The 55,505-nt window shown below is 69.0% G+C and carries 56 protein-coding genes and 2 riboswitches (2 of these 58 only partly in view); of the genes, 29 read left to right on the forward strand and 27 right to left on the reverse strand.

Translation table 11 applies throughout. The features are described from left to right. The 4 genes from P3G67_RS10915 to P3G67_RS10930 form a co-directional block, all read left to right on the forward strand. On the forward strand, positions 1-152 hold the final stretch of the coding sequence (locus P3G67_RS10915; protein ID WP_276093255.1) for a cytochrome P450. The gene continues 1,063 nt to the left of window position 1, outside the view; only the last 152 of its 1,215 coding nucleotides appear in the window; its start codon lies beyond the left edge, outside the window; the stop codon is at positions 150-152. A gap of 132 nt (positions 153-284) precedes the next feature. After that, on the forward strand, positions 285-704 hold the full coding sequence (locus P3G67_RS10920) for a tautomerase family protein (protein WP_276093256.1): 420 nt from the start codon (positions 285-287) through the stop codon (positions 702-704). A gap of 567 nt (positions 705-1,271) precedes the next feature. Further along, positions 1,272-2,894, forward strand: a complete 1,623-nt coding sequence (locus P3G67_RS10925; protein ID WP_276093257.1) for a serine/threonine-protein kinase — start codon at positions 1,272-1,274, stop codon at positions 2,892-2,894. A gap of 125 nt (positions 2,895-3,019) precedes the next feature. Beyond that, positions 3,020-4,228 (forward strand): CaiB/BaiF CoA transferase family protein, encoded by a 1,209-nt coding sequence (locus P3G67_RS10930; protein ID WP_276093258.1) that lies wholly within the window; start codon positions 3,020-3,022, stop codon positions 4,226-4,228. A 9-nt stretch (positions 4,229-4,237) separates the two neighbouring features. Here the strand turns inward: P3G67_RS10930 and P3G67_RS10935 are convergent, their stop codons facing one another. The 4 genes from P3G67_RS10935 to P3G67_RS10950 all read right to left on the reverse strand — a co-directional run bounded on the left by P3G67_RS10935 (position 4,238) and on the right by P3G67_RS10950 (position 6,258). Continuing rightward, entirely contained in the window at positions 4,238-4,705 is a 468-nt protein-coding gene (locus tag P3G67_RS10935; RefSeq protein ID WP_391858232.1) for a MarR family winged helix-turn-helix transcriptional regulator, read from the reverse strand. A 48-nt stretch (positions 4,706-4,753) separates the two neighbouring features. After that, positions 4,754-5,368, reverse strand: a complete 615-nt coding sequence (locus P3G67_RS10940) for a TetR/AcrR family transcriptional regulator (protein WP_276093260.1) — start codon at positions 5,366-5,368, stop codon at positions 4,754-4,756. Positions 5,369-5,392: 24 nt separating this feature from the next. Then, positions 5,393-5,827 (reverse strand): nuclear transport factor 2 family protein, encoded by a 435-nt coding sequence (locus P3G67_RS10945; protein ID WP_276093390.1) that lies wholly within the window; start codon positions 5,825-5,827, stop codon positions 5,393-5,395. Between the two features lie 209 nt (positions 5,828-6,036). Further along, positions 6,037-6,258 (reverse strand): DUF6458 family protein, encoded by a 222-nt coding sequence (locus P3G67_RS10950; protein WP_269858345.1) that lies wholly within the window; start codon positions 6,256-6,258, stop codon positions 6,037-6,039. A 326-nt stretch (positions 6,259-6,584) separates the two neighbouring features. On the opposite strand from P3G67_RS10950, the gene P3G67_RS10955 reads away from it, so the two are divergent. Both P3G67_RS10955 and P3G67_RS10960 read left to right on the forward strand, forming a co-directional pair. Further along, positions 6,585-7,127, forward strand: a complete 543-nt coding sequence (locus P3G67_RS10955) for a hypothetical protein (protein WP_276093261.1) — start codon at positions 6,585-6,587, stop codon at positions 7,125-7,127. 183 nt (positions 7,128-7,310) lie between these two features. Then, the gene (locus tag P3G67_RS10960) at positions 7,311-8,177 is read left to right on the forward strand and encodes an alpha/beta fold hydrolase (protein WP_276093262.1); all 867 of its coding nucleotides are present in this window, start codon (positions 7,311-7,313) and stop codon (positions 8,175-8,177) included. Here P3G67_RS10960 and P3G67_RS10965 read toward each other — a convergent pair. Further along, entirely contained in the window at positions 8,167-9,153 is a 987-nt protein-coding gene (locus P3G67_RS10965) for an amino acid ABC transporter permease (RefSeq protein WP_276093263.1), read from the reverse strand. The two genes, P3G67_RS10960 and P3G67_RS10965, sit on opposite strands and share 11 nt — an antisense overlap. Before the next feature lie 649 nt (positions 9,154-9,802). Between P3G67_RS10965 and P3G67_RS10970 the strand changes: the two genes are divergently transcribed. The 7 genes from P3G67_RS10970 to P3G67_RS11000 are packed head-to-tail and all read left to right on the forward strand — an operon-like array spanning position 9,803 to position 16,306. Next, the gene (locus P3G67_RS10970; protein WP_276093264.1) at positions 9,803-10,933 is read left to right on the forward strand and encodes an LLM class flavin-dependent oxidoreductase; all 1,131 of its coding nucleotides are present in this window, start codon (positions 9,803-9,805) and stop codon (positions 10,931-10,933) included. After that, positions 10,930-11,472 carry a GNAT family N-acetyltransferase gene (locus P3G67_RS10975; RefSeq protein WP_276093265.1) on the forward strand — a complete coding sequence of 181 codons (543 nt, stop codon included), beginning with the start codon at positions 10,930-10,932 and terminating at the stop codon, positions 11,470-11,472. The genes P3G67_RS10970 and P3G67_RS10975 overlap by 4 nt, the downstream gene beginning before the upstream one ends. Then, entirely contained in the window at positions 11,469-12,419 is a 951-nt protein-coding gene (locus tag P3G67_RS10980) for an ABC transporter substrate-binding protein (RefSeq protein ID WP_391858233.1), read from the forward strand. The genes P3G67_RS10975 and P3G67_RS10980 overlap by 4 nt, the downstream gene beginning before the upstream one ends. A 17-nt stretch (positions 12,420-12,436) precedes the next feature. Further along, entirely contained in the window at positions 12,437-13,414 is a 978-nt protein-coding gene (locus P3G67_RS10985; protein WP_276093267.1) for an amino acid ABC transporter permease, read from the forward strand. Positions 13,415-13,422: 8 nt separating this feature from the next. Beyond that, complete coding sequence (locus P3G67_RS10990) at positions 13,423-14,175, forward strand: amino acid ABC transporter ATP-binding protein (RefSeq protein ID WP_276093391.1); 753 nt, start codon at positions 13,423-13,425, stop codon at positions 14,173-14,175. A 49-nt stretch (positions 14,176-14,224) separates the two neighbouring features. Beyond that, the gene (locus P3G67_RS10995; protein ID WP_391858234.1) at positions 14,225-15,217 is read left to right on the forward strand and encodes an ABC transporter substrate-binding protein; all 993 of its coding nucleotides are present in this window, start codon (positions 14,225-14,227) and stop codon (positions 15,215-15,217) included. 18 nt (positions 15,218-15,235) lie between these two features. Further along, positions 15,236-16,306, forward strand: a complete 1,071-nt coding sequence (locus tag P3G67_RS11000; RefSeq protein WP_276093268.1) for an LLM class flavin-dependent oxidoreductase — start codon at positions 15,236-15,238, stop codon at positions 16,304-16,306. Positions 16,307-16,330: 24 nt separating this feature from the next. On the opposite strand, the gene P3G67_RS11005 is transcribed toward P3G67_RS11000, so the two are convergent. Together P3G67_RS11005 and P3G67_RS11010 are read right to left on the reverse strand one after the other, a co-directional pair. Beyond that, positions 16,331-16,768, reverse strand: a complete 438-nt coding sequence (locus P3G67_RS11005) for a hypothetical protein (protein WP_276093269.1) — start codon at positions 16,766-16,768, stop codon at positions 16,331-16,333. 318 nt (positions 16,769-17,086) lie between these two features. Further along, entirely contained in the window at positions 17,087-18,109 is a 1,023-nt protein-coding gene (locus P3G67_RS11010; protein ID WP_276093270.1) for an AI-2E family transporter, read from the reverse strand. 255 nt (positions 18,110-18,364) lie between these two features. On the opposite strand from P3G67_RS11010, the gene qcrB reads away from it, so the two are divergent. Next, complete coding sequence (gene qcrB / locus P3G67_RS11015) at positions 18,365-20,020, forward strand: cytochrome bc1 complex cytochrome b subunit (protein ID WP_276093271.1); 1,656 nt, start codon at positions 18,365-18,367, stop codon at positions 20,018-20,020. 38 nt (positions 20,021-20,058) lie between these two features. Here the strand turns inward: qcrB and ctaF are convergent, their stop codons facing one another. Both ctaF and ctaD read right to left on the reverse strand, forming a co-directional pair. After that, the gene (ctaF, locus tag P3G67_RS11020; RefSeq protein WP_276093272.1) at positions 20,059-20,445 is read right to left on the reverse strand and encodes an aa3-type cytochrome oxidase subunit IV; all 387 of its coding nucleotides are present in this window, start codon (positions 20,443-20,445) and stop codon (positions 20,059-20,061) included. Further along, entirely contained in the window at positions 20,442-22,148 is a 1,707-nt protein-coding gene (ctaD, locus tag P3G67_RS11025; RefSeq protein ID WP_276093393.1) for an aa3-type cytochrome oxidase subunit I, read from the reverse strand. The genes ctaF and ctaD overlap by 4 nt, the downstream gene beginning before the upstream one ends. Positions 22,149-22,368: 220 nt before the next feature. Between ctaD and P3G67_RS11030 the strand changes: the two genes are divergently transcribed. Continuing rightward, positions 22,369-23,175, forward strand: coding sequence for a ribonuclease BN (locus P3G67_RS11030; RefSeq protein WP_276093273.1), 807 nt, complete (start codon positions 22,369-22,371; stop codon positions 23,173-23,175). Positions 23,176-23,189: 14 nt separating this feature from the next. Here the strand turns inward: P3G67_RS11030 and P3G67_RS11035 are convergent, their stop codons facing one another. The 4 genes from P3G67_RS11035 to P3G67_RS11050 form a co-directional block, all read right to left on the reverse strand. After that, positions 23,190-23,675, reverse strand: a complete 486-nt coding sequence (locus tag P3G67_RS11035) for a peptidoglycan-binding domain-containing protein (protein WP_276093274.1) — start codon at positions 23,673-23,675, stop codon at positions 23,190-23,192. A 360-nt stretch (positions 23,676-24,035) separates the two neighbouring features. Continuing rightward, the gene (locus P3G67_RS11040) at positions 24,036-24,680 is read right to left on the reverse strand and encodes a chloramphenicol phosphotransferase CPT family protein (RefSeq protein WP_276093275.1); all 645 of its coding nucleotides are present in this window, start codon (positions 24,678-24,680) and stop codon (positions 24,036-24,038) included. 84 nt (positions 24,681-24,764) lie between these two features. Beyond that, complete coding sequence (locus tag P3G67_RS11045) at positions 24,765-25,400, reverse strand: hypothetical protein (protein ID WP_276093276.1); 636 nt, start codon at positions 25,398-25,400, stop codon at positions 24,765-24,767. Further along, positions 25,397-26,197 carry a MerR family transcriptional regulator gene (locus P3G67_RS11050; RefSeq protein ID WP_276093277.1) on the reverse strand — a complete coding sequence of 267 codons (801 nt, stop codon included), beginning with the start codon at positions 26,195-26,197 and terminating at the stop codon, positions 25,397-25,399. Before P3G67_RS11050 ends, P3G67_RS11045 begins: the two co-directional genes overlap by 4 nt. A gap of 85 nt (positions 26,198-26,282) precedes the next feature. Between P3G67_RS11050 and P3G67_RS11055 the strand changes: the two genes are divergently transcribed. After that, complete coding sequence (locus P3G67_RS11055; protein ID WP_276093278.1) at positions 26,283-27,071, forward strand: nucleotidyltransferase domain-containing protein; 789 nt, start codon at positions 26,283-26,285, stop codon at positions 27,069-27,071. Here P3G67_RS11055 and P3G67_RS11060 read toward each other — a convergent pair. The 4 genes from P3G67_RS11060 to P3G67_RS11075 form a co-directional block, all read right to left on the reverse strand. Next, a complete protein-coding gene (locus tag P3G67_RS11060; protein ID WP_276093279.1) occupies positions 27,056-27,463 on the reverse strand; it encodes a DUF3224 domain-containing protein in 408 nt (135 codons plus the stop codon). The genes P3G67_RS11055 and P3G67_RS11060 overlap by 16 nt on opposite strands. 244 nt (positions 27,464-27,707) lie before the next feature. Next, positions 27,708-28,535 carry an alpha/beta fold hydrolase gene (locus P3G67_RS11065; RefSeq protein ID WP_276093280.1) on the reverse strand — a complete coding sequence of 276 codons (828 nt, stop codon included), beginning with the start codon at positions 28,533-28,535 and terminating at the stop codon, positions 27,708-27,710. Between the two features lie 549 nt (positions 28,536-29,084). Then, positions 29,085-30,428, reverse strand: a complete 1,344-nt coding sequence (lysA, locus tag P3G67_RS11070) for a diaminopimelate decarboxylase (protein WP_276093281.1) — start codon at positions 30,426-30,428, stop codon at positions 29,085-29,087. 13 nt (positions 30,429-30,441) lie between these two features. Continuing rightward, the gene (locus P3G67_RS11075) at positions 30,442-30,843 is read right to left on the reverse strand and encodes an SAV_915 family protein (RefSeq protein WP_276093282.1); all 402 of its coding nucleotides are present in this window, start codon (positions 30,841-30,843) and stop codon (positions 30,442-30,444) included. A gap of 344 nt (positions 30,844-31,187) precedes the next feature. On the opposite strand from P3G67_RS11075, the gene P3G67_RS11080 reads away from it, so the two are divergent. Continuing rightward, positions 31,188-33,434, forward strand: a complete 2,247-nt coding sequence (locus P3G67_RS11080; protein WP_276093283.1) for a glycoside hydrolase family 15 protein — start codon at positions 31,188-31,190, stop codon at positions 33,432-33,434. 13 nt (positions 33,435-33,447) lie between these two features. Here the strand turns inward: P3G67_RS11080 and P3G67_RS11085 are convergent, their stop codons facing one another. The 3 genes from P3G67_RS11085 to P3G67_RS11095 form a co-directional block, all read right to left on the reverse strand. Further along, positions 33,448-34,059, reverse strand: coding sequence for a hypothetical protein (locus P3G67_RS11085; protein WP_276093284.1), 612 nt, complete (start codon positions 34,057-34,059; stop codon positions 33,448-33,450). Between the two features lie 54 nt (positions 34,060-34,113). After that, entirely contained in the window at positions 34,114-35,064 is a 951-nt protein-coding gene (locus P3G67_RS11090; RefSeq protein WP_276093285.1) for an SDR family NAD(P)-dependent oxidoreductase, read from the reverse strand. A 315-nt stretch (positions 35,065-35,379) separates the two neighbouring features. Next, positions 35,380-36,705, reverse strand: a complete 1,326-nt coding sequence (locus P3G67_RS11095; RefSeq protein WP_276093286.1) for an APC family permease — start codon at positions 36,703-36,705, stop codon at positions 35,380-35,382. A gap of 122 nt (positions 36,706-36,827) precedes the next feature. Between P3G67_RS11095 and P3G67_RS11100 the strand changes: the two genes are divergently transcribed. Further along, positions 36,828-37,334, forward strand: a complete 507-nt coding sequence (locus tag P3G67_RS11100) for an Lrp/AsnC family transcriptional regulator (protein ID WP_276093287.1) — start codon at positions 36,828-36,830, stop codon at positions 37,332-37,334. A gap of 30 nt (positions 37,335-37,364) precedes the next feature. Here the strand turns inward: P3G67_RS11100 and P3G67_RS11105 are convergent, their stop codons facing one another. Next, complete coding sequence (locus tag P3G67_RS11105) at positions 37,365-38,732, reverse strand: MFS transporter (protein WP_276093288.1); 1,368 nt, start codon at positions 38,730-38,732, stop codon at positions 37,365-37,367. A 370-nt stretch (positions 38,733-39,102) separates the two neighbouring features. On the opposite strand from P3G67_RS11105, the gene P3G67_RS11110 reads away from it, so the two are divergent. Together P3G67_RS11110 and P3G67_RS11115 are read left to right on the forward strand one after the other, a co-directional pair. Beyond that, positions 39,103-39,531 (forward strand): hypothetical protein, encoded by a 429-nt coding sequence (locus P3G67_RS11110; RefSeq protein WP_276093289.1) that lies wholly within the window; start codon positions 39,103-39,105, stop codon positions 39,529-39,531. A gap of 299 nt (positions 39,532-39,830) precedes the next feature. Next, on the forward strand, positions 39,831-40,787 hold the full coding sequence (locus P3G67_RS11115; RefSeq protein WP_276093290.1) for a GlxA family transcriptional regulator: 957 nt from the start codon (positions 39,831-39,833) through the stop codon (positions 40,785-40,787). A gap of 477 nt (positions 40,788-41,264) precedes the next feature. Here P3G67_RS11115 and P3G67_RS11120 read toward each other — a convergent pair whose 3' ends face one another. Together P3G67_RS11120 and P3G67_RS11125 are read right to left on the reverse strand one after the other, a co-directional pair. Next, complete coding sequence (locus P3G67_RS11120) at positions 41,265-41,534, reverse strand: DUF1876 domain-containing protein (RefSeq protein WP_269858306.1); 270 nt, start codon at positions 41,532-41,534, stop codon at positions 41,265-41,267. Positions 41,535-41,659: 125 nt separating this feature from the next. Further along, positions 41,660-42,169 carry a hypothetical protein gene (locus P3G67_RS11125; RefSeq protein WP_276093291.1) on the reverse strand — a complete coding sequence of 170 codons (510 nt, stop codon included), beginning with the start codon at positions 42,167-42,169 and terminating at the stop codon, positions 41,660-41,662. Between the two features lie 167 nt (positions 42,170-42,336). Here P3G67_RS11125 and P3G67_RS11130 point away from each other — a divergent pair, with 167 nt between their 5' ends. Beyond that, positions 42,337-42,495, forward strand: coding sequence for a hypothetical protein (locus P3G67_RS11130; protein ID WP_276093399.1), 159 nt, complete (start codon positions 42,337-42,339; stop codon positions 42,493-42,495). Positions 42,496-42,514: 19 nt separating this feature from the next. Then, complete coding sequence (locus P3G67_RS11135; protein WP_276093394.1) at positions 42,515-42,805, forward strand: DUF5954 family protein; 291 nt, start codon at positions 42,515-42,517, stop codon at positions 42,803-42,805. 29 nt (positions 42,806-42,834) lie between these two features. Here P3G67_RS11135 and P3G67_RS11140 read toward each other — a convergent pair whose 3' ends face one another. Together P3G67_RS11140 and P3G67_RS11145 are read right to left on the reverse strand one after the other, a co-directional pair. After that, positions 42,835-43,917, reverse strand: coding sequence for a LacI family DNA-binding transcriptional regulator (locus P3G67_RS11140; RefSeq protein ID WP_276093292.1), 1,083 nt, complete (start codon positions 43,915-43,917; stop codon positions 42,835-42,837). 62 nt (positions 43,918-43,979) lie between these two features. After that, complete coding sequence (locus P3G67_RS11145) at positions 43,980-44,900, reverse strand: ABC transporter substrate-binding protein (RefSeq protein WP_276093293.1); 921 nt, start codon at positions 44,898-44,900, stop codon at positions 43,980-43,982. A gap of 192 nt (positions 44,901-45,092) precedes the next feature. Between P3G67_RS11145 and P3G67_RS11150 the strand changes: the two genes are divergently transcribed. After that, positions 45,093-46,067, forward strand: coding sequence for an NAD(P)-dependent oxidoreductase (locus tag P3G67_RS11150; RefSeq protein ID WP_276093294.1), 975 nt, complete (start codon positions 45,093-45,095; stop codon positions 46,065-46,067). Here P3G67_RS11150 and P3G67_RS11155 read toward each other — a convergent pair. Together P3G67_RS11155 and P3G67_RS11160 are read right to left on the reverse strand one after the other, a co-directional pair. After that, positions 46,051-46,932 (reverse strand): diacylglycerol/lipid kinase family protein, encoded by an 882-nt coding sequence (locus P3G67_RS11155; RefSeq protein WP_276093295.1) that lies wholly within the window; start codon positions 46,930-46,932, stop codon positions 46,051-46,053. The two genes, P3G67_RS11150 and P3G67_RS11155, sit on opposite strands and share 17 nt — an antisense overlap. A gap of 32 nt (positions 46,933-46,964) precedes the next feature. After that, positions 46,965-48,563, reverse strand: coding sequence for an FAD-binding oxidoreductase (locus P3G67_RS11160; RefSeq protein ID WP_276093296.1), 1,599 nt, complete (start codon positions 48,561-48,563; stop codon positions 46,965-46,967). 98 nt (positions 48,564-48,661) lie between these two features. On the opposite strand from P3G67_RS11160, the gene P3G67_RS11165 reads away from it, so the two are divergent. The 6 genes from P3G67_RS11165 to P3G67_RS11195 form a co-directional block, all read left to right on the forward strand. Then, the gene (locus P3G67_RS11165; protein ID WP_269858296.1) at positions 48,662-49,261 is read left to right on the forward strand and encodes a TetR/AcrR family transcriptional regulator; all 600 of its coding nucleotides are present in this window, start codon (positions 48,662-48,664) and stop codon (positions 49,259-49,261) included. Next, positions 49,258-50,844, forward strand: coding sequence for a glycerol-3-phosphate dehydrogenase/oxidase (locus tag P3G67_RS11170; RefSeq protein WP_276093297.1), 1,587 nt, complete (start codon positions 49,258-49,260; stop codon positions 50,842-50,844). Before P3G67_RS11165 ends, P3G67_RS11170 begins: the two co-directional genes overlap by 4 nt. A gap of 242 nt (positions 50,845-51,086) precedes the next feature. After that, positions 51,087-51,971, forward strand: a complete 885-nt coding sequence (locus P3G67_RS11175) for a glycoside hydrolase family 25 protein (RefSeq protein ID WP_276093298.1) — start codon at positions 51,087-51,089, stop codon at positions 51,969-51,971. A 185-nt stretch (positions 51,972-52,156) separates the two neighbouring features. After that, a complete protein-coding gene (locus P3G67_RS11180) occupies positions 52,157-52,681 on the forward strand; it encodes a hypothetical protein (protein WP_276093299.1) in 525 nt (174 codons plus the stop codon). 455 nt (positions 52,682-53,136) lie between these two features. Continuing rightward, positions 53,137-53,313: riboswitch (M-box (ykoK) riboswitch) on the forward strand. A gap of 236 nt (positions 53,314-53,549) precedes the next feature. After that, positions 53,550-53,831 carry a hypothetical protein gene (locus tag P3G67_RS11190; protein WP_276093300.1) on the forward strand — a complete coding sequence of 94 codons (282 nt, stop codon included), beginning with the start codon at positions 53,550-53,552 and terminating at the stop codon, positions 53,829-53,831. 95 nt (positions 53,832-53,926) lie between these two features. Continuing rightward, positions 53,927-54,100: riboswitch (M-box (ykoK) riboswitch) on the forward strand. 291 nt (positions 54,101-54,391) lie between these two features. After that, positions 54,392-55,505: the 5' portion of an NRAMP family divalent metal transporter gene (locus P3G67_RS11195; RefSeq protein WP_276093301.1), read on the forward strand. The gene runs 533 nt beyond the window's last position; 1,114 of the gene's 1,647 nt are visible here — the first part of the coding sequence; its start codon is at positions 54,392-54,394; its stop codon lies beyond the right edge, outside the window.

Below are 55,505 nucleotides of genomic sequence, written 5' to 3' on the forward strand. Positions count from 1 at the left end.
TCGGCTCCCACCTTGCCCGCACCGAACTCGTCGTAGGACTCGGCGCGTTGCTGGACCGCTTCCCGAACCTACGCATCGCCGAAGGCCAACTCCCCACCTGGGACGACGAATCCCCCAGCAAGTCACCACTGCTCCTGCCGGTCGACTGGTAGCCGCCCGGCCTGTCGCCGGGGGTGAGGCACGTATGCCACGGTGCGCATGGAGTCCTCGACGTCTGTACCTACTAGTATGTACGATCATGCCCCTGGGGGCGCCCGGCGTCGTTCTGAGAGGAAACCGCTGACATGCCATTGGTTCGTATCGACGTGTTGGGAGCCGACGGCGATCGGCTCGACGCACTCGGCCGCGCCGTACACGAGGCCTTGGTCGAGACGATCGGTTTTCCACCGGACGACCGTTTCCAGACCCTGGTCGGCCATGACGGCACCAACAGCACGCTGCGCTACGACGATTACCTCGGGGTGCCCCGCGACGAGGGCATCGTGTACGTCGCGATCACGATGCGCTCGGGCCGCACGCCCGCGCAGAAGCGGGCGCTGTACCGGCGGATCGCCGAACTCGCCGAGGAGTACGCGGGAACCGAGCCGCGGAACATGTTCGTCACCGTGACCGAGAACGAGTCGATCGACTGGTCGTTGGGTTACGGGCTGGCACAGTACGACGACTACGTCGAGGCGCCCAGTTCGCGGTCAACGGCCGATTAGGCATTGCAGGCCGGAAATTGAGGGGCCTGCAGCAGTGCTGTCCGCCATGCCGAGGGTTGAGTCGGATTCGCGGGCCGCGCCTGGGCTTTCATTCATCGTCCGGCTGTACGTGCGTTCCGGAAGCGTCCTGGCCGCCGCCTGCCTGCACGCCACCACCAACGTCTGCGGCGCACTCACACCGCAGTGCGAACTCGTCCGCACGACGTGGGCCAAAGCTGGACTGACCGCTGTGGTGGCTGTCGGTTCCGCCGGCATGAGCCCACGGCTTGGGCGCCGTCCCGCCGACCGGCGTGGCCGTGCAGACCGACGACGGGTAGAAGCGGAATGCGAACCGGAACCGTCGGGTTGGTGATCAGCCGACCGTGTCGCGGGTCGGACGCTACGACGATGACCACGCCGCACGTCCGCCCGCCGGGGCTGTCGCGTCGGTGGTCGGCGCCCGCGCCCGGTCCGCGTCGGGGCCCGGACCCGCCCCTGGGCCGCCCGCATCGTGGGCGCGGAATCCTCCCGCGACGGCAGTGACTAGTGTGGTGCGTCAAAGCGGAATGAAAGCTGGAGGACAGGGCGGTGTCGGATTCGGTGGCGGAACCGGAGGTGGACATAGGTCGGCTGGTCGCCGGACGGTACCGGCTGCTCGAACAGATCGGCCGCGGCGGCATGGGCACGGTCTGGCGCGCCGAGGACGAACTTCTCGGTCGGCAGGTAGCCGTGAAGCGCGTACACGCCCCGGTGCACCTGTCCGACGAGGAGATCGCGACGCTGCACGAGCGCACCCGGCGCGAGGCGCGCAGCGCGGCCCGGATCACCCACCCTGACGTCGTCACCATCCACGATGTCGTTGAGGACGCCGGTGCGCCGTGCATCGTCATGGAGTACGTGCCCTCGTCCACCCTCGGTGAACTGGTCAAGCGGAACGGCAGCATCGAGCCCGGCGAGGCGGCCTGGATAGGTTGCCGCATGATCGCGGCGCTGCGCGCGGCCCACGCGGCCGGAGTGCTGCACCGCGACGTCAAGCCCGCCAACGTCCTGCTGGGCGCAGACGGCCGGGTCGTGCTCACCGACTTCGGTGTCGCCCAGGCCGTCGGTACCTCCACGCTGACCAGGACCGGAGAGCTGATCGGCTCCATCGACTACCTGCCGCCCGAGCGGGTCAGGGGCGGCAGCCCCAGCCCGGCATCGGATCTGTGGGCGCTGGGCGCCACCCTCTACCAAGTCCTCGAAGGGCGGCCTCCGTTCCGCAAGGACACACCGGTCGAGACGGCGTACGCCATCGCCGTGGACCCCCTCGAACCACCGCGAAAGGCCGGCCCGCTGACCGACCTCATCGAGAGGCTGCTGGCCAAGGAGCCGGAGGACCGGCCCTCGGCCGAGGCCGTCGAGCGGACCTTGCGCGAGCTGGCGGCGCAGGCACCGGCGGATGACGCGGCGGAACCGCACACCACCCCGCAGTCGCCGCCCTCCTCGGCAACCCGCACGACCAAGGCCGTGCCCGCGGGCACGCCGGAGGCTCCGGAGCGGGCCGGGAGGCGTCGCGCGGACGCCAAGAAGGGCGGCCGACGTACCTGGCTGCTGACCGGGGTCACCCTTGCCGTCGCGATGGCGGCGGGTTGCGGCTACTACTTCCTGGCGGGCCCCGGGGCCGGTGGAGCCACCCAGCACAGCGCCGGGCCCAGCCCATCCGACTCCGGCCCCGAGCCGACGCGGTCCGCACCGACCACCGGGCAGGGCACGCCCGCGCCGCCGCCGGTGCCGCACGGCTACCACCTGGTCAAGGAGGACCAGCTCGGCGCATCGTTCCCGATACCCGACGGCTGGCAGCGCCAGGTCAAGTCCGGCACCGAGATCCAGTACCTCGATCCGACCGGCCTCGTCGGTCTGACCATCGACGTCATCGACTCCACCAGCTCCACCCCGCTTCAGCACTGGCAGCAGATAGAGCCGCAGGTCAAGTCCAAGGTCTCCGACTACCAGCGGCTCAGCATGCAGAACACCAGCTACCTGGGGCAGCCCGCCGCTCTGTGGGAGTTCACCTTCCAGGGCCGGGCCCGCCAGTTCCAGGCCATCGACCTCGGCTTCGGCCGCAAGGGCGGCTCCGAGCACGCCATCTACCTCTCGGCCCCCAGCGCCGACTGGAACCGGTACCGCCCTGTCTTCGACACCGTGCGGGAGGGCTTCCGCACGACGAACTAGCCGGTCGGCACCGATGTTTTCCGGGACGTGGATCCTGGCGAGAATATGGCCACCCGCTTGATCATCTCGCCGGGTCAGACCAACAACTCGCCGACCGATGATTCGTCAACCGAAAGCAGGGCCAGATGACCGCACCAGGCGCGAACCCACTTGAGGGAATTCGGGTTGTCGACCTCTCCAAGATCCTCGCCGGACCGTACGTGACCATGTCGCTGGCCGACCTGGGCGCTGATGTGATCAAGGTCGAGCACCCCGACGGCGGCGACCCGACCCGCCGCTGGGGACCGCCGTTCAACGGCCCCGACGCCGCGTACTACCTGGCCGCGAACCGCAACAAACGCTCGGTGACCCTGGACCTGAAGTCCTCCGAAGGGCAGGAGGCCGCCCACCGGCTGATCGCCGAGGCGGATGTGGTCGTGGAGAACTTCCGGCCCGGAAGCACACTCCAGGAGGCCTTCAGATATGACAGGCTCAGCGCCGCCTACCCCCGGCTGGTGGTGCTGCACATATCGGCGTTCGGCGAGACCGGCCCGCTGCGCTCGGAACCCGGCTACGACATGGTCGCGCAGGCGGCGGCCGGACTGATGTCACTGACCGGCGAGCCGGACGGTCCGCCGGTCAAGGCCGGGTACGCCATGGGGGACCTGGGCGCGGCGCTGTTCGGGACCATCGGCATCGTCTCGGCGCTGGTCGAACGCGCCCGCACCGGCGTGGGCCAGTACCTCACCACCTCGCTCTACGAATCGCAGCTCGCGCTGCACATCAACTGGGCCACGAGCTACTTCGCGACCGGCGACACACCACAGCGTCTGGGCTCCGGGCATCCCAGCCTCGTTCCGTACCAGGCATATCCGGCGTCCGACGGCCACTTCGTGATCGCGGTAGGCAACGACGCCCTGTGGCGGCGGCTGTGCGACCTCATCGGCCGTCCCGACCTGGCAGCCGACCCCAGGTTCCACACCAACCGCGACCGGGTCGCCCACCGCACGGAACTCAACCCCGAACTGGAGACGGCACTTCGAGCCGACACCGTCGAGAACTGGTGTGCCGTGCTGAAGGCAGGGGGAATCCCGGTCACACCGATCCGAAGCCTTGACGAGGTCTACGGTTCGGAGCAGACCGCCGCGCTCGGCATGGTGCAGAGCGTGGACCACCCCGTCGTAGGACCGCTGGAGCAGGTCGCCTTCCCGGTGAACTTCCGCGGCGTCCGCCCGACGGTGCGTACGGCGCCGCCCACCCTCGGCCAACACAACCAGGAGGTGCTGAGCGCACTCGGCTACGGGGAGCAGGACATCCAACGGCTCACCGCGCCGCGGTCACCGGACGATCTCTAGTGGCAACGGTCAGGCGTTCCTGGCGGCCTGGTCGAGCGCCTCGGTGAGTTCGTTGAGACTGTCGCGCAGCGCGATCGCCTTGGCCAGGCTCAGCCCGGTGCCCGAGGCGACCCCCGCCGACACGTCGCAGGCCCGGCCGCGCAGCGCGTCGCCCGCCTCGGTGGTACGTACGATCACCGAGCGCTCGTCTTCGTTGCTGCGGCGGCGTTCCACGAACCCGGCCGCCTCCAAGCGCTTGAGCAGCGGGGACAGCGTTCCGGAGTCGAGCCGCAGCCGCTCGCCGAGGCTCTTGACGGTCACCTCGCCGTGCTCCCACAGCACCAGCAGCACCAGGTACTGCGGGTAGGTGAGGCCGGACTCCCGCAGCAGCACCCGGTACAGGCTGTCGAACGCCCGCGAGGCGGCATGCAGCGCGAAACACAGCTGGTCATCGAGGCGTGGCGGCTTCGGCGTCCCGGCTGGCGCGGTGTTCGTCATGACATCCATCGTAGCGTCTCGATTGTCCACTGTTAGATTGCCCGCAACCTAATTTTCAGGCGACCCTTGGTCGGCCTGGGCCGTCCCGAACTCCGCACGGGCGGTGCGTAGCAGGATGCGGGCGGCGTCCTTGGCCTGGCGGGCCGGTTCGGCGGAACCGGTGATGGCGGCGGTGCTCATCGCGCCCTCGGCGAGCAGCACGAGATGGTCGGCCAGCCAGGAGGGTGCCTCCGCGGCGGCCACGAGATCGGCGACGTACTGCCGGAACGCCTGCTTGTGTGCTCTGGCGATCTCCGCGACGGGCTGGGACCTCGCCCCCAACTCCCCGTAGGAATTGGTGAATCCGCAGCCGCGGAAGTCCGGCTCGTTGAACCACTGGAACAGCCAGTCGAAGACCGCGAGCACGCGCTGGGTGGGGGAGTCGTGGCTGGCCACGTATTCGCCCAGCTCGCTGAGCCATCTCGCGTCCCGGCGCCGCAGATATGCCTCGACCAGGGAGTCCTTGGACGGGAAGATCTGGTAGAGCCGTTTGAGGGGAACGGCGGAGGCGGTGCGGATGGCGTCCATGCCCACGGCCTGTATGCCCTGGCCGTAGAACAGCACCTCGGCGGCGGCCAGTACCCGCTGCTCCGCGTCTTCGCGCTCCACCTCGATCACTCCCATCCAGAGAACTGACGTTCTCGCACTCTACCGTGTGCCCGTGGGGTCAACCGCGATGCGGCGCTGGTCGGCGGTGATGGGCAGGTCATTGATGCTGGCGAAGCGCTTGCGCATCAGGCCGTTCTCATCGAACTCCCAGTTCTCGTTGCCGTAGGCGCGGAACCACTGGCCGTCGGCGTCATGGAACTCGTACTCGAAGCGGACCGCGATCCTGTTTCCCGTGTAGGCCCACAGCTCCTTGCGGAGTCGGTAGTCAAGCTCCTTGCGCCACTTGGCGGTGAGGAACGCGACGATCTCCTCGCGGCCCCTGAGGAAGACATCGCGGTTTCGCCATTCGGAGTCCTCGGTGTAGGCGAGGGACACCTTCTCGGGGTCCTTGGTGTTCCAGGCGTCCTCGGCGGCCTGAACCTTGGCTCGGGCGGTCTCCTCGGTGAACGGCGGTACGGGGGGCCGCTGCGCGATCACGACGCGCTCCTCTCTGGCGGAGAACGCACGTTCTCCGCTTGGGCCCAACACTAGAGAACGATGGTTCTCCATGCAACTGCGGGCACGCGGAGCACCACCTCTCGTACCGCCGCTGCGTCGCCCCACCGGCGTCCCGACGGCGGCCAACCCGTCCACGGCGCTCGTTCATCGCGGCCCCGGCACCGATGGACGGCCGGGGGCAGATGTCAGAAGCGGTGCTCCTCGACGTCGATGACGGGGGCGGCGGGGCTGGGCGGCTGGACGCGGCGCCGCTTGAAGATGCTGACGTAGGCGGCCAGTCCGATGATGCCGACAGCCATCATGATCAGGCCGACCAGGGCGGTGTTGACTCCCTTGATGTGCCAGTCGACAGCGAAGGTGAGGATCGCCCCCAAGCCGATCAGGCCTATGCATCCTCCGATGCCCATGGTGATGATCCCTCCTTGGGACTGGTGCGGCTCTCATGTGCGTGGGCTTCGCCTACCCGGGTCCCGGACCGCCATGCGGCCATCCGGAGGGGAGCCGTCGCACGCGGTCATGGCGACGCCAACCCTCCGCCGGTGAAAGCCCGTTGAATTCCTGACGAGGCGGGGCGGTCGGCGTCACTCGCTGATCGCCCGGTCCTGCTTCGACGGTCGGCGCCGGAAAGCGGGACCGACGTCCGCGTCCTTGCGTCCTGTCCGCCGTTCGCGTCTACCATGAGGCTTCAGTCAAAGTCAGCCAGGCAGGGCAGGCAGCCGAAGGGCGGTCTCTCGTGTTGTACGCCTTTGGATTTGAGCGGATCGGCGTCGTGGTGAGCGATCTCTACTTCATCGATCCGGATCCCGAAGCAGGGCAGGAAGGCGCCGAGCACGGCGTGCGCCTTGAGCTGCGAATGCTCCAGGACGGAGCGCTGAAGGGTTCCATCTACTCCGCACGCCCGATCTCGATCGATCGCCCACTGTGGAGAGTTGACCTGCTGGAGTCCGTGGACGGACCCACCGGAAGCATGAACAGGACGCACCACCACCCGAGGTTCGACGGCTGGGAGCCAGGACGGCGCGTGTTCGTCAAGGAGTTGTCCGCCGACCCGTTGAAGTGGGTTGGACAGAGGCTCTCCGATCTGCCGGGTGTGCTGGCGGATGCCGGAGTGGCCGAAGAGGAAGTGGCCCCGACCGATGCGGAACGGCTTCGAGAGGCCGCACCGCGGATCCTGGAAGTGCTCGACCGCCTGCTGAACGGTGTGTGGTCCGGAGAACTCGGCCAACCGCCACACAATGAGGACAAGCTCACCGAGGCGAGGGTCAGTTGGCTCTAGGGACTGTGTGAAGTCCGCGAACCCGCCACGTCGTCAGGACTCGAAACGGGGCCCAGCCGGACGGTATCTGGGCCCCGACCGCAGGCCGACGCCTCGACACCGCGTCAGCGGTCACGCGACCTTCGGGGCTCCGCCGGGTTTGGCTGTAGGTTGGCCCCGGCGACGTGACGTCGGGAGGTGCGGATGCCCCGCGGTGAAGCGGTTGACGGGTTTCGGCTGGCGTACGAGCGTTTCGGGTCCGGAGACAAGCCTGTCGTCTTGCTGCACGGCTGGCCGGGGGACCGGACGGACTACCGGTACGTGGTGCCGTTGCTGTCCGGGACGTGCGATGTTGTCGTGCCCGACCTGAGGGGCTTCGGGGAGTCCGACAAGCACGCCGCCGACCCCACCGACCAGTACAGCGCCGCCGCCCAGGCCCGCAGCGTGGTGGGGCTCGTAAGGGAGTTGGGGCTGGAGCGGCCCGTGCTGGCGGGCTACGACATCGGGAGCCGCATCGCGCAGGCCGTGGCCCAGGAGCACCCGGAGCTGGTGCGGGCGCTGGTCGTGACACCACCGCTGCCGGGGATCGGCAGGCGGATCCTCGATCCGCAGGCACAGCGGGAGTTCTGGTACCAGTCGTTCCACCAGCTCACACTGGCCGAAGAACTGCTGGACGGCAAGCCCCAGGCGGTACGCGAATACCTTCGCCACTTCTGGTCCCACTGGTCGGGGCCGTCGTTCACCCCTGACGACGCCGCCCTCGACCACCTCGTCTCCGTCTACGGCGCACCGGGCGCGTTCACTGCGTCCATCGGTTGGTACCGGGCGGGTGCGGGTTCGGTCGCGCGGTCGCTGGGAGAGACGGCACCCGCCCGGCAGGACCGGACCAGTGTTCCGACCACCGTGCTGTGGCCCGAGCACGACCCGCTCTTTCCCCGGGACTGGTCGGACCGGCTGGCTGACTTCTTCAGCGACGTCACGTTGCGACTCATCGACGGCGTGGGCCATTTCGCGCCCGTCGAGTGCCCGGACCGGTTCGCGGCGGCGATCAGCGAGGCGGTCAGCGGGTAGCGCCAGCCGCGACCGCCTCACGCAGCCTGGTGCGCAGCGCCGCCACATGCCGACGCAGCCGCTGTAGTGGTGTGGGTGGCAGCTCTCGGGTGGCGCCGCGGGCGTAGTGCCGCTCCAGGTAGAACTGGCCGACGCCGAGGACGGTGGTGACCCCCACGTACCAGACGGTGGCCACCATCAGCAGCGGGATGACCTGGTAGGTGCGGTTGTACACCAACTGCACCGAGTACAGCAGGTCGTGCACGGCGAGCACACTGACGATGCTGGTCCCCTTCAGCGTGCCGATCAGCATGTTGCCCGCGGTGGGGACGATCGAACGCATCGCCTGTGGCACCACGATCCGGCGCAGCACCCGCCATCTGCCCAGCCCCAGCGCCTGGGCGGCCTCGGTCTGACCGGAGTCAACCGAGAGGATCCCGCCGCGCACCGTCTCCGCCGCGAACGCACTCTCGTGCAGGGTCAGTCCGATGACGGCGGTGAGGGTGGGGCCGAGGAGGTTGACCGTCCTGACGGTGACGAACTGCGGGCCGAACGGGATGCCGACGCCCAACGTCGGGTACAGGGCACCGATGTTGAACCAGAACAACAGTTGGACCAGCAGCGGTGTGGACCGGAAGATCCACACATGGGCCCAACTCAGCACGCGCAGCACCGGGTTGGGGGACAGTCGCATCACGGCGAGCGCTGTGCCGAGTACGAACCCCAGCAGCATCACCGCGCCGGTCAACCACAGCGTCAGCAGCAGTCCGTCGAACACGGCACGGGTGGTGAAGTAGTCGCCCACCACGGCCCACTGGAAGGCACCGTTGCGCGCGAGCGAGTTGAGCACCATCGCGAAGACCAGCAGCGCGGCGCCCGCGGCCAGCCAACGGCCGAAGTGGCGCCGGGGCACGATGCGCGGCGCGCCGTCATCGGCTGGCGGGGGTCCGTCGCGTCTGGCGGCGGGAGTGGTGGTGACATCGGACGGCGTGACCATCAGGAAGACACTCCGGGGGAGGGATCGCGGGCACCAGTGCTCGCCCGGCGGCTCCCATGCGGGGTGCCGGGCCCGCGTCATCACGCTGGCCTCGTCCCTCAACGCGACCGGAGGCGGCTGCCGTGCGGGGGCGGAGCCGCTCCGCTGCCGATCGTAAGGGCACTCGGCGCAGCCCTGTCAAGACACTGGGCGTCCGCATCGTGGCTGACAGGTCCGGCATACGGGCAACGGTTGACGTGACCCCGAGGTGTACTGCTCAATTGGTCCCGTGAATGCCCATCAGCGTCTGGTCACCAGAGACCACATCGACTTCGGTCGGGTGTGGTCCGCGGCGTGTACCGACTGATCCGGCAGCGGGCCTCCTGACCGGCCCTTCCCTCCCTCGGTAACCCCTCGGCGACCCGTCCGGCGATCCGTCGCGGGCCGAGTTCTACCCTCGTACGCCACCGCGCAGGCCAACGGCCGCGCGGCCTGGACGGTACGAGCCCGGGTGCACGCCGCCGGAAATCACTGACCTGAAGCGTCCTCACGCATGTCGTCCGGCTCCCACCGCGTTTCCGCACCACTTCCGTCCACGTCCCACGCCGCGCACGTAGCCGTAACGCCCCTATGCGCGTGGTGTGTTCGCCTCTCCCGGAAAGGCCTTCCCATGCCCGTGGAGTTCCTCGGTATCGCGGCCACTCATGACGGTTCGGAGACGAGCCAGCGCTCAGGCGCGGCCTTCGACAAGGAGTACACACTCAAGCTGGCCCGGGCACACGAGGAGCACGGCTGGGACCGTGTCCTGTTCGCCTACGGCTCCGGTTCCCCGGACCCCGCGCCGGCCGCCGCGTTCATCGCCAGCCGTCTGGACAGGTTGCAGATCCTGCTGGCACACCGCCCCAACGTCTCGTACCCCACCTTCGCGGCCAAGACCTTCGCCACCCTCGACCAGATCAGCGAGGGCCGGCTCACCGTCCACTTCATCACCGGCGGTAGCGACCGCGAGCAGCGGCGCGAGGGCGACACGCTCACCAAGGACCAGCGTTACGCCCGGACACGGGAGTACATCGAGATCGTCAAGAGGATCTGGACCACCCACGAGCCCTTCGACCACGAAGGGGAGCACTACCAGTTCCACGACTTCGTCAGCGATGTCTTCCCGGCCCAACAGCCGCGCCCCAACGTGTCGTTCGGCGGCTCCTCACCGGCCGCCTACGCCGCGGGCGGCGCCGAGGCGGACATCTACTGCCTGTGGGGCGAACCCCTCCACCGCACCGCCGAGCAGATCGAGGCGGTGAAGGCAGCCGCCGCGGCGGGGGGCCGCACCGACGTGCCCCGCATCCAGGTGGCCTTCCGCCCGATCATCGCCCCCACCGAGGAACTGGCATGGGAGAAGGCCCACCGCACGGTGGACGCCATCCGCGCCCGCAGGGAGGCCGGTGCGCAGCCGCACCGCCGTGTCCCGGGTAGCCCGGAGAACACCGGCTCCCAGCGGCTGATCGCGATCGCCGAGGCGGGGGAGCGCTACGACCGTGCCCTGTGGACACCGACGGCCGCCGCGACCGGCGGCGCGGGCAACTCCAACGCGCTGGTCGGCACCCCCGAGACGGTCGCGCAGGCACTGCTGGACTACTACGACCTCGGCGTCGACATCCTCTCCGCCCGCGGATACCACCTGCTCGACGACGCGATCGACTTCGGCCGGTACGTCATCCCGATCGTCCGCGAGGAGGTCGCAAAGCGCGACGCCGAGCGGGCCGCCCTCGGTACCAACACGCTCGCGGCGGCGGGCGCATGACGTCGAGCGTACGGCCGCCGCGGCTTACCATCACTCGGGTCGCGGTGTCCGACCCGCTGGTGGAACCGCTGCTACGGGAACTCGGCGACGAGTACTCGGCCCGCTACGGGAAGGACGCCCACACCGAACTGGCCCGTTATCCCGCCGACGAGTTCGCGCCACCGGACGGGGTGCTGCTCCTGCTGCTGGAGGACGGCGAACCGGTCGCCGGAGGTGCCTTCCGGCGGTACGACGAGGCCACCGCCGAGCTGAAGCGGATCTGGACCCACTCCGCGCACCGCAGACGCGGCCTTGCCCGCCGGGTGATCGCCGAGTTGGAGCGGGAGGCGGTGGCCCGCGGCTACCGCCGCGTCTACCTGACCACCGGGCCGCGGCAGCCCGAAGCCCGCGGACTGTATCTGGCCACCGGCTACACGCCGTTGTTCGACACCACCGCCAACCCCGAGACCATCGGCCCGCTCCCCTTCGAAAAGCACCTCAGCGCTGTCCCATCGCACATCCCCGGCCCGCATAACCCCGGAAAGGCCCCGAAACCGTGAGAACGCCAGGCCCCAGAACCCGGTTCCGCGCCGTGACCGCCGTTGGCGCGTTGCTTCCGCTGCTGGCCGTGGCCGCCTGTGGTTCCGGCGACGCCACCACCACGGTCGGCCAGTCCTCCCCGGCGCCGACCGACAACCCGGTCGCGGCGGTGCGCAAGGTGGATACCGTTGCCGCCCTGCTGCCCGCCGACATACGGAAGGCAGGCATCCTGCGGATCGGCAGCTCGATCGGAGCACCGCCGTCCGCTTACCTGCCGGGCGGATCGGACGCACAACCCGTCGGCCTGGACATCGACATCTCCAACGCCGTGGCGAAGGTCCTGGGGATCACCTTGAACCGCCAGGCGGCCTCCTTCGAGACGATCCTGCCCGCCCTCGGCAGCGGTAAGTACGACGTCGGAACAGGCAACTTCGGCGTCACCAGCGAACGCCTGCGCAGCATCGACTTCGTCACCTACATCGATGACGGCCAGGGCTTCGCGGTCAGGGCTGGCAATACCTCGCTGGGCAGGCAGGTCTCCAACCTCGGCCAACTGTGCGGGCTGACCATCGGAACCGGTGCCGGAACCACCTTCGAAGCCACGCTGAACGCGCAGCGGGACGTGTGTGCCAAGGCGGGCAGGAAGCCGTACCAGGTGAAGGTGTTCGCGGAGTCCGGGGCACTGGTGACCGCCCTGCAACAGGGCCGGATCGACGTGGAGATGTCCACCATCAACGGCCTTCGCTACCAGGCGGCCCAGCCCGCGGCGCGAACCACCTTCCTCGGCGAGTTCCACCGGCTGGACGTCGGCTTCGCCTTCAAGAGGGGTTCGCCGCTCACCCGTGCCTTCCAGGCCGCGGTCAACAGGCTGATCAGCGACGGTACTTACCCGCGGATCCTGCGGAAGTGGGGCGTCTCCGCTTCCGCCATCCCCGAGTCGCGGATCGATCCGCCCGAGCACAAGTAAGCTGCGGGAGCCCAACCATGGAACTCACCACCGGCACCGCGACGCCCCGACCGGCGACCGCGCACGCCGACCCACCGGACGCATCCGCAACCCTCAAGGTCGTTCCCGCCCGCCACCACGCGCGCTGGATCGCCGCCCTCGCCGTACTCGTCGTGGTCGCCCAGTTCGCACACGGGCTGGTGACCAATCCGGTCTGGGAGTGGAACGTCTTCAGCCAGTACGTACTGTCCCAGACGATCGTCCACGCGGTCGGCGTGACCCTTGAACTCACCGTCTGCGCCCAGGTGGCCGGGTTCCTGCTCGGTACCGTGCTGGCCTTCATGCGGCTGTCGCGCAGCCCGGTGTTGCGGACCGTGGCCTGGACCTATGTCTGGGTCTTCCGGTCCATCCCGATGATCGTGCAGCTGGTTTTCTGGTTCAATCTCGGCGCGCTCTACAGGCAGTTGGGGCTGGGCATACCTTTCGGCCCGGTGTTCTGGTCGTTCGCCACCAACGGGCTGGTCGGCAGCATCGGCGCGGCGCTGATCGGACTGTCGCTGCACCAGGCCGCCTACGCCGCCGAGGTGGTGCGCTCCGGCGTGCTGGCCGTCGACCACGGTCAGCTGGAGGCCGCCGCCGCACTGGGCATCCCTCGGGCGCGGCAGATCCGGCGAATCGTTCTGCCGCAGGCCATGCGCGCGATCCTGCCGACGGCGGGCAACGAGATCATCGGCCTGCTCAAGGGCACTTCCGTGGTCTACGTGATGGCGATCGGCGAACTCTTCTACCAGGTGCAGGTTGTCTACGGACGCACCGGCCAGGTCATCCCACTGCTGATGGTGGCCACCGCGTGGTACGTGCTCCTCACCTCGGCGCTGTCCATCGTCCAGCACTACGTGGAGCGCCGTTTCGCCCGGGGCGCCGACCGTACGCCCCCACCCACCCCGGCGCAACGCGTGCGGCGCCTCGTACGAGACGTGCGCCAGACGGCGCTGACCACGGGAGACGGCAGGTGAGCGATGTGATGGTGGACGTCCGCGGTGTCCACAAGAGCTATGGCCCGACGCAGGTGCTGCGCGGTGTCGACCTGCGGGTACGCGCCGGTGAGGTCACAGTCGTGCTTGGGCCGTCCGGCTCGGGGAAGTCAACGCTGCTGCGCAGCATCAACCACCTGGAGAAGGTCAACCGCGGCTGGATCAGCATCGACGGCGAACTGATCGGCTATCGCCGCTCCGGCGGAAAGCTGTACGAGCTGAAGGAGAAGGACATCCTCCGTCAGCGCACCCACATCGGGTTCGTCTTCCAGAACTTCAACCTCTTCCCGCACCTGACGGTGATCGAGAACATCATCGAAGCCCCCGTCTCCGTACTGCGCCGCCCGCGCAGGGAGGCCGTACGGGCGGCGGAGCGACTGCTAGCCCGGGTAGGACTCGCCGACAAGGCGGACGCCCACCCCAGGCAGCTGTCCGGCGGCCAGCAGCAGCGGGTGGCCATCGCCCGCGCGCTCGCGCTCGAACCCAAGGTGCTGCTCTTCGACGAACCCACCTCCGCGCTCGACCCGGAACTCGTCGGTGAGGTACTCGACGTCATCAAGGACCTGGCACGCACCGGCACCACCATGATCATCGTTACCCATGAGATCGGCTTCGCCCGCGAGGTGGCCGACACGGTGGTGTTCATGGACGGCGGTGTCGTCCTCGAACAGGGTCCGCCTGACGCCGTACTGGATCAACCGCGGCACGAACGCACCCGCGCCTTCCTCTCCAAGGTCCTGTGAACCGCGCGGCGTTCGCCGCCCCCCACCCGCGTACGCAAGGAGACCGCACGTGCTCACCCGCCACACCCGCGACACCGCCGCCGCGATGCTCGCGCTCGCCTCCGCCCTGGCCCTCGCCGGATGCGCCAACCCCAGCAGCGGTGGAACAGCCAGTTCCGGGGCGTCGCCCGCCGTCGAGGTCTCCGGTACCAGCTACAACCTCGGCACCGACCAGCACCGCGTCACCACACCCAAGGTCGACTCCATCGCCGCCGAGGTCCCCGAGGCCATACGCAGGCGAGGCACCCTGCAGATCGTCGGGTCCACCTCCAGCGAACCGCCGTTGAGCTGCTACGCGACCGACAACACGACGGTCATCGGCGTAGAGCCCGACATCGCCTACCTGGTCGCCGACGTCCTGGGTCTCAAACCGCGGCTGAACACGGTCTCCTGGGAGAACATCTTCGTCGGCCTGGACAGCGGCAAGTACGACGTCGGATTCAGCAACATCACCGACACCGAAGAACGCAAGAACAAGTACGACTTCGCCACCTACCGCAAGGACAACCTCGCCTTCGAGGACAAGAAGGGCAACGGCCTCAAAGTCACCGGCCCCAGGGACGTCGCAGGCCGCACCGTGGCCGTGCAGTCCGGAACCAACCAGGAGAAGCTGCTGCTGGAGTGGAGCGACGAGGACGTTCACGCTGGCCTGAGGCCGGTGAACGTCAAGTACTACCAAAGCGCCGGCGACGCCTACCTCGCCCTCTCCTCCGGACGCATCGACCTCTACCTCGGCCCCCACCCGACCGCCGCCTACCACGTCGCCTCGGCGGGCCAGACCGAGATCGCCGGAAGCTACTCGGGCGCGGGAGCCACCCTCCAGGGCCTGATAGGCGCCACCACCAAGAAGGACGACGGACTGGCCAAGCCACTCGCCGACGCACTCAACGATGTCATCAAGAACGGCACGTACGGCCAGGTACTGAAGCGTTGGGGCCTGTCCAGTGAGGCCGTCGCCACATCCCTGGTCAACCCGCCCGGCCTGCCCAGGACAAACCAGTAGCCGCCAGGAGAGGCAGTCATGAGATTCTCCGTCCTCACCATCATCGGCCACGCACCGAACCCGCTCACCGGTGAACTAGGCACCGCCGCCGAACGGTTGGCCGAGGTCATCGAGACCGGGGCCGCCGCCGAACGGCTCGGCTTCGACGCGTACGCCGTCGGCGAGCGGCACGCCGGACCGTTCCTGTCGTCCAGCCCCACGGTCCTGCTCGGCGCGCTGGCCGCGCGAACCTCCCGGATCAGACTGCTCACCGGTGTCACGGTGCTGGCCATCCTCGACCCCGTCCGTGTCGCGGAGGACTACGCCACCGTCGACCAACTCGCCCGAGGCCGCCTGGAGTTGGTCATCGGCAAGGGCGCGGAGGCCGGTCACTTCGACCTGTTCGGCCTGGACGAGGGCCTGCAATGGGAGTACCAGGCCGAGAAGTACGAACTCCTGCGAAGGCTGTGGCGGGAGGAGAAGGTCACCTGGGAGGGGAAGTTCCGCCCGCCGTTGCACGAGGTCACCACCGTGCCCCGACCGTACGCCGCCGCGCCGCCCGTCTGGCACGGCTCCGCCACCAGCCTGCACTCCACCGAACTCGCCGCCCGGCACGGCGATCCGCTGTTCAGCGCCAACGCCATCCAGCCCCGGGACGCATACGCACGGCTGATCAGCCACTACCGCGAGCGCTTCGCGGTATACGGCCACGACCCGCGCAACGCCTACGTGGGCGCGGGCTCCGGAGGGTTGTTCATCGCGAACACCACCCAGCAGGCCATCACCCGACTCAAGGACTACTACGAGGCGCGGGTCCGCCAGACGTACAAGCCCCACCTGGCGGGGCGGACCGGCTACAACACCCCGTTCCGCACCATCGAGGACGCCATCGGGAACGGACCCCAACTCGTCGGCAGCCCGCAGCAGATCATCGACAAGATCCTCGGATTCCACCAGGCCTACCGGCACGACCTGCAGTCCCTGACCGTTGACGGCTTCGGGCTGAGCACCACGGAGCAGATCGAGCAGTTGCAGCGCTTCGCGGAGGAGATCGCGCCGGTGGTCCGCAGGGAAGCGCCCACCACGCTGTGGCAGGACCAGCGCACGTGACGGCGGAGTTACCGCGCGGAACGGCTACTGGTCGTAGTTGCCGAACTCGGTGATCGTGCCGTAGCCGTTGCAGTTGCCGCCCCAGGCCCAGTAGCCCTGGCCGACAGCGGGGCCGTAGTGGACGCTCCCGTCGGAGCACTTGGTGTACGCCCCGCTCTGGCCGTAGTCCACGAACACGTCGGCGTTCCACGAGACGCCGTCGTCGTAGGTCGTCTTCCAGTGCGCGACGTGCATGGGCACGGCGGCGCCGCGCTTGTACACCGGGTGCAGCGTCACATGCGGCTGCGGCTGCCCGGGCTCAACGACCGTGACCCTTCCCGCGACCGGCTTGTAGGTGGGGTTGGGGTCGGTCGCCTGGTGGTGGCCGGGTACGGCGGCCGCCGTACCCATGGCGATGGTGCCGACCAGCGCGGCGGCGGCGACGGCCGCGGCGCCGATCCTCTTCGTCGAACGGAACCTCATGGGTCCTCCCCGTGTTGGGATTCAGTCGGCAGAGACGAAGGCGGCGCTGTTGACGTCGCAACGCCTTCACTTCGCATACGAGTTGACAGTCGCATCCGTATGACAGGGGTGCATGTGACGTGCGTCACATGCTTTCGGTGGTCGTGTCATCGACTCGGGCGAGGAACGTCGCCACGGTCCGGGAGGAGCGGATCGGGTCGTCCACCCATGGATAGTGACCGGCGTCCGGCTGGACGACGAGTTGGGCCTGGCGGAAGAACCGCGCGACGATCGCCGCGGCACGGTCACAGCAAGTGGTTCGTTGAGGAAAGGTACGCCTTACGACTCGTCAAGGCGTGGGAAGACCACTTCCTTGAGGACGAGGCGGATCGCCGCGGCCAGTGGAATGCCGATGAGGGCGCCGGGAATGCCCAGCAGGCTGCCGCCGATCAGTACGGCGACGATCGCGACCATCGCTGGCACTTCCACCTGCTTGCCCATGATCTTCGGTGACAGCAGATAGTCCTCGGCGAGCCGGTAGGCGGTGTAGAAGCCCGCGGTGGCCCCGGCGACGGGCAGGGAGACGGTGAGCGCCACCAACGACACGATGATCCCCGCGATGGTGGAACCCACCATGGGCACGAGGTCCAGCAGGGCCACGAAGAAGGCCAGCAGCAGGGCGTAGGGCACGTTGAAGATCTCCAGCCAGGCGAGCGTACCCACCGCCGCGATGAGTGCGAGCAGCACCTGGCCGACCAGATACCGGCCGACCTTGGTGATCACCTCCTCGGTGAGGAGCTTGACCCGAGTCCGTCGTGAGGCCGGTACCAGTTGGAGGAACGTCCGTTTGAGCGCGGGCAGCCCCAGCAGGAAGTACACGGTGAGTACGGCGGCGAGCACCACCGAGGCGAGTGTGCCGAGCACCAGCTTGCCCGCCCCGAACAGCCCGCCCGCCAGCGACTCGCCTCCGCTGGTGAGCAGGCTCTGAAGTGCCCGCTGGATACGGAACTGGCGGTTCAAATGTCCCAGGAACGAATTGGTGTGTTGCAGTTCATGCAGATAAGCAGGCAGTTTGTGGGCGAACTGCTCGGCCTGCTGGGCCAGCGGAGGGATGGCCAACGACAGGAAGCCCGTCAGCACACCCACTCCCGCCAGTGCGATGACCAGCACCGCCACCCCGCGGGGCAGCCTGTGGCGGCCGAACCAGCGCACCGCGGGGTCCAGGCCGAGGGCCAGGAAAAGCGCCAGTCCGATCAGCACCAGCACCGCGCGGACGGCGAGCACCGTCTCGGCGACCGCGACCGTCGCCGCCACTCCGGCCGCTCCCGACATTCCGACGAAGAACGGCGACCGCCGATCCATCGGCCGTCCTGGACGACCGAACCGCCGATCCTCACCGGCGCCTGCGTCCTCGCCCGGCTCTTTCACCGACGGATCACCTCCCGGGCGTCGGAGTTCCTCCAGGATCAGTGTCCACAGCACACTCGCGGATCACCGCTTGTCACCCGGATCGCCCAATCCGATCCCCACATTTGATTGGCGCACGCGGATACCGGTTAGCCATCAGCCGCGTCCTGACCGCGTGGCCCGCTCATGGGCGTAAGGAGATCGGCGGGTATGCGGCTCCCGAAGCCCCAGATGCTCCAGCAACCTCAGCAGCGCAAGGCGTTGCTGAGAGCGAAGGCCGGGGAAGTGGCGGAAAGCGGCTTCGTGGCGCTGGACCGGCGGCTTCCGGCAACGTTCATGGGCAGGCAACTGCTGCGCAAGGCGTTCCCGGATCACTGGTCCTTCCTGCTCGGCGAGATCGCCCTCTACAGCTTCGTTGTGCTGGTTCTCACCGGCGTCTACCTGACCCTGTTCTTCGATCCCAGCATGACCGAGGCCGCGTACCACGGTGCCTACGCGCCGCTACGCGGCCTACGGATGACGCAGGCGTACTCGTCGACCCTGGACATCAGCTTCGATGTCAGGGGCGGCCTGCTGATGCGTCAGGTACATCACTGGGCGGCCCTGCTGTTCATCGCCGCCATCGGAGTCCATATGCTGCGGATCTTCTTCACCGGGGCCTTCCGCCGGCCACGGGAGGTCAACTGGATCGTGGGGGTGACGCTCTTCCTCCTCGGACTGCTTGAGGGCTTCTGCGGCTACTCCCTACCCGACGACCTGCTGTCCGGCACCGGTCTGCGCACCGCGGACACCATCATCAGCTCCCTGCCGTTGGTGGGAACCTACCTGAGCTTCTTCGTCTTCCGCGGTCAGTTTCCCGGCCACGCGCTCATTCCCCGGCTGTACATCGTGCACGTGCTGCTGGTCCCCGGTCTGCTGGTGGTATTGGTCACCGCGCACCTTTTCCTGATCGTGTACCTGAAACACACCCAGTGGAGCACGCCGGGGCGAACGAACCGCAATGTGGTCGGAAAGCCGATGTTCCCCCAGTTCACGACCAAGTCGTCGGGTTTCTTCTTCATGGTCTTCGGCGTGCTGGGCGCACTCGGCGCACTGGCCCAGATCAACCCGATCTGGGCGTACGGGCCGTACCGTGCCGACCAGGTGACCACGGACGCCCAGCCCGACTGGTACGTCGGGTTCCTGGAGGGCGCGCTGCGCCTGATGCCACCGGCGGAGACCAATGTCGCGGGCCACACGTTCATGTGGAACGTGCTGCTGCCGGCCGTCGTGCTGCCCGGCGTCCTGTTCCTGCTGCTGTTCACGTATCCCTTCTTCGAGAAGTGGGTCTCCAACGAACGGTCGGAGCACCATCTGTGTGACCGGCCGCGTGACCGGCCGACCAGAACGGGATTCGGCGTGGCCGCCATCGTCTGCTACGGCGTGCTGTTGCTGGCAGGCGGCAACGACGTGATCGCCTATACCTTCCGGATCTCGGTCAACGGCCTGACCTGGGTGCTACGGGTGGCGGTGATCGTGGCGCCACTCATCGCGTTCTTCATCACCAAGCGGATCTGCCTGGCCCTCCAGGCCCGTGACCGCGAGCTGTTGACGGAAGGGAAGGAAACCGGGCTGATCCGACAGGAGATCTACGGCAAGTTCCTTGAGAACAATCGCCCGTTGCCCGCAGACGACCGCTACCGGATCCTGGTACGTGACATCCCGAAGCCGCTGCGGGCAAAGGGGGAGGCCTCCCGGGCCGCGAGGCTGCGCAGCACACTGAGTTCCTGGTACTACCGGGACCGGGTGGAGATGCCGATCACCACTGAACAGCGCGCCCAGATCGCCGCCAGGACCGCGCCGCCGGAACTGGAGGCGAGCGAGTAGCGGCGGCAACGGCCGGACGGCGCCGCGGAGTTCGGCGGCTACTCGCGGTTGACGAACTCGAAGGCGAAACCGCAGATGCCGGCACCGAGCAGTCCGAACCCCAGCAGGAACAGCCACAGCCCGAACACCACACCCGCGGCGCTGAGCGTGAATCCCAGAGCGGTCAGCGGAGGGTACGCGCTGTGCGGCGGAAAGAAGTCAAGCAGTCCCGCACGGTCCTGTACCTCGCCATCGCCCCGGTCCTCCGGGCGGATTCCCTTTCTGTGGTAGTTCATCGCGCAGAAGAAGGCGATGAGGGCGGACATGACGAAGGCGATCGTCAACGCCGCGGTGCCCGCCGGCTCCCCGGACAGCGACGCGTAGACGAGGTCCGTGACGAAGAAGAAGAACGACACTCCGCCGAAGAGGAAGGCCTCGACCTTCATGTGCTCTGCTCTCCCAAGGTGTCCGGCGTGGGCTTGGTCTTTCCCGTCGTCCCATGGCTGGCCATGACCTCCGGGTGATGGAGGTCGAAGGCCGGGGAGTCCGAGCGCACCCTTGGCAGGGAGTTGAAGTTGTGCCGCGGTGGCGGGCACGAGGTGGCCCATTCCAGGGAACGGCCGAAGCCCCAGGGGTCGTCGACCTCGACCTTGGGCGCGTAACGCGCCGTGTGCCAGATGTTGTAAAGGAACGGCAGTGTCGACAGGCCGAGGAGGAAGGACGACGTGGACGAGATCGTGTTGAGCGTCGTGAACCCGTCCACGGCGAGGTAGTCGGCATAGCGACGGGGCATGCCCATCGCACCCAGCCAGTGCTGCACGAGAAAGGTGCCCTGAAAACCTACGAAGAGTGTCCAGAAATGGATTTTGCCCAGTCTCTCGTTGAGCATCCGGCCGGTCCACTTGGGCCACCAGAAGTAGAAGCCGCCGAACATCGCGAAGACCACGGTACCGAACAGCACATAGTGCAGGTGCGCCACGATGAAATAACTGTCGGTTACGTGGAAATCGAGCGGCGGGGACGCGATCAGCACCCCGCTGAGCCCGCCGACGAGAAAGCTCACCAGGAACCCGATCGCCCAGAGCATCGGAGTCTCGAACGAAAGGCTGGCGTTCCACATCGTGCCGATCCAGTTGAAGAACTTCACTCCGGTTGGCACCGCGATGAAGAACGACATGAGCGAGAAGAACGGCAGCAGCACCGAACCCGTGGCAAACATGTGGTGGGCCCACACGGAGGCCGACAGCATGGTGATTGCGATCGTCGCGCCGATCATCCCCACGTAGCCGAAGGTCGGCTTTCTACTGAAGGCCGGGATGATCTCGCTGATCACACCGAAGAAGGGCAACGCGACGATGTACACCTCGGGGTGCCCGAAGAACCAGAACAGGTGCTGCCAGAGGATGGCCCCGCCGTTGGCCGGATCGAAGACATGGGTGCCGAACTTCCGGTCCGCCTCCAGGGCCAGCAGTGCGGCGGTGAGCACCGGAAAGGCGAGCAGCGCCAGGATCGAGGTGAACAGGATGTTCCAGGTGAAGATCGGCATCCGGAACATCGTCATGCCCGGAGCGCGTAGACAGACAATGGTGGAGATGAAGTTGACGGAACCCAAAGTGGTGCTCAACCCCGCCACCACCAGGCCCATGGCCCACAGGTCGCCACCGGCCCCCGGGGAGCGGACCGCGTTGTTGAGCGGTGCGTACGCGAACCAGCCGAACTGCGCTGCTCCTTGAGGGGTGAGGAATCCCGACAACACCATCAACCCACCGAAGAGGAACAGCCAGTAGGTGAACGCATTCAGCCGGGGGAACGCGACGTCGGGGGCACCGATCTGCAGTGGCATGACCGCGTTCGCGAATCCGGCGAACATCGGAGTCGCGAACAGCAGCATCATGATCGTACCGTGAATGGTGAACAACTGGTTGTACTGGGCGGTGGTGAAGAACTGCAGGCCGGGGCGCGCCAACTCGGCACGCATCATCATCGCCAACAGTCCGGCCACCAGAAAGAATCCGAACGCGGTGACCATGTAGAGGTTTCCGATGACCTTATGATCGGTCGTGGTGAACCACTTGCGTACCGTCACACCGGTACGGATGGGCCGCGTTCGGACTGTTTGGTCGACTGCTTCCTGGTCAACCCGGACCATCAGCGCTCCATTCGGCAGCGGTGAGCGTGTTGAAAACGGTGCCGCGCGCCAGTAGAACGTATCTGTCTCCCTCGGCAATCGCTGCCGGATGCTATCAGCGAAATGATCGCGAAGGTGGGATGAAGGGCTCGCCGAAATGGCGTTCCAGGGTCCGTCGACTAGGAGGAGGCGCCGTGGCCACCGACACTCCACCCGCGACCGCGCCGGGAGGCCCCAGGTGATGACCACGGCGCGGGAGCGCCTGCACAACGCCTGGCGGCTGTCCAGGGCCGAGCAGTTGTGGCGCAGCGGCAAGGAACTGGAACTCATGCACCGGGCCATGGGCTTCGCCGCCCTGGCCGTGGTGACGCTGGCTCCCCTGCTGATCCTGGTGGCGGCGGCCAACCCCTTCAAAAAACGGGGGTTCGCACTGTGGGTGGTGGACGGGATGGGACTGTCGGGCAGCCCGGCACACTCGGTGCAGCGCCTGTTCGCCGCACCGTCCCGGGTGCTGAGTGCGACCAGCGCGTTCAGTGTTCCGGCTCTGGTGGTGTTCGGGCTGACCTTCGCCGCGAGTGTGCAGACCGGCTACGAGAAGATCTGGGGCCTGCCCAGCGGACCATGGCACAAGGTCTGGCGGCAGACTGTGTGGTTGGCCGCGTTGACCGCCTACCTGTACGCCGAGGTGCAGAGCGGTCTGGTGCTGCAACACCGCTGGTGGGAGTCGACGATCCGGTTGACGTTGACCGTGCTGTTCGGCGTTCTGTTCTTCTGGTGGGGGCAGTGGTTCCTGATCGGCGGCCGGGTGCACTGGCGCGCCCTGCTCCCGGGCGCGGCGGCGACGATGGCGGGTCTGGTGGGGCTGCGCGGCTTCTCGGTCCTGGTGTTCGCTCCGCTGATCGTCAGCAACGCGGTGAGCTATGGGGCCCTGGGCACCGTACTGGTCGTGCAGTCCTGGCTGATCGGAGTGGGCTTCGTGGTGTACGGCGGAGCGTTGCTGGGTCAGGTGTGGGCGCCGGAGGAGGAGAAAGGGAACGGTTCAGGTTGACGGGATCGCGCTCGTCACCCCTCGTGGTCCCGGTCCGGTGGTTCCGTGCCCGTTCGGTGGAACCGGTGATCGTGACCGGTGTGGAACCCGTGCCTTCCGCGCTCGTCGTCCTGCCGTAGCTCCCTCCAGGTGGTCGGCCCCACGATGCCGTCGGCCACCAGACCGTGGTTGCGCTGGAAGCGCTTGGTGGCGTCCTTGGACCGCTCGTCGTACTCCCCGTCGGGCACGCCGGGGTCGTAGCCGTGGTAACGCAACAGGCACTGCGCCTCGGTGATCTCCCAGCCCCTGCTGTTGACGTCCACGATCGCCGTGCGCGTCGTGCTGTAGCCGGCGCGCAACTCGCCTGCCTGGCGCTCCACAAGGCACCGGTGGCACTGCCCCCGCTGGAAGACGAACACCGGTCGAGCGCTCACATCCACCGTGGCCGTCCCCGTCTCCTCGTACCGCCATGGCCGGGTGGTCAGCAGCACGGCGACCAGGGCGGCGGACACTACCGACACGGCTCCGAGGGTCACCCAAGTCCGGCCGCCCGTGGGCCGGTTGACCGGCATCACGGTCCCGTTCGCGTCGTTGTCCCCTCTCGTGCGGTCCCGCGCGGCGCTCGTCCGTGCCATCGTCGGAAGGCTGGGCCCGCCAAGGTGGTCCTCGGGTCTTCGCGGAGGTACGGCGAGTTGCCGCGCTCGCTGATCGAGCGGGGCGGGAAGTTCCTTCCAGCGCCGCATGTCTCCCCCAACGCGTCTCGGTGCCGGTGTCTCGGGGACGCCCCCCGACACACATCATGGCGAGGCATGACACCGAAATTCCCGGGCGCCGACGTCGACCGCGACTTCCGGCCACCTGAGGCGGTACTGGCTTCGCGGTCACAACGATGGGACCGGCGCCTCGCGGGCGCGTCGGCGGGTGGCCGCAAGCTGCTGGAACGCGGTGGGGAACGACCGACGCGGCAGGAAGCCCTTGATCCGCCGTGCGCAGTCGAGGGGACTGGCGAGACTGGTGTCGCACTCGATGTCGTACACGCCGTGCGCGTGCACCTGGCCGATCTGACGCGCGGCCAGCCCCAGCGGACGATCACCGCGCGCCTGCTCGCGCCGTTCGAGTTCCGGGAGGGGACAGCGCACACCGACGAGGACAACGTCCTCGGGAGCGAACAGGTCAAGGCAGTCATCGAGCCGCCACGGCTCGCTCAGGAGATGATCCACCACGACGTTGTTGCCCGCAGCGGCCATTCCGGCCACTGACCGGTGGAAACCCATCCAGGTTTGTCTGAGCATCGTTCGCAGCCGCTCCGGCGGAAAGTCCCGATCCGTCCGCATGGCGTGGAACACGTCCACCGGAAGGTGGAAGTACGGTTCGTCCAGGACGCAGAGCAGTTCCCTCGCAATGCTCGACTTCCCGGAACTCGATGTGCCGTTAAGGAAAATGATCAACCCGTGTGATGCCTGCGCGGACTGGGTCGTGCTGCCGGATTGGTCGAAGTCGGCCCGTTGGAAGGGAATGCCCACCATACGTCCCCCGTCTCGTGCGTTGCCGATGGTCGGATCATGATGCCTGTTACGACACGACCGGGAAACCACTCGGCCCGCTTCCCGTCACGGCTGGGGACGGCCGCCAGGCAGACGCCGACGCATTCGTGGGGCCATCGCGGCAACGGCCGCTCGCGGATCGTCCGCGTGAAAGCGGAGCACCTGCACCTGAGCGCGCTTGCCAAGGGGGCGGGTGAGGGTGACAGGACTGGCCAGCTCCACGGTCACGGACGTCTGCCCGCCCACGGTGACATCGAGCCTTCCAGCCTCGTCCACGCGGATCACGCGGGCGCCGGGGAACCTCCGCTCAACGCGGACTGTGCCGATCAGATCCGCCGGTACGCGGAGGTCCAGCAGTACTCCGTACCGCACTCGCAGTGAGCCGTCCGGTCCGATGACATGGGGCCGTACCACGCACGAGGCGTGGAGGGCGAGGAGGAAGAACACCCCGTACACATCAACGAGGAACAACGGCAGGCGTACTGACGGCCACGGTACCGCGACGTCGAGTACGACCGTTTCGACCAGCGAGACAAAGATCAACACCGCCATCGTGGCTGACTGAGCGGCGGCGTAACCGATCGCACGGTCGCCCTCGTGCACACCGTCCCGTCGTCGGGTGAGCCAGAGAACGACGCTTGCCAGCGCCCGTGCCTCGTGTGTGATCAACCGCCTGGCCGCCAGACCGACGTGGCGGCTCACCGCAATCCTTCCGCGCGCTCGGCGAGCAGCGTCATCGCCTGCTGGATGGCTGCCGACTGCGCGGGCGCGAGGTCGGCGAACAGCATCTCGGTGACGGCTGATCCGTGTGTGTCGGTGGCAGAGGGCAGGGAGAGCGCCGCGACCACTTCGTCCGGTACGCATTCCGCCACCGCCTGCGCGGCCCGAGCGATGCGTGGGTCGTCGAGCGGCGCGTCGACCAGCGCTTCCAGCAGCGCGTAGACGGCGTAAGCCTGCCGCACCGCTTCCGGCTCGCCGGCCGCGGCGCGTACCATTCCAAGGACGCCTTCTCGGGCTTCGGCCGGAGCCACCGTCTCAATCAGTGCGAGGACTTCGCGGTCCTTCGCGGCCATCGCGGGCTCCGGCGCTGGAAGTGCCGAGGCGGCCCTACCTATCTGGGCGAAGAGATCGGCCAGCTCGGGCGACAGCGGTCCCTCCTCCGGCAGCACACCCTGCTCTGCCTGCCGCAGCAACACGGCCAGGCGCCCGCGCCGGGTGCGTATCTCCTCCTCCTGCCGGTGCAGATCGGCGTCCAGGGCCGCGAGTATCTCGCCCAGTTCTCGCCCCAAGTCGTCACTGAGGACATCCCGAACCTCGTCCAGACTGAGGCCGAGTTCGGTCAACCGCCGGACCCGGGCGAGCCGGACGGCGTCCCGTAGCCCGTACTCGCGGTATCCGTTGGGCCGTCGTGCGGGCTCGGGCAGCACGCCTTGATGGTGGTAATGCCGCACGGTCCGGGTGGACACCCCTATGAGCGCGGCCAGTTCTCCGATTCGCATGCGATCCAGTAGAAACGTTGCCGTCGCGGCAAGGTCAATCGGGGACGGCGCGCGGGCCGTCGTGTGACCTGGCAAGATCGGACCCATGCCGGTGCACAACGACGAGGACTTCATCGCCCATGTCACCAACCGACTCGCGGCGCTGCCGTGCGTGCGGGCCGTCGCGCTGGGGGGCTCGCGCGCCACGGGTGGTCATCGACCGGACAGCGACTGGGACTTCGCCGTCTACTACCGCGGCGGCTTCTCTCCGGAGAGCCTGCGCGCCCTCGGATGGCCGGGCGAGATCTCCGGAATCGGTGAGTGGGGCGGTGGCGTGTTCAACGGTGGAGCATGGCTACGCGTTGACGGCCGACACGTCGATGTGCACTACCGGGACCTTGGTGACGTCGAGAATCAGCTCGCCGAAGCACGCGAAGGCCGGTTCGAAGTCGAGAGGCTGCTGTTCCACCTGGCCGGGGTCCCCACCTACGTCGTCGTGGCCGAACTCGCCGTCAACAAGGTTCTGCACGGAGAACTGCCGCGACCCGAATACCCCGAGGCGCTGCGGCGCCAAGCACCGGAACGCTGGTGGGGCGACGCCAGGCACACCCTCGGCTACGCTCGCGCCGCCCACGCCGAACGCGGGCACCTCAGCGACTGCGCCGGCGCGATCGCCACCGCCGCCTGCCAGGCCGCTCACGCGGTGCTGGCGGCCCGCGGCTGGTGGATTACCAACGAGAAGACACTGCTGGACCACGCGGGCATCCGGGACATCGACAACCTGCTCGGCAACCTGACTCCGCGACCGGAGGACCTGACGGCTGCCATCGACGAGGCGACGGCCCGGTTGGAGAGCGCGGTCAACACCGCCTGCACCGCTCAGGCCAGTTCGTAGTCGAACCACACGCGATGTGTGCCGTCGGGTTCAACCGCCACTCCACCCGAGCCGGTGATCCCGGTCAGTTCTCCGGTGCCGCTGGACGGGACGATGGTGAAGAACTCGGCGGTACGGTCGCTTCCGGAGGTCGTCGCCGAGTGCGCGAAGTTGAAGGCTCCGTCGCGGCCGTGCAGTGAGCCCTTGAAGGACTCGATGGCCACATAGGTGCCGACCCCGGTGCTCTGGTCGAACGCCGCGGTGAACAGGGTCGCCGAATGGCCGACGACGTCACCCTCATAGTGCTTCTCCATGGTTGCCACACCCACTGGAACTCCGGTGGTTACAGCCGGAGTTGGAGCCAGTTCAGTCGGTGTGAAGGTCTTGACGGTGAACGTTCCCGAAGCTCTCATGGCGCTGATCGTATGGGCGGGGCCTGACAATCGACGCCCGGCACGCGCGGAACTATGGCCGGGCAGGCCAGCGCCCGACCGCATCACCGCTTCGGTCAAGTCGATCGAACCGGGGAGTCCACGACCGACGGTGGGCCGGTGCCTGCGTACTCGGGGCCGTCTTCGTGCCGGGGCCCTGCCGTCGTGCCTGCTGGGGAGCCAACTCGGGCGCTACGGCACCACACCACCGCAAGGCCGACGTGCGTCAACTCCGCAGGAAGTCCAGCAGGTCCCGGTTGAACCTCTCCTTGTCGCCCGGCACGAGGGCGATGCCGTGAGAGCCGCCCTCGTAGACCTTGAGGGTGGCGTCGGGGATGATCCGCGCGGCTTTGCGCGCCGTGGCGTCGATGGGCACCACCTGGTCGTCGTCGCCGTGTACCACGAGAGTGGGAATGTCGAACCTCTTCAGGTCCTGGGTGAAGTCCGTCTCCGCGAAGGCGGTCACACACGCCACGCCCGCTTCGATGTTCTCGTGCATGGCCATGAACCAGAACGCGTCCTTGTTGCCCTGAGTGACCTTGTTCCCGGGCCGGTTGGCGCCGAAGAACCCTTCGGCGGTGTCCTTCCAGAACTGGGACCGCTCCCGGAGGATGCCGTTGCGGAGGGCGTCGAAGACTTCCGCGGGCACCCCCTCGGGGTTGCTGTCGGACTTCATCATCAGTGGTGGGATCGCCGAGAGCAGTACCGCCTTGCTGGCCCGTTCCGTGCCGTGGCGGCCGATGTAGCGGGCGAGTTCGCCGCCGCCCATGGAGTGGGCGACCAGGGCCACGTCCCGCAGGTCGAGCGCCGTGATCAGATCGTTGAGGTCGTCGGCGAAGGTGTCGAAGTCATAGCCGCCCCAGGGCTGGCTCGACCGGCCGTGTCCGCGGCGGTCGTGGGCGATGCCGCGGAAGCCGTTGTCGGCGACGCACTTCATCTGGTCATCCCAGGCGTCCGCGTTCAGCGGCCAGCCGTGCATGAAGAGGACGGGCGGTCCGCTGCCCCAGTCCTTGTAGTAGATCTCGACACCATCACGCGTGGTCACAGTAGGCATGGCAGTCGTCCTCTCGGGAGTACCGGCCAGCCGGTGGTCCTGCCGTCCGCCGCACGGGAGGGCCACCGGTGGCGGTGACGGAACGGGAGACCCAGCGACGCGTCCCCAAGCCATCCTGCGGGCCCCAGCCTGACCCGCAACGCGAGCCAGGGCGCCACTTCCCTCCCGGCCGCGGGCCAGCCCGACACGTACCCGCCACGGAAGCCCGACGCCTCGCCGCGCACCGCGGGCACCAGGCACGACACGCATACCGCCGAACGGGTGAACGTTGTCGACGGCGGGAGACCGGCGGTGGCCGCGGCAGCGCGCACACCAGCGCGGACCAGCCCGGCTCACAGGCGGCAAGGTGTTCAGCACATGCCCGGCGCAGTCAAGGGAGCCGGCCTCGTCGTGTGCGACCGGCCGGAGGCGGTCGAAGCCCGCGCCGGCGACCGCCTCCGCCGTGCCGCCGATGCCTGGACCGCCAGCCGGAACCGCGGCCAGATCAGCCGCGGCGGTCGGCGACCGCCACGCGATCGGTGCCGAGACGGCCAGGTGCCGCCAACGCGCCTACAGTCCCACGTCCCGGCTGCGGAGGTCGTCGAAGGACTCGCGGCGCACCAGCAGCCGGGCCCGGCCACCGGTGACCGCGACCACAGGCGGGCGGCCGACCATGTTGTAGCCGGAGGCCATTGACAGGTGGTACGCGCCCGCCACCGGGATGGCGATCAGGTCGCCCGGCCTGGTGTCGTCGGGCAATGGGACGTCCGACGCCAGGACGTCACCCGCCTCGCAGTGGCGACCGACGACCGTCGCGGGGCGGAAGCCGGCGGGGGAGCGGCGGCCCAGCAGTCGAGGGGCGTAGCGCACCCCGTACAGCGCGGGCCGTGGATTGTCGCTCATGCCGCCGTCGACGGCGACGAACGTGCGGTCACCGGTGCGCTTGACGGACAGCACCCGGTAGAGGGCGACCCCGGCCGGTCCCGCGATGGCGCGGCCGGGCTCGATGGTCAGCCGGGGCACCGGCAGGTCGGCGGCTGCGCAGCTGGCGTCCAGTTCGGAGCGTACCCGGGTGCCGAGCGCGGCGATGTCGAGCAGGCTCTCGCCGGGCCGGTAGGCGACCGCGTGCCCGCCACCGAGGTCCAACTCGGTCAGGGTGACGTCGTGTTGCCGGCGGATCCGGGAGAGCAGTCCCACCATCCGGCGGACGGCCAGCATATAGGGCTTGACCGTTGCGATCTGCGAGCCCAAGTGGCAGTGCAGGCCCACGAGTTCGAGCCCCGGCTGGTCCAGGATGCGGGCGATGGCGTGCTGGGCGGAGCCGTCCACCAGCGACAGCCCGAACTTCTGGTCCTCGGTACCGGTACGGATCGCGGTGTGCCCACCGGCGGCGATGCCGGGAATGACCCGGACCAGGACCCTCTGCCGGGTGCCCGAGGGCACTTCGGCGGCCAGCCGGGCGATCTCGCCGCTGCTGTCGATGACGACGCGTCCGACGCCGAGCCGGATCGCCGCCCGCAGGTCCTGCGGGCTCTTGGCGTTGCCGTGCATCACCATGCGCTCGGGCGGGAAGCCGGTGGTGACGGCGAGTTCCAGCTCACCGGCGGAGCTGACGTCGAGGCCGAGCCCCTCCTCCTGGACCCAGTTGGCCATGGCCCGGCACAGGAACGCCTTGGCCGCGTAGAGGATGTCGGCGTCCGGGAAGGCATCCCGGTAGGCGCGGCAGCGGTCGCGGACCTCGTCCTCGTCCAGGACGTAGACCGGGGTGCCGAAGCGTTCGGCGATCTCGGTGAGGGCGACCCCACCCACGGTCAACTCGTCACGCGGGGCACGGCGGGTCGAGGCGGGCCAGATGGACAACTCATCGCGTGCGGTGGGCCGTTCGGCCTGGTCGGGTACGACGGTCAGTGTCATGTCGAAGGACTCCTCAACCGATCCACATGCTGACGGCATCGACCAGGGCCACCGCCCCCGTCACCCGCAGGACGCCGATGGTCTGCGGATCCCACTCCCGCCACAGCGAGGCGCGGCTGGTGCGGGTGGTGGCGGGGGCGGCGAGCTGGGGGTCCACGGTGAGGGTCGTGGCCCCCAGCGGCTCGGTGAGGGCGCGCAGCACGGGTTCGGAAATTCTGATCCATGCCTGCTCGGCGCCGAGGGTGTCGGTCAGCCGCAGCTGAGTGGTGAATCCTACGGCCGTACGGCCGCCCAGGGGCGTGCGGAACAGGCGGGTCGCACACCCTACGGGACCCGACCGGACGGGAACGTACAGCAGTCCGGCCGGGATGCGATCCGGAGGCTCGTGGTCGTCCCTGCGCACGAATTCAGCCATGGGATGTACTCCTCACGGAAGGTGGTGGCCCCGGTCCTGGGAGTGATCCGAGGCGCACCAACGACGCTATTGCCGCTGCTCCCGGGAGTGCGCCCGGCCCTGACGCGACGTTGACGGCATCCACCCGACGATTGATGTGCCGTTCACGCGGACTCACTCGGAGCCCGGCGGTACGACCGCTCGGACCCGCCAGCCCGCGACGAGCGATGGAGTCACTTCTTGAAGTCATGTACGACCCCTTGACGCGATCGGTAACCCCAGGGAGCCTCATTCTGCACGTCAGGGTCACCAGGGCGTGCGAATGGCTTCACAAGCTGAACATTTATGAGCGAACCGCCGCCCGAATGTCGACAATGGATGTACTGGAGGTCACGGTGCAAGGAAACTCCTCCCGGCGGGACTTCGTGCGCGCGGCGCTGGTCGGGGCGTCGGTGCTCGCGGCGCCCCTTCCGTTCGCCGGCACCGCCCAGGCGGCCGGGCGGTCCGACGCGCGGGCGGCCACCGGTTCCGGGGCCGCGCCGGGCGGGCCGGGCACGCCGTCCGCCTTCGCCCCGGCCGACAAGCTCGGCTTCGGCACGGCCCGCGAGAGGCGCAGTCCGGTGTGGTTCACCCTGGAAGGCGGCCGGATGAGCGAGACGTACCACCCGGACCTGAGCACCCCGGCCAGCCGCGAGACCCAACTGGTGGTCACGGACGGCAGGACCTTCGTGGAACGGGCCAGCGACGTGCCGACCCGCACCGAACTGCCGGAACCCGGAGTCCCCGTCTACCGCCAGGTCAGTACCGGTCACGGCTGGCAGGCCGTCGCGCGCTACGCCACGGACCCGCAACGCGCCGCCGTCCTGGTGGACTTCGAGGTGCGCTCCACCAACGGCAGTCCGCTCCAGGTCTACGTGCTGCACGATCCGTCGCTGTCCGCCAACGGTGACGACGACCGTGCGCTCCCACAAGGCGGTGCGCTGGTCGCCCAGGACGCGAAGTCGGCGAGCGCACTGATGGCCGAGGACGGGTTCGCCGAGTCCACGGTCGGCTACTTCGGAGTCAACGACGGATGGACCGAACTGCGGGCGAACAAGGGGCGGTTGCCACACCACTACTCGACCGCCGGACCCGGCAACGTCGTCCAACTGGGACGGCTGCGGCTGGACGGACTCGCACACACCCGGCAGACCGTGGTGCTGGGCTACGGCACCGACGCGACCGAAGCCGTCGGCACCGCCCGCCGGGCGCTGCGCACCGGATTCAAGCAGGCGGCACACGACTACGCCAGCGGCTGGCGCGCCTACCTCGCCGCGCTGCCCAAGCCGCCCGCCAGCCTGCGCTCAGCCCGCGAGAGGCAGCTGTACACCGCCTCGGTGATGACGCTGGCCGCGAGCGAGGACAAGAACAACCCCGGTGCCTTCATCGCCTCGCCGACCATGCCGTGGGCGTTCGGCACTGATCACCAACTCGCCCCGGTCAGCGGCTCCTACCACCTGGTGTGGCCGCGCGACCTCTACCACATCGCCACCGGACTGCTTGCCGCGGGCGACCGCGGCGCCGCCGAGCGGGCACTGGACTACCTGCTGCGAACACAGCAACCGGACGGGCACTGGGCACAGAACACCACCGCCAACGGCAAACCCTTCTGGACCGGCGTCCAGTTGGACGAGACGGCCGCGCCGATGCTGCTGGCCTGGCTGCTGGACCGCCACGATGCCCACACGCTCGACCGTCTGGCGCGCGGCGCCGACTTCATCCTCGGCTATGCCACCGACGGCCACCGCGCACCGTACACGCAGCAGGAACGTTGGGAGGAGCAGAGCGGGTACTCACCGTCGACCATCGCCTCCGTGATCGCGGGCCTGGTCTGCCTGGCCGACCTGTTGCACCGGGGCGGACGCGGCGGCCAGGCGGCCAAGTACCTTGCGGCGGCCGACTCTTGGCGCGACTCCGTCAACGGCTGGACGGTGACCAGGACCGGCCCGTACTCGTCCAAGCCGTACTACCTGCGGCTGACCAAGGACGGTAGGCCCGACGCCGGCACGGTCTACGACCTCGGCAACAACAACCCCGCTCCGGTCGACCAGCGCGCGGTCGTGGACGCCGGGTTCCTCGAACTCGTCCGCCTTGGCATCAAGAGCGCGGCGGATCCGGTGGTCCGCAACTCGCTGGCCGTGGTCGACAGGCACCTTTCGGTGCTGACGCCGTCCGGGCGGCACTGGCACCGCTACAGCCACGACGGGTACGGCGAGCAGGCGGACGGCGCGCCCTGGGACGTCAACCGGCCCGAGATACGGCACACTTCGGGGCGGCTGTGGCCGATCTTCTCCGGCGAGCGCGCCGAGTACGAACTACTGGACGGCGACCGGCACGCGGCGGCAGGCAGACTGCGCGACCTGGCGGCCACCGCCGGGGAGACGCTGCTGCTCCCGGAACAGGTCTGGGACGACCAGCCACCGGCCCCCAGGGTCCGCCCCGGCACCCCGACCACCTCGGCCACCCCGCTGGCCTGGACTCATGCGCAGTACCTTCGCCTTGCCTGGTCGGTGCAGCACGGAAGGCCGGTGGAGTACCCCACGGTGGTGGCGGAACGCTACTTGCGGGGTTGATGCCTGCGGACGGCTAGTTGGCGGCGGGCTTCACGGCCGGGGCGGCGGGTTTCACGGCCGCCGCCTTGCAGGCGCTCGGGTAGAGGTCGTCGTCCTCCACGTGCATGGCGGCGTGGCTGAGCTGGCGTTCACAGCCTTCCTCGTCGCCACCCGCCCCCGCGCTGCACGCCTGGGAGATGTATCCCTCGTGGTCCCAGATGTTGACGCCCCCGGCGGCCAACATGTCGATGCAGGCGCTGTACGTGGCGTGGGCGGCTCCCGAGGTGGCGAGGATGCCACCCGCAGCCAGCGCGACCGACATCAAAGTGCCGCCGAGCGCTTTACCAACTCGCATCCGTTCTTCTCCGTCGCAGATGAATGCCTGGCGCTGATCTCCTATGCGTTTCCCGGCCGACTCCGGAAGATGCCTGCCGTCACGCTCATGGCGCAGGCTGGAAAGCCGGTGCGGGTGAGGGCGGAAGCGGTAGTCGACATTGACCGGCACGAATCCGGTCGCCGCTTCGTGCAGCCGGCGCACCAGCTTCGCCGCACCGGTGAGCGACTCCTCGGACCTGGCATGGCCGGGCAGCCGGTGACCGCGTCCGGGCCGCCACTGCGGATCACGCGCAAGGCCTTCCTGGTGCACCACTGCCTGGTGGAAGCGGCGGCGAGCGCTCTCGCGTTCTCCCGGCCGGGCAGGCTAAGCGCGAGCGAAAGCCGACGCGACGCCGGTCAGTTCACAGCTGATGTCCCACAGGCGCGCGGCGACCACCGGGTCGGTCATGTGGGCAGGCGCCTGCTCGGGCCTCGGCATGCCCCGCAAGCCGAAGGCCTGCGGCCCCCACAGCTGGCCGCCGATCACATCAGGATCGAGGACAGCGCGAACGGTGGGCCACGCGCCGGCTTCCTTGCCCTGAAGGAGGAGGCCCGCGGGTAGCGCGCGCAGCCGTTGACCTGTGGTCCGGGTGTGCACGGTCGGGCGTGAGGGGGTCAGGGAGTCGAGCGCACCTCCTGGGTGTGCCACAACGCTCAGCGTCGTGCCGCCAGCGGCGCGCAAACGGCGGTCGAGCTCGAATCCGGAGAGCATTTGCGCCAGCTTCGACCTACCGTAGGTGCGCTTGGCCCGGTAGTTCCGTACGGACTGGAGGTCAGCGAGGTCCAGCCGCTCAGACCGTGCCGCGAAGCTGCCGGTGGTGACGATCCGGCTGCCGGGTGCGGTGGTCAGCAGCGGCGCCAGCAACTGGACCAGGGCGAAGTGCCCGAGGTGGTTGGTCGCGAACATCAACTCGTGGCCCTCTGGGGTCTCCTGGCGTTGCGGCTGATCGAGTAGCACTCCGGCGTTCAGGACCAGTGCGTCGAGGCGGTTGAGCCGCAGTGCGTCCACGGAGGCCTTGAGGGAGGAAAGATCGGCCAGGTCGAGCGGAAGGTGCGACACATGAGCGCCGGGAACGCGGGAACGAATCGAGACCATCGCGGCTTCGGCCTTTGCCGTGTTGCGGCTGCCGAGGATGATGTGAGCCCCTGTGCTGGCCAGTTGCTCGCAGACGAAGTAGCCGATGCCCGCGTTGCCGCCGGTGACCAGGAAGTTCTTGCCGTCGGCGCGCGGTAGCCGATGAACGTTCCACGCTTGGGTCGGAAATGTGCGGCGCATGATGGGACTCCTGGGGCTCACATGATCGGGTGCGGTGAAGGGGCATGCGTGTGCCCCGCTCGGTTGTGGTCGGTACCGGTGAGAGTCAGCGTGGCACCGGCCGCTGACAGGGCACCGATGCCTCGCTGACGAGCGACCGACACACGCAGTCGACGGCATCTCGCCGGGCGGCTGAGAGAAGTCAAGCCGCCGTTGGTCCGGAGACTCCGAGGGTGTTGTGGGGTACGCGAGCCCGCTGAGGACTCGGAGGGGCTTCAGCGCCTGCTTGTTGGCTGATCCACGGACTCAGGCCACCCAACGGCCAGTGTCCGCGGATCACCGAGGATCTCCCCGGCCTGCCGGTGGCCGGGTGCCTCCTCGGAGGTGGGATCGAGTGAGGGCGGCGGTCGCGAGTAGGAGCGGCCAGGCCAGGAACCATCCGCTGAGGGCGAGGAGGATCGCCACGATGGCGAGCGCGAAGAGGGCGGCCACCGCGCCCGCCCGACTCGTTCGCCACAGCAGTCTCGCTCCGGCCGCCGAGCCGATGGCGTACACGGCGCTCAGGCACGCCGTCGTACTGAGGACCAGCAGCTTGACGTCCAGACGGGTAACTGTCGCGGCCGTGAAGACACTTCCCGATATCGCGGCGACCACCAGCAGACTGCGGCGCGGCACACCGCCGGCTTGGGCACCGGCGGCGAGGCGGTGGGGGAGGGCGCCGTCACGAGCCAGGGCCGCGCCGAGCTTCGCCGTGCTCGCCACATAGGCATTGATGGTGCCAAGGGTGATCAGCAGCGCGACCACACCCGCGATGTCCGCCCCGTAGCGGCCGAGTCCGGTCTGCAGCAGCGAGGCCAACGGGGTCATGGTGCTGCCGGCCGCGTCTCCCAGCACGAGTACGGTGACCGCCGCCAGGCTCAGATACAGCACGGCCACCACGATCAAGGCGCCGGCGGTCGCGAGCTTCAGATCGCGGGCGGGCCGGGCGAATTCGGCGGACAGGTGGGTGACCGTTTCCCACCCGGTGAACGACCACACCAGCAGCGCTCCCGCCGACCCGACCGCTCCCCAACCGTGCGGGGCGAACGGGTGGAGGTTGGCTGCGCGGGCGTGCGGCAAAGCCACCAGCACCGACAGCACGAGCAGCAGCGTCAACGCGCCGGAGAGCGCCAGCTGCACCCGCCCGGAGACCCGCACGCCGAAGGCATTGGCGAGAAAACCGAGCACGAGCAGTGCGGCCGCGTACCCGACGGTCGTGCCCCAGCCACCGCCCGTGGTCCGGCTCAGATACGAGGCACCGAAGAGTGCCAGGGCAGGGATGCCGGCGGGCGTACCGAGGTAGAACCACCACCCGGCCACGGTCGCCGCATGCTCGCCGAAGGCCCGCCGCACATACGTCGATACGCCTCCGGAGTCGGGGTAGCGGGCGGCGAGTACGGCGAACGTCGCGGCGAGCGGTATCGACATCACGACGAGGGCGAGCCAGGACAACAGCGAGGCCGGGCCAGCCTGTTTGGCAGCAAGGCCGGGCAGGGCCAACACGCCGGTGCCGAGCACTGCTCCGACGTACACGGCGGTTCCCTGCAAGAGGTTCAGCCCCACTTGCCGGTTGGGGCCCGGGCCGTCCTCGGTGATCGTTGTGGCCTGGTCAGCCTGTGTCATTCCACCCTCCGGGCTGTGGCTTCCGCGACTTCCCACAGCGTATGAAGGCCTTCTCCTGGGACACAGGGGCAAAGTTAACCAAGTCACGGTGTGCGGCGTTTGATTGAAGCTATCCTCGCTGGATGGCTAACGAATTGAAAGCCGGGCTGGACGCGACGGACTGGAGCCTCCTGCGGGAGCTGCAGCAGGACGCGCGGGTGAGCTTCAGCGAACTGGGCCGTCGGGTGGCCTTGACGCCACCGGCTGTCGCCGAGCGGGTCCGGCGCCTGGAGCAGCGCGGCATAATCGAGGGCTACAAGGCTCGGATCAACCTGAGCCAACTGGGCCTGCCGATCCTCGCGTTCGTCAACATCCGCTATCCCGGGGGCGATTACCGCGACTACGCGCGGATATTCGACGAGTGCTCGGAGATCCTTGAGTGCCATCACGTGACCGGGAGCGACTGCTTCATCGCCAAGGTCGCCGCCCGGTCGATGCCGCATCTGGAAGAGGTGACGGCCCGCATCGCGCGGATCGGTTCGATCACCACCACCATCGTGTACTCGACGAGCGTCAGCGACCGTGTCGTCACCCAGGAGAGCGTCGCCGCACCCGATGCGGTCGATGACGAGACGCCGACGAGCACATGAGGCTGCCGCGGTGACTTTCGCCGTGCCGTGCTACTTCGGGCAGGCTGGGCGAGGGGCCTCACCTGAGTGCTGACGGTGAACCGTCTTCGAACGTAGTGGGGAAGCGCCAGCGGGCGACAACATCTGAAGTCGGCGCAGGCAAGCGCCCCGTTGTACGACAGAAAGTCCCGCGACGGCCGCACCCAGTACCACCCATCCCGCTGGTCCCGCGGCCATCACAACACCAGTGAGCAGCGGCGGTCCGGCTGACTTCTGGATGGACTGGGACATACCCGCCACACCCAGATACCGCGCGCGGGCGCCATGGGGCGCGAGCAGGACGGCCAGTTCCCACGAGCTCACCGAACGCATCAACTCCGCCAGGGTGACCAGCAACGCGGCGGCGAGCAGGACGACCGCAGCCGTCCAGGTGCCGCCTCCGGTGGCCGCCGCAACGGCGGCGCAGCACACGGACATCGCCACCCCGTACAGCAGCACTGCTCGAGCGGCCAGCCGAGGACCCTCGGCCCATGCCGACACTCTCACCTGCAGCACCACCACCATCACGGTGTTGACGATGAGGAGGGTGGGGACAAGCGCGTGCGGTGCCGAGGTGTGGTTCACCAACCACAGCGGCAGGCCGACGTTGAGCACGGAGTCATCGGTGCTCATCGGGATGTCCAACAGCACGAACAGCAGATAACCCCGGTCCCGCCATGGGCTGCTCCGGCGGACGGCAGGCCACCCGTCGGTGGTTGTGTCGTGCGCCGATACCACCTCAACGGTGTTGTCCCGTGGCTCCCGAGTGCGCCACACCAACGCCGCTGCCAGGACGAACGACAGCGCGTCGCCCAGGATCAGTGCCCGGCAGGCGCCGATCGATCCCACGGCCAGGCCGACGGCCGCGATTCCCGCGCCGAGTCCGTAGCCCGCGTTCGACGCACTGCGCGACAGGGCCTGGTAGGTCGCGCGCCGTTCACCGGCGGTCCGTGTGGCGAACAGCATCTCCAGAGTCTTCGCCGCCCGGTCGGCGAGGTAGGTGAGGGCGACGATGGCGAGCAGTGCGTTGAAATCAGTGCACACCAACAGCAGGCTGAGAGTCGCCATGCGCAGCAGGTGACAGCCGATCAGTAGCGCGCGGACTGGCGAACGGCCGGCCAGACGCCCGGCCAGCGGAGAGCCGACGATCCCCGCGACTCCGGCAACCCCCAGCAGTACACCGATCCGTTGAGCGCTCAGATGCGTCACGAAGGTGAAGTACAGGACCGAAGACGCGGCCCACAGTCCCGAGCCCGTCCGGTCCAACGCCAGGGCGAGCAGCATGGTCCGCGCGTTGCGGCCACCCGGCGGATTGCGCAACTGCGCTGTCAGCCCTCGTCCGCCGCTCGCGTTCTTCCTGCCCGCTGCCCCGCGCCGCATTGCCCGCCCCCGAGAATATCTCGACATCAAGAGATCTGGGGTAGCCTCGCTGTCGAAAGTCTCGATGTCAAGGTATTCGGCCCCGGTTGACTGGCTGTCACAGACGGCAAAGGGCCAGGTCGGGAGCGTGTCAACTTGGCGGGCGGGACCGGTTGATGAATTTGCCGCGGGCCGGGATCGGTATCCGGTTGGTAGCGGAACGTGATACCTTCGTTACTTTCAGTGATGGCTCGGTGATTGGCGGGAGTTCATGGATCCGGGAAGGCGTTCCGCAGCCTTGGCTGCCGCTCTGTGTGCGGCAGTAGGCGCGCTGGTCGTTGGGTGTGCCGGTGTGCCGGGCCGAACGGCTGGCGTTGTACCGTCCGTTGACGTGTCGGCGAGCGGACGACACGCCAACGGGGAAGACGGCGGTCCTGCTCCGGCGGTCGCCGCCTACCGGGCGATGTGGAAGGACCTGGCCGTGGCGTCGGCCTACGCCGATCCCGAGTGGCCGCATCTCGCCGACCACGCCGACGACCAGGCCCTTCGCCTTCTGCGGCACGGGCTGGAGAAGGCGCAAGCGGAGGACGTCGTGACCAAGGGGGCGCCGGAGGTGGATCCTTCGGTGATGGCGTCCGACGGCAATAGCGTCAGGCTCCGTGACTGCGTGGACGAATCCCGTTGGTTGCGTTTCACGAAGGCCGGTGCGCCGAAGAGCGACCGCACTACAAGCCGTAGCAGGGCCGACGCGACGGTCACTCGTGAGGAGAACTCCTGGAAGGTCACGACGCTCTCCGTGAACGAGTCAAACACCTGCTGACGGTCGGCGCACGGACGACGCGGCGAGCTGCCGCCGCCCCCCCTCTGCCCAAATTCCTCGGGATTGACGACCCCTCAGCCAGTAGACCGCGTTCGCTGCTTCAGTACGTGCGCGACGGCCCCTCCAGCCCTTCCTCCGCATTCGCCACTTGACGCTAGAACCGGGTTCGCCGGTGATCCATGGGGTGGAACGACACGGGTCAACGGATTCTCGCCAACCCCTCTGACATGCTTGTTCATCGTCGGAAATCGGCTTCGGGCAGATGCTGGAGCTGGCTGGCCTCGGCTTATCGTGAGCCCATGCACACTGTTGCGGTACTGGCGATCGACCATGTGGTGCCCTTCGATCTGTCGACGCCCCTCGAGGTGTTCTCCCGCGCCCGACTGCCCGACGGCCGCGAGGCCTACCGGGTCCGGGTGTGCGCTCCCCGTAGCGAGGTGTACAGCGAGTCCTTCACGATCAGGGCCGAGTGGGGGGTGGACGCACTCGCCGAGGCGGACACCATCATCGTGCCCGGTTGTGCGGAGAAGGCCGGACCGCCCGGTGAGGACATCCTCCAGGCGCTGCGGTCCGCCGCCGAACGCGGCACACGCATCGCGTCGATCTGCGGCGGCGCGTTCGTCCTGGCAGCGGCAGGACTGCTGGACGGGTTGCGGGCGACCACACACTGGCTGGCGACGGACCTGCTGGCAAGGCTCCACCCTGCCGTCGACGTGCGGCCCAATGTGCTGTACGTGGACAACGGGCAGATACTAACTTCGGCCGGGGCAGCCGCGGGCATCGACCTGTGTCTGTACATGGTCCGGCGGGACCACGGCTCAGCGGTGGCGGCGCACACGGCGCGCCTGTCGGTGATGCCGTTGGAGCGCGAAGGCGGCCAGGCCCAGTTCATCGTCCACGAACTGCCGCCGGTGCCACGGGGGTCGGTGCTGGAGCCCGTGCTGGCCTGGATCCAGGACAACCTCGGCCGTGAACTGGCCTTGCAGACCATGGCGGCGCGCTGCGGTATGAGTGAACGCACCTTCAGCCGACGCTTCCGGGAGCAGACCGGCACCACACCACTGCAGTGGCTGCTGCGCGCGAGGGTGCACCGCGCCCAGTACCTGCTGGAGAACACCGACCACGGGATCGACCGGATCGCACAGCAGGCCGGATTCGGCTCGCCCACCGCCTTCCGCGAACGGTTCAAGCGGGTCACCGGCATCACACCACAGAGCTACCGGGCTTCGTATCGCGAGAGCAACCGGACGACGTAGCGGCTCGGCCATTGTGCCGACGGCCGAGGGGCGTCGGCGGGCGGACGCTGAACTACGCCCGTCCCACGGCGTGGGTCCCCAGCGTCGGAGGACCTTCCCGCGCGTCGACGTGGCAGGGCACCTTCAGTGACTGCGCGGTTGCTGTCGAAGGAGGACTTCAAGCGTCGCGCGGGCGTCGCGGCGCCGTTGCGGTTTCCTGGCGAGTACGCAGACACCGGCGACCGTTGCGACGGTGACCGCATACAGAGCGCCGGTTGTCCCGGCCATTACACAGGCCGTGTGCAGGAGTTGCGCGAAAGTGGACACGAGCTGCACCTCCAAGCCAGGCCGAACGCATCGGCGTGGTAGGGGCGGGGTGACAGGACTCAGGTCCCTACGGGAGCTGTGGCCCCTCTCATTATCACGCCGACAAGCCCGGCAGCCCGAACGACGCACCGAAGAGTCGCCGATGTCCCTTCGTGTCGCGGTCCGGTGGACTCACATCGCCAAGTGCGTCTCGCGATGGGTGACCTCCTCGATCTCCGATCCGGCCTTGTGCAGCAGCTCACGGGAGAGCTCGTTCAGCGCGCGAGCCGCGGCGATCTCCTCGCCGACCCGGTTCTGCTCCATGTCGTCGGGATGCCGTGTGGCATGACCGTGCGCCCGCATCTCCGTGCCGTCCGGAAGTCTCACCATGGCTGCGGCCCGGGTCCGCTTCTCCGCCTCTTGGAACTCCATTTCGATGTGCCAGCCGGCGATCGTCTGCATCACGCCCACCTCCTGCGGTACCGGTACGTATCCAGCCTGCACCCGCACCGCCAGGGACGGCACGCGGAACCGTGGAAAGCCTGTCGAACCGGTTCTGACCTGCGGCGAAGCGGGTGCCACGCGGGCTAGTGCACCAATGCCCGCAGCACCACGATGACCAGCCCGAGCACCCCCGCGACCAGCCCCGCGAGGAACAGCTGCAGGCCCCGGATGCCGTGCCGCCACGCGGTGACGAAACCCCATACGACCAGCAGCAGCACCGCGGCCAAGTCCGCGACCAACAGCGCCCGCGATGGCCTCACGCCCAACGCGACGACGACCAGGAGCACGATCAGCGGCAGGAACGACGCCTCCACCAGCGCCCACTGTTTACGGAGAGTGGACATCAGTCGACGCTTGGCGAAGGCGCGCCCCTCCACGGGGCCGTGCCCGATCTCCTCGGCATACACATGAGTGAGCCAGTACACGACCACCGCCACGGCGGTGCCGAGGACGACGGCCCCGAGGTGCACCGGTGGCTCGGAGTAGGCGGCCATGAGGGCGGCGGTGATGACCGTGCCCATGATCCCCTCAACGGGGTGGTCCAGGGGCAGAAGGACGTGCCCCAATGACTTCAGCCGCTTCCGGATCAGCATTGCGCCATCATGCCCGCCGCCAACCGGGCCGCCCGCCCCTGGCGACGGAGCCGTTCGCGTGTCGTGAACCCGCGGCAGCGGAGGAAAGCGCGCGTCCGGTGGCCGTGGCGGTACGCGGCCGAATGCCGGATGTCGCGCCACTCGCAATGTGGCGGGATCGGCTCGCCGTGGTGTTGCCGCAAGGGGAGACGGTAAGGGCCGCCGAGCTGCTGGTGTCGCACACGCATATGACGCTGAACCGGCCCGGTGTCTTCGTACGCGGCGAGTACCAACTGGCGGAGACGGCCCTGCGGTTGTGGACCAGCGCCACCGGACCGCAGCCGTAGCCGTGCACGGACGTTCGGCCTGCCGCAACGGCGCTGCGCCGAGCGGTATCCGGGCGGGGTGCTGCTGCCCGCGGTCTTCAGCGTCTCCGAGCGGGTGGACGGCAGTTGGCGGGCGCACGCTCCGGGAGCCTCGTACTCGACACCGCAGGGCGCACGGGACGGTTTGGCCGGATGGCTGCGGTTGATGGGGCCGTTCACGCTGGATCTCGAACTGGACGGCCGCGCCCTGGAGTTGAAGCGCCTTTGGGAGCAGGAGGAGGCTCGGCGGGCGGCGGTCAGGGAACGTAGGCAGGGGAACAAGGGGCGTTAGGCGGGCGGCCCAGGTCGAGGCGGCGGCACTCAGGCCGTGAGAGGGGCCGTGCCGTCGGCGCGGCCTGGCGGTGCCGTGGACTCGCGTACCACCAGCGTCACCGGGAGGAGCAGCGAGCGGGCCGTGCGTGCCGGGGTCGCCATGCCGTCCAGGAGCATGCGCGCGGCCTCCGCGCCCACGGCGTGGTGCGGTACCCGCACAGTGGTCAGCGCCGGGCGGAGCCGGGCGAGGAACGGCATGTCGTTGAAGCCGACGACGCTGACCTGGCCCGGGCAGTCGATGCCGCGCTCGGCGAAGACGTCGTAGCAGCCGAGCGCCAGCAGGTCGTTGCCGGTGACCACGGCCGTGAACCGGGCGCGAGCGTCCAGGAGTTGCCGCATGGCCCGCGCTCCCGCCTCCTCGCTCCACTCGGCCGCCTCGGTGACCAGGGCGGGATCGTCGGCGAGGGACAGGTCGCGCACGGCGTGCCGGAAGGCCCGGGTGCGCATGGCGCCGGTCGAGGTCGTGGCCGGGCCGCCTATGTGTGCGATACGCGTGTGCCCCAGCTCGGCGAGATGCCGGACGGCCTGGACGACGCCCGATGCGTCGTCGGGTATGACACAGGGCACGGCGAGATCCTCAACTCGCCGGTTCACCAGCACCATTGGTACGCCCTGCGCGTGCAGTGCCGACAGATAGGGGTGTTCGCGCCGGGCGGTGGCGACGATCAGCCCCTCCACCTGCCGCTCCCGCAGGGACTCCACGCGGGAGTGCTCGCGTTCCGGGTCGTTGTGCGTGTCGACGATCCAGGCGTGGTAACCCGCCGGTTCGAGCTCGCTCTCGATGCCGCGCACGATCGGCGGGAAGTAGGGGTTCGTCAGGTCGGGGATGACCAGGCCCACGGTGTGCGAGCGCGCCGTCTTCAGGGCAAGGGCCACCGGGTTGGGCCGGTAGCCCAACTCCTTGGCCACCTGCAGGACGCGGCGCGCGGTGTCGGCGTTGACCTGGGTACGGGTGGCCGGGTTCAGCGCTCGGGACGCGGTGGCCGGATGTACGCCAGCGGCGCGTGCGACATCCCGCAGGCGCTGGGGACGGGGCGCCGTGTTCGGGGGGCCGTGGTCCTGGGGCGTCAAAGGTACTCCTTGGGTGGGTCAGCGTCTCGGGTCGGGATCGTACGGTGCGACCGTCGTACGACTCACCATGTCCGCGGCTCCAACAGCCCGCGCTCCGGCTCCAGGGCGGTGGCGAGCGAGCGGTCGCCGGGGCGGTGCCGCAGCCGCAGGGCGAGCACGGTACGCAGGGCCGCCAGGTCAACGGTGCCGTCGGGCACCAGGCCCTCGTCGGGGTCGCGTAACCGCGTCACATGACGGGCGGCCTGTTGCGGGGTCAGTCCGAGGGCGGTGCGGGCCTCCCGCAGGACCGTGGCGTCCAGCTCACCGGGCACGATCAGCTGGGCGGTTCGGGCCAGGGCCTCGGCCAGGGGTCTGGCCGCCCGGGCGCCGTGCGGGCCTACGGCCGTGAGCACGGTGCCGAGATAGCGACCGCACACCTCCACGAGCCCGGCCAGTCGGGTCGCCCCGGCGTCCTCCGCCAGCAGTTCGCTGCCCGCGCCGAGCACCGTCGCCGCGCACCGTCCGTCGAGCAGTGCCGACAGCCGCCGGGGCGTGCCGCCAAGCGTCCGTACCGCGTAGTCGCGGCGCCCCGAGCCGGGCGGCCGCAGGCCCAGCGACTCCAGCACGGCGTACAGGCCGAAGGCGTAACCGGAGCCGGGGGCGTCCACCCCCACGGTGGTGCCCCGCAGTTGGACAGCGGCGGTGACACCGGGCCGTGCGTACACGCCGAGGCCGAGACCGCGGTCCAGGGCTGCCAGGATACGGGCGTCGCCGGTGCGGCCGAGCGGGTTGTCCGGGGTGAAGCGGTAGGCGATCACGTTGTCCGGGCTGGTGAAGGCGGCGTCCAGGGTGCCGTCCAACAGGTCGCGGAACAGGTCCGGCGAGGACTCGACCTGGACCTCGGTGACGCTGACGCCGTGTTCCTGGAGCAGGCCGACCGAGCGGGCGACGCGCAGCAGCACGGACGGGCTGAAGACACCGACGCTGAGGGGGCGATGGGACATGTGCGCTCCTGACGGGCGATGAGGACAGGGGATGCCCGGTCCAAGGATGAACTCCGGTGGGGGCAATCGATTGTGGAGAGCGCCGCTCGCCTTTGACAAGGCAGTGATGTCGGACAACGCTGCTGCTCGCTGCAATCGATTGCAGTCCGATGGGTGCAACGGCCCATGGGGCGTGACGACAAGGAGAGCAACGTGAGTGACACCACGGCAGTGCGCCCGGCCGTCGGCTGGATCGGCACCGGACGCATGGGCTTGGCCATGGCCCGCCGCCTCGCCGACGCGGGAGTGGACCTGGCCGTATGGAACCGCACGGCGGCCAAGGCCGCCCCGCTCGCCGACCACGGCGCGGACCTCGCCCACTCGGTGGCCCAACTACGCGACCGCGACGTGGTGTTCACCATGGTCTCCACCGAACGCGACCTGGAGCACCTGCTGCTGGGCGACGACGGGCTGCTCGCCGACCCCCGTCAGGTGCCGGGAACCGTGGTGGACTGCTCCACCATCTCGCCCCATGCCTCCGCCGCGTTGCGCACCGCCTGCGAGGAGCGCGGCACCGCCTTCCTGGCCGCCCCGGTCAGTGGCAACGCCAAGGTGGTGGAGGCGGGGCGGCTCACCGTCGTCGCCTCGGGCGTCGAGGACACGTACCACGAGACCGTACCGCTGCTGCGGCACATCGGCCGTTCGGTGACGTACGCGGGCGAGGGCGAGGCCGCGCGGCTGGTGAAGATCGCGCACAACCTGATGCTGGGCATCGTCACCCAGGCGATGGCGGAGACCGCGGTGCTCGTCGAGAAGGGCGGGGTGTCCCGCCACGCCTATCTGGAGTTCCTCAACGACAGCGTGATGGGTTCGACGTTCACCCGCTACAAGACCCCCGCGTTCACCACCCTCGACTACACGCCGACGTTCACTCCGGCACTGCTGCGCAAGGACTTCGACCTGGGACTGGCCGCCGGGCGCTCCCTCGACGTACCGCTGCCGCTGACCGCGGCGACCGCCCAACTCGTCCAGGCGTGCGTCAGCTCCGGCCGGGACGCCGAGGACTTCGCCGTACTGCTGGACCTCCAGGCCGCCGCCTCCGGACTCGCGCTCACACCGGAGGACGCCGCGGTGGACGACGGTCTTTCGGGCGGCGGGCCAGCGCACGAGGTCAGGCCAGCACGGTGAGTGCCGCAGGCAGGACGCGGGCGGTGACCGGCAGGGTGGCTTCGACCTCGCCGTCCGCGCCGTAGGGGAGAGGGCGGTCGGCCTCGATGCGTATCTCGCGCCCGCGCAGCACCTCCACCTGCGGACGGTGGACGTGCCTGCCGTCCTTGAGTTCGTTCATGACGGAGAAGAACAGCGGGCGGGGAGCGTCCCGGATGACCACCACATCGAGCAGCCCGTCGTCCACCGCGGCATCCGGTGCGATACGCCGGCCGAAGCCGTAGTAGCCCGAGTTGGCGGCGACGACGGTGTACCCCTCGCGTTCGTGGAGTGTGCCGTCGACCGTGAGGCGGTAGTGGGCGGGGCGCCAGGTCAGGATGGCGCGCAGTCCTCCCATGTAGTAGGAGGCGGCGCCGTGCAGCAGCCGGGAGGCGTTGGCGTGGCGGTTGGCCACCGCGTCGACTCCGGCGTAGACGCTGCCGAGAACGGCCCGCCGTTGGTGGACGGCGGACTCCACCTCGATCGCGTCGACCTTCCTCGGCGTGCCGTGCAGCAGCAGTTCCGCGAGTGCCGCGGGCTCGGTGGGCAGCCGCAGGGCGCGGGCGAAGTCGTTGCCGCGCCCGGCCGGGACGATGCCGACGACGGCGTCGCTCCCGGCCAGGGCGCCCGCGACGCAGCCCGCCATGCCGTCGCCGCCTACACCGAGCACGACGCGGCCCTGCTCGGCGGCCTGGTGGGCCAGCGTCCGCGCGTGGTCCAGGCCGCGGCTGTACTCGACCTCAAGCGTGGCGCCCGCGTCGCGCAGGAGCCTGGCGAGCGGGATGAGGGCGGCCGCGCCCTGTGATCCGCCCGCGGTGGGATTGACGACGGCGGTGAACTGTCGCATGACGGCACTCCGTTGGGCAGGACGGACGGGAGCTACGCGGACGGCAGGGGAGGCAGCAGGATTCCGGGGTTGAGGATGCCGACCGGGTCGAGCTGGTTCTTGACCGCGTGCAGCACCGCCACGCCGAGCGGGCCTATCTCGCGGGCGTACCATTCGCGGTGGTCGGTGCCCACACCGTGGTGGTGGCTGATGGTGCCGCCCGCGGCGAGGATCGCGTCGTTGGCTGCCTGCTTGACCGGCGCCCAGTGCGCCACCGGGTCCTCGCCCTGGGCGGAGACGACGGTGAAGTACAGTGACGCGCCCGCCGGATATACGTGCGAGACATGGCACATCACCAGGGGCGGGGTGCTTGCGTCGGCCAGGGTTCGGGTGAGCGCGTCGCGTACCGCGTCGTAGAGCGCGGGGATGTCGGACCAGAAGGCCGCTGTCTCCAGCGTCTCGGCGAACGCTCCGGCGTCCAGCAGCGCGTCGCGCAGGTAGGGCGCGGAGAACCGGCCGTGCGCCCACTTGTCTCCGGGCTCCTCACCGAGGAACTCGCCTCCGGCGCCGCTCAGTACGGCATGCGCGCGATCCCGTCGGTCGGCGGTCTCGGCCGGCGTGCCCTCGTAGCCCGCGATGGCCAGGCAACCCGAGGCGGAGTCGAGGCCGCCGCCGATGGCCTCGGGGTCGGCCAGGCCGATGAGTGTCTCCGTCTCGTCCGACAGTCGCAGCACGGTGGGCAGCGGCCCGTCCTGGGCGAGGGCGCGCAACGCCGCCTGGCCCGCCGCGAACGAGGCGAAGCGCCAGCCCTCGTAGACCTTGGTCCGGGGCTTCGGGCGAACGCGCACGGTCACGGAGGTGATCACGCCGAACGCTCCCTCGGAGCCCAGCACCAGCTGCCGTAGATCGGGCCCGGCCGCCGAGCGGGGCGCCCGGCCCAGTTCCAAGGTCCCCTGCGGAGTGGCGACTTGGAGCTTCATCACCATGTCGTCAAAGCGGCCGTACCCGGCGGACGCCTGGCCGCTGGAGCGGGCCGCCGCGAAGCCGCCGACCGACGCCCACTCGAAGGACTGCGGGAAGTGGCCCAGGGTGTAACCCCGTTCGGCCAGCAGCACCTCGACCTGCGGGCCGCGCAGCCCGGGTTGCAGGGTGGCGGTGCGGGAGACCTCGTCGACGGAGAGCAGTTGGTTCATCCGCCCCAGGTCGAGGGCGATGAAGCAGTCATGGTCGCGTGGGCTGAGTCCGCCGACCACACAGGTGCCGCCGCCGAACGGGACGACCGCGACCCGGTGCTGCGCGCAGACCCGCAGTACGGCGAGCACCTGGTCGTGGTCTGCGGGCAGCACCACCGCGTCGGGCGCGTCGCTGACCGCCCCGGTGCGGATCCGCAGCAGATCGGGCGTCGACTTCCCCCGGGTGTGGCGGATCCGGCTCTCGTCGTCGTCGCGTATGTACGCGTCGCCGACCACCGTCGCCATGGCGGCACGAACGTGCGCGGCCAGTCGGCTGGGTTGGGGCTTGACGGCCGAAAGCGCGGCCGGCGGAGCGTCCGCCGGCCGTACGCCGAGCAGATCGCGCAGCAGTCCCACGACCTTGTCGGGCAGCGGGGCGGCCTTGGCCGGATCGCCCCAGCCGCTCCACAGCATGTCCACCGAACCCACCTGATCACCCGCTTCGTCATGCGGTTCTTCCGGACCCGCGGTGCGGGTCGCGGGTTGCCGCGAACACGTTGATCGTTACACTGTGACAGATGAAGCCTATTCGTCACAACCGTCGGGACGACGAGACCGTGCTCGACGCGGCACGCGAATGCGTTCTGGCGGTTGGGGTGCGCCGTACGACCCTGACCGACGTCGCCCGTAGAGCCGGGGTGTCCCGCATGACGATCTACCGGCGCTGGCCCGATGTGCGCACCCTGGTCGGCGATGTGATGACGCGCGAGTGGGTGGCCGTCGCCCTCGGCGCCATGCCGGAGGCCGACGACTCCCGCCCGAAACGCGGCCAGTTGGTCGACGGCCTCGTCGCCGGACTGCGCGCGTTCCGTGACCATCCGCTGCTGTGCAAGATCCTCGACGTCGACCCGGAACTGCTGCTGCCGTACCTGTTCGACCGGCGCGGGGCCAGCCAGGACGCCCTGCTGGAGTTCATCGAGGACGCCCTGCGGCAGGGCCACCAGGACGGTTCGATCCGGGTGGACCATCCGGTACGGCAGGCCAGGGCGCTGCTGCTGGTGATGCAGTCCTTCGCTCTGTCGATGCAGACCATGACCGCCGACTCCGATCCCGAGCTCGGCGACGCCGCGTTCCACGACGAGCTTCGGCACATCCTGGAAAGGACCCTCGCCCCGTGAACCGCTCCCACCGCCGCCCAGGCGACTTCTCCCTCAACGCCCGCCGCCGCGCCCGCGAACTGGCCGAGCTGGCAGCAGGAACCACGGTCGACGTCCTGGTCATCGGGCTCGGCGCCACCGGCGCGGGAGCCGCGCTGGACGCCGCCTCGCGTGGCCTGTCGGTGGCCGCGATCGACGCGCATGATCTGGCGTTCGGCACCTCGCGCTGGAGTTCCAAACTGATCCACGGCGGGCTGCGCTACCTGGCCAGCGGGCAGATAGGCGTCGCACACGAAAGCGCCGTGGAGCGCGGCGTGTTGATGGAGCGCACCGCCCCCCACCTGGTCCGCGCCCAGCCGTTCGTCATGCCGCTCACCCAGCTCACCCCGCGCCGCAACGCCGCCCTCGCGCAGGCCGGACTGCACGCCGGGGACCTGCTGCGCGTCTCGGCCGGCACCGCGCGGCGAACACTGCCCACGCCACGGCGGCTGTCGGCGGTGGAGACCCTGCGGGCGGCGCCCGGGCTACGGCCGCAGGGGCTGCGCGGCGGACTGCTGTCCTGGGACGGCCAACTCGCCGACGACGCAAGGCTGGTGACCGCGATCGCCCGTACCGCCGCCGGTCACGGCGCCCGCATCCTGACCAGGACCCGCGCGCTGTCCGTCACCGGTTCCGGCGCCCTGCTGCGCGACGAACTCACCGGCCGGGAGACGCGGATCCGGGCCCGCATGGTCATCAACGCCACCGGTGTGTGGGCCGGTCAACTGGTCGACGACATCAAACTGCGTCCCTCCCGCGGCACCCACCTGGTCCTGCGCGCCCACAGCCTCGCGGGACTGACCACCGGTCTGCACATCCCCATCCCGGGCGAGCTGAACCGATTCGTACTGGCCCTGCCTCAAGGAGACGGCAGGGTGTACGTGGGGCTGACCGACGAACCGGTCGACGGCCCGGTGCCGGACGTGCCCGAAGTACCGGAGTCCGACATCGGCTTCCTGCTCGACGTCCTCGGCGCCGTCCTGGACACGCCGGTCTCCCGCGGCGACGTGGTGGGCGCCTTCGCCGGGCTGCGACCGCTGCTGGACAACGGGTCCGACGACGGCGGCTCCGCCGGCCGCACCTCCGACATCTCGCGCCGACACGCCGTACTGACCTCCGGCGACGGTGTCGTGACCATCGTCGGAGGCAAGCTCACCACCTACCGGCGGATGGCCCAGGACGCCGTGGACGCCGCGCTCGCCGCCCGCGCCCTGACCGCCGCGCCCTGCCGTACCGCTCGGCTGCCGCTGGTCGGCGCGGCCTCGCGGGCATCCCTCGCCGCCGTGGCGGCGCCCCGCCGACTCATCGCCCGCTACGGCACCGAGGCCGCCGCGATCCACGCCCTCGGCGAGTCGGACCCGCGGCTGCGCGAACCGGTCGCCGACGGGGTACCGGTCACCCGGGCCGAACTCCTCTGGGCGGTTCGACACGAAGGGGCCCTGGACGAGTCCGACCTCCTGGACCGACGCACCCGCGTAGGCCTGGTCCCGGCCGACCGCGTGGCCGCTCTCGACGCGGCCCGTGAGGCGCTGGCCATGGGCGCGCCGGAACTCACCGGGCAGTGAACGGCCGTTGGGGGCCGGTGGGGCAGATCGCGCGAATTGAAACATTCTGTGCAGGAGTGCGCAACGGTACACCGGGAGCACTCTGGTTTCGCTGAAGCACAGCGGTTGCCTCACTGTTATCAGGTTCACTACCTGGCGCATTCGGCGCGCAAGGACGACCCTTTGTCGGTAGGGCCCTGCCGCCCACCACACTGCCTCGGCGTCGAGTTTGGGAGCCGCCACTTCGCGAAGGGGTTGATCGGATGATCGCGGGCGTTGACGTCAGCTCGTACCAGCCCACCAACTACGACACTTCAGGCCTCGACTTCGTGTTCGTCAAAGCCACGGAGGGCACCGGGTACGTCAACCCGTTACAGTCGGGACAGGCCGCGCACGGCCGTGCCGCCGGACTCGTGGTCGGCTTCTACCACTACCTGGACTCGTCCGCCAGCATGCAGGCACAGGCCGAGTACTTCGTGCAGCGGTGCGACAGCGTCCCCGGTGACATCCTCGCCTGTGACTGGGAGGAAACCTCGGTCTCCGGCGCGGACAAGGACGCCTTCCTCGCCGCGGTGAAGCGACTGCGGCCGGATCACCGGCTCGTCCTGTACTGCAACACGTACTTCTGGAGCACCCTGGACACCACGAACGACTGCGCGGACGGCCTGTGGATAGCGGACATCACCACCGCCGGGCATCCGCACATCCAGCATCCGTGGACCTTCCACCAGTACTCCGACTCCGGTGGCATCGACCGGAACGTCGGCAACTTCGGCTCCGTCACGGACCTCGTGGCCTGGGCGACCAACTCCAACCCCCCACCTCCGCCCTGGGAGACTGACATGCCGCAATGGATCGCCGGTTCCGTAACTCCGGCCGCCGAGCCCACAGTCGTCCTGGTCCCACACGGCAACGCCTGGTCGGCGGCACCGCACCGGTGCCTGCACCTGGGCATGGACAGGGTCGGAGACCCGTCCGCGCGGGCCAGCGTCCGAGTCGCCATCCACAACGGCAACGGCTGGCGCGAGTCCACCGCGACCGTCACTGCCGCGGGCGGCACGATCGACGTCGACCTCACCAACGCCGACGTCAAGATCAGCCTCCAGACCAGTGATCCCGGCGTCGCCTACGCCGTGGAGACCTGGTGACCTCGCTCGTGGCCAGCACCAAGTAGGAGCCGGCCGCGCGGTGTTGTGACAGGGGGGCGCTCGCTCGGCGAGCGCCCCCCTCGTGCTTCGGGAGCCATGCTGTTCCGGGAGATGGCGGTGTGCCGCGACGGGTAGGCAGGGGGAGCGCCATGGTCGGCGCGGCGAAGCGATCAGAAGGAGTGCGGATGTTCGGTGGGCGCGGTATCGCGGTGGCGGCGGCTTCCCTGGCCCTGCTCGGCTCGACCCTGGCCTGGGCCCCGGCCACCCAAGCCAACGCGCCGATCCTGTGCTCCGGTCGGGAACTCACCGCCTACAGCCCCGGGTTGACGCTGCTGCCAAGGCCGACGTGGGTTCGGGCGAGGGCCGAGTACGAGTGTGCGGACGGCCACGGAAAGCGGTTCGAGGCGAGTGGCCGGATCGAGGCCATGTCCCCTGGCTCCTCGTGCGTACAGCTGGACTCGCCGAGAGGGAAGGAGGACGTGGAGTACGGCGACGGCCGCAAGTCGGAGATCGTCTACACGCGGTCGTTCGTCGTCCGGGCCGCGGGCATCCATCTGGTGGTCCTCAAGGGACATGTGCAGGAGGGGCCTGGCGAGGGCCGGGAGGCGGTTCGGACCATCCAACTGCTTCCCGAGCAGCTACCGACCGCGTGTCTTTCCCCCGAGGGCCTGCAACGGGCGGCGGGGAAGGTCGAGTTGCGCATCATGTGAGGGGTCACGCGTTCGGCGAGGTCTCGGAGACCTGCTCACCGGGGTGGTGCAGCAGCGGTTCGGGATCCGTTGGACGCTTGTGCCCGCGCGGACGCCGCCTTCCAGGCCAGCCGTGGATACGCCGCGGAGGCCGAGGCCGCCCGGGTGCCAAGCGGACTCGGCCTGACCGACTGATGACCGAGCCGGTCGGCTCGCTGTCCGGCGGCCCGCGCCGCCGGTCGAGCCGGCCCGGATCCTGTTCGCCGGACACGACGGCACGCTGCTGCGGGCCGACCAACCACCTGGAGGCCGACCCGGTCGCCTGGCTGCGCCCGCACGCCGGTGCCCATGGCCCTCTGAGCCGGGAAAGGCCGCGCCCTTCGCCGTGCGCTACGGCGGGTGTCGCCGATCTCACCCTCCTGCCGTCGATTACCGCCCTTGACGGAATAGGGCATGTGCGGGGACCGTTGAACCTGTCAGCACCTCGTTAGGCGAGGCTTCTGCGTGGACACAGGCCACTGACCTTGAACGTCGAGAGACGCCCCGGGTCAGGACAGCCCACCTCGGCACAAGGGGTGGGCCCAAGTGGCTCCCCGGCCGTCAGGCCGGGAGTACGCCCCGCAGTGCCGAAGCTCAGACGAGAGAGGTGCCCTCCCGCAGCGGGGGCTCCTCGGCCCTGTTCGATGACACCGCGTGTGTCCGGCCGCGAGGAGGTGAGGGACATGAGTCCTTGGTCCAGTCCAGAGCCCACTCCTGGGCAAGCTCATCCGTCCCCGCTTGATCGCGGCGCGCGCGTTCGCTGAGTCCACCTCGTGCCATCGGCACGGTGCGCACAGGAAGCGTTACGCGCTGTACCGCGCATCAGGCCCTCCTTCGAGGGAGCACAGCCATGCGCATCGAACTGACCTGGCCGCGCACCGACGCCGCCAACCGGACGCTGACCGTCCCCGTACCCGACATCCGCACCGCCGATCTGGTGCGGCCCGCGCTGCACCACGTGCGCCGGGCGTGCACGCCCGCCATACTGCGAGGCGCCCTCGCCTACGCGGAGCCCGTGGTGGGCAGCGTCGCCGGTGCGGCGGGAGCCGGAGCCCTGGCGCAACTGGCGCTGCCGTTCGTCGTCCGTCGCGCCCAGAAGGCACTGTGCGACGTGCCGGGCCAGGAGGCCTGAAAAGTCCGCCGCGGACGACGCCGGGATCTCGTCAAGAAATGGCAATTGGGCCGTGAGCGGATGCGCGCCAGGGCTACATTTGATGAGGTTTCTGAAAGGCACCTCGTTCGGTGAGGCGTCTGCACGGACACAGGCCACTGATCCCACCCGTCGAGAGACGCTTCGGATCAGGCCAGGTCTCCCCGAGTTAAGGGGTGACCCCAAGTGGCTTCCCGCCTCTGGCGGGACACGCCGTGGAGTGCCAAAGCTCTGACGAGTTGGGGTGAACCAGCCGTATCGGGCTGGTCCGCTCCTTGCCGAGTCCGTACGGCGCCCTGCGCCCCGGCCGGGAGGAGGCGAGAGACATGGATTGCAGTAGTCCGGGCCACAGTCGCCCCCTCAACCGCTTGTCCTCGCATTCTTCCGGCACGCGGTAACCACCTTCCCTACGCGGCCACCGGACCAGAGCATTCCCTGCTGTGGTGCGTGTTCAGGCTGCCGTGCCGCGCGCTCTCGCGTAGGGAGTATGACTGCCGCGTGCCCCCGACCTCCCCGGTGACGGGGGGACTGGGAGGTACGTCATGACCAGCACCGCCATCCAGGCGCCCGCCGGGCAGATCGCGCGCCCCGCGGTCCTTGACGACGCGCATGTCGGCGACATCCGTGGTGCGCTTGGCACTATTCGTTTGGATGACACCGCGCCGCGGTTGGGTTTGTCGGCGAAGTTGAAGACGTTGTTGGCGATCGTGGGTCCTGGCCTGATCGTCATGGTCGGTGACAATGACGCGGGTGCGTTCGCCACCTATGGGCAGGCGGGGCAGAACTACGGCACCAAGTTGCTGTGGACGCTGCTGCTGCTGGTGCCCGTGCTGTATGTGAACCAGGAGATGGTGCTGCGTTTGGGCGCGGTCACCGGTGTGGGGCATGCCCGGTTGATTCTGGAGCGGTTCGGGAGGTTCTGGGGCGCGTTCTCGGTCATCGACCTGTTCTTGCTGAACGCGTTGACGTTGGTGACCGAGTTCATCGGGATCAAGCTGGCGGCCGGGTATCTGGGGTTGCCGAAGGCGGCGTCGGTGGTGTTGGCGGCGGCGGTCATCGTCGCGTCGGCGTTCACCGGGTCGTTCCGCCGGTTCGAGCGGATCGCGATCTTGTTGTGTGCGGCGTCGCTGCTGCTGGTGCCGATCTACTTCATGGTGCATCCGGCGACTTCGCGGATGGCGCATGACTTCGTGGTGCCCACGATGCCGGGTGGGTCGGGCGGGTTGGCGACGGTGATGCTGCTGATCATCGGGATCGTCGGTACCACGGTGGCGCCCTGGCAGTTGTTCTTCCAGCAGTCGTATGTGATCGACAAGCGGATCACGCCGCGGTTCATGCGGTATGAGAAGGCGGACTTGTGGATCGGTATCGCGGTGGTGGTCGTCGGTGCCGCCGCGATGATGGGTTTCACCGCCGCGGCGTTCGCGGGGACCAGGGGCTTTGGGAACTTCTCCGACGCGGGTGCGATCGCCACCGGTCTTCAGGCGCATGCGGGCAAGCTGGTGGGGGTGTTGTTCGCGATCGCGCTGCTGGACGCCTCGATCATCGGTGCGTTCGCGGTGTCGTTGTCGACCGCGTACGCGATCGGTGATGTGTTCGGGATGAGGCACTCGCTGCACCGCGGGGTCAAGGGGGCCAAGGGCTTCTACGCCGTGT

The organism is Streptomyces silvisoli, assembly GCF_029269905.1.
Classification (GTDB): Bacteria; Actinomycetota; Actinomycetes; order Streptomycetales; family Streptomycetaceae; genus Streptantibioticus_A; species Streptantibioticus_A silvisoli_A.

Bases quoted from the DNA above. Each gene is read 5' to 3' on its own strand.
- P3G67_RS10950 (WP_269858345.1), bottom strand. From the start codon at position 6,258: ATGGGCATCGGAGGATGCATAGGCCTGATCGGCTTGGGGGCGATCCTC.
- P3G67_RS11105 (WP_276093288.1), bottom strand. From the start codon at position 38,732: ATGCGGCGCGGGGCAGCGGGCAGGAAGAACGCGAGCGGCGGACGAGGG.
- P3G67_RS11005 (WP_276093269.1), bottom strand. From the start codon at position 16,768: ATGAGGTTCCGTTCGACGAAGAGGATCGGCGCCGCGGCCGTCGCCGCC.
- P3G67_RS10965 (WP_276093263.1), bottom strand. From the start codon at position 9,153: ATGGTCACGCCGTCCGATGTCACCACCACTCCCGCCGCCAGACGCGAC.
- P3G67_RS10990 (WP_276093391.1), top strand. From the start codon at position 13,423: ATGGTGGACGTCCGCGGTGTCCACAAGAGCTATGGCCCGACGCAGGTG.
- P3G67_RS11095 (WP_276093286.1), bottom strand. From the start codon at position 36,705: ATGACACAGGCTGACCAGGCCACAACGATCACCGAGGACGGCCCGGGC.
- P3G67_RS11175 (WP_276093298.1), top strand. From the start codon at position 51,087: ATGATCGCGGGCGTTGACGTCAGCTCGTACCAGCCCACCAACTACGAC.
- P3G67_RS11090 (WP_276093285.1), bottom strand. From the start codon at position 35,064: ATGCGCCGCACATTTCCGACCCAAGCGTGGAACGTTCATCGGCTACCG.
- P3G67_RS11030 (WP_276093273.1), top strand. From the start codon at position 22,369: ATGACCACGGCGCGGGAGCGCCTGCACAACGCCTGGCGGCTGTCCAGG.
- P3G67_RS11075 (WP_276093282.1), bottom strand. From the start codon at position 30,843: ATGGCTGAATTCGTGCGCAGGGACGACCACGAGCCTCCGGATCGCATC.
- P3G67_RS11000 (WP_276093268.1), top strand. From the start codon at position 15,236: ATGAGATTCTCCGTCCTCACCATCATCGGCCACGCACCGAACCCGCTC.
- P3G67_RS10935 (WP_391858232.1), bottom strand. From the start codon at position 4,705: ATGACGAACACCGCGCCAGCCGGGACGCCGAAGCCGCCACGCCTCGAT.
- P3G67_RS10930 (WP_276093258.1), top strand. From the start codon at position 3,020: ATGACCGCACCAGGCGCGAACCCACTTGAGGGAATTCGGGTTGTCGAC.
- qcrB (WP_276093271.1), top strand. From the start codon at position 18,365: ATGCGGCTCCCGAAGCCCCAGATGCTCCAGCAACCTCAGCAGCGCAAG.
- P3G67_RS10960 (WP_276093262.1), top strand. From the start codon at position 7,311: ATGCCCCGCGGTGAAGCGGTTGACGGGTTTCGGCTGGCGTACGAGCGT.
- P3G67_RS11120 (WP_269858306.1), bottom strand. From the start codon at position 41,534: ATGCAGACGATCGCCGGCTGGCACATCGAAATGGAGTTCCAAGAGGCG.
- P3G67_RS10975 (WP_276093265.1), top strand. From the start codon at position 10,930: ATGACGTCGAGCGTACGGCCGCCGCGGCTTACCATCACTCGGGTCGCG.
- P3G67_RS11165 (WP_269858296.1), top strand. From the start codon at position 48,662: ATGAAGCCTATTCGTCACAACCGTCGGGACGACGAGACCGTGCTCGAC.
- P3G67_RS11100 (WP_276093287.1), top strand. From the start codon at position 36,828: ATGGCTAACGAATTGAAAGCCGGGCTGGACGCGACGGACTGGAGCCTC.
- lysA (WP_276093281.1), bottom strand. From the start codon at position 30,428: ATGACACTGACCGTCGTACCCGACCAGGCCGAACGGCCCACCGCACGC.
- P3G67_RS11115 (WP_276093290.1), top strand. From the start codon at position 39,831: ATGCACACTGTTGCGGTACTGGCGATCGACCATGTGGTGCCCTTCGAT.
- P3G67_RS11060 (WP_276093279.1), bottom strand. From the start codon at position 27,463: ATGAGAGCTTCGGGAACGTTCACCGTCAAGACCTTCACACCGACTGAA.
- ctaD (WP_276093393.1), bottom strand. From the start codon at position 22,148: ATGGTCCGGGTTGACCAGGAAGCAGTCGACCAAACAGTCCGAACGCGG.
- P3G67_RS11050 (WP_276093277.1), bottom strand. From the start codon at position 26,197: ATGCGAATCGGAGAACTGGCCGCGCTCATAGGGGTGTCCACCCGGACC.
- P3G67_RS11040 (WP_276093275.1), bottom strand. From the start codon at position 24,680: ATGGTGGGCATTCCCTTCCAACGGGCCGACTTCGACCAATCCGGCAGC.
- P3G67_RS11010 (WP_276093270.1), bottom strand. From the start codon at position 18,109: ATGGATCGGCGGTCGCCGTTCTTCGTCGGAATGTCGGGAGCGGCCGGA.
- P3G67_RS11065 (WP_276093280.1), bottom strand. From the start codon at position 28,535: ATGCCTACTGTGACCACGCGTGATGGTGTCGAGATCTACTACAAGGAC.
- P3G67_RS11125 (WP_276093291.1), bottom strand. From the start codon at position 42,169: ATGCTGATCCGGAAGCGGCTGAAGTCATTGGGGCACGTCCTTCTGCCC.
- P3G67_RS11190 (WP_276093300.1), top strand. From the start codon at position 53,550: ATGCGCATCGAACTGACCTGGCCGCGCACCGACGCCGCCAACCGGACG.
- P3G67_RS10970 (WP_276093264.1), top strand. From the start codon at position 9,803: ATGCCCGTGGAGTTCCTCGGTATCGCGGCCACTCATGACGGTTCGGAG.
- P3G67_RS10940 (WP_276093260.1), bottom strand. From the start codon at position 5,368: ATGGGAGTGATCGAGGTGGAGCGCGAAGACGCGGAGCAGCGGGTACTG.
- P3G67_RS11180 (WP_276093299.1), top strand. From the start codon at position 52,157: ATGTTCGGTGGGCGCGGTATCGCGGTGGCGGCGGCTTCCCTGGCCCTG.
- P3G67_RS10920 (WP_276093256.1), top strand. From the start codon at position 285: ATGCCATTGGTTCGTATCGACGTGTTGGGAGCCGACGGCGATCGGCTC.
- P3G67_RS11145 (WP_276093293.1), bottom strand. From the start codon at position 44,900: ATGTCCCATCGCCCCCTCAGCGTCGGTGTCTTCAGCCCGTCCGTGCTG.
- ctaF (WP_276093272.1), bottom strand. From the start codon at position 20,445: ATGAAGGTCGAGGCCTTCCTCTTCGGCGGAGTGTCGTTCTTCTTCTTC.
- P3G67_RS11080 (WP_276093283.1), top strand. From the start codon at position 31,188: ATGTCGACAATGGATGTACTGGAGGTCACGGTGCAAGGAAACTCCTCC.
- P3G67_RS11055 (WP_276093278.1), top strand. From the start codon at position 26,283: ATGCCGGTGCACAACGACGAGGACTTCATCGCCCATGTCACCAACCGA.
- P3G67_RS10985 (WP_276093267.1), top strand. From the start codon at position 12,437: ATGGAACTCACCACCGGCACCGCGACGCCCCGACCGGCGACCGCGCAC.
- P3G67_RS11155 (WP_276093295.1), bottom strand. From the start codon at position 46,932: ATGCGACAGTTCACCGCCGTCGTCAATCCCACCGCGGGCGGATCACAG.